This is a genomic window from Oricola indica (genome assembly GCF_019966595.1).
GTDB lineage: Bacteria > Pseudomonadota > Alphaproteobacteria > Rhizobiales > Rhizobiaceae > Oricola > Oricola indica.
Window position 1 is genome coordinate 1 of sequence record NZ_JAINFJ010000008.1, and the last position, 56872, is coordinate 56872.

Here is a 56872-nt window from a genome sequence, read left to right on the forward strand (position 1 = left end):
GTAAGGGCTGATTGTTTATCAGACCCATCCTCATCGATAAGGAAGAGCATGGAGACGGGAGCTTAAAGCATGTGCTTCAAGTGATGCTTTGGGTAGCGACTCCGAGTGTAAAGATGGCGGTGGTGATACCCGCCTCCTCCCCTCTAGGTCTTCATGGGTCTCCAGCCGCACAGCGATGCACGGCAGAGACCTGCTTCTCGTGTTCAACCGGACTGGATTGCTTCCGGGTCCTAGGAATGTGGCGGCCAGCATCTGGTCCACATGCCGACCGCCACGATTGGCAGCGGCAGCCGCCAGCACCATGCTAGCCACCTCAAGCACGACACCACAAGCCGCCGCCACGCACTAAAGATTGTCCGCCTGTTCATATCCCCGACTTGTCACACGGAAAACCTCGTGTGGCGTGCCTCCATGATACTCAAGCAGTCCCCTTCGTTGGAGTTCCTGCACGGCGGAAAGCCAATTTGCACTGGAGCGAACATCCCCGCGCACCACAAAGTCTCGTCCGTTTGTCTGCACGTGGTCGCTAGTTATAAGCGATAACACCAACACTTGGCCTTTCCGATCATGCGCGGCTTCTCGGAGTAATTCCTTTGCGGTTTCTGAGAGGTCTATGCCCTGAGTTCTTGGAGCACCGCCCACGAGTGCATCGCCCGAGCCGTTCTGATTTCCGTTTGGCCCCATCCGCTTGAAAATGCGATTGATGGTCTGAGCGAGTTGGCGGGTAAGAAGCGTCTGTAGCTCTGTGGTCGAATCATAGGTTGCCAGCAGCCCCAGCCCCTGCATCTCTTTTCGAAAGCGCTTCACGGCTGCATATTGGTCTTGATCGATACTGTCAGGCACCACGGGAGCGGACGAAAAGTAAAGAAGCGTCGGTTTCTTCCCCTCTATGTGTTCCCGAATCTCCTCTTCGGTGCCGCTATCGGCCACACCCGTTGGACTTCCAAACCGAGTCCAAAAGAGTCCGATCAGAATGTCACACTCCTTGAGAATCTGCTTGTTGATGATCCCTTGAGGACGGTCCCCCATTTCGGGTGACGCATGGCTCTCCCAACCGACCGGCATAAGGACCAGCTTGCGATCCTCAGCGTGGACAGAGTTCCACTCATGGATAACCTGCCGGACCAGTTGGCGCTCTTCGTTGGTGTCGCCAGGTGACGCGATCATTATGTTAAGAACTGTAGCCTGATAGCCCATTGCACACCTCTGCCGACCGGAGGGCGGAGACTAGGGGAATCCCGGACGCGCTCCAAGGGGTCGTAAATTCAACATCCAGAATAAACGTGGCGGCGCTCGCGTTTCCCCCCATGGCCCCCGCCGCTGCCTGAGGAAACGACCCTAGGCCCCCACCCCCATGGCGTGAAGGTGAGCCGGGGGCAGGCCAGCCCACCGCAATCAAAAGCGTCCACAAATGTAAACCTTTTTGGCACAATCCTCTTGACTGTACCTTTAGCGTCCACTAATTATATGTCCACGATACCTTAAGAGGATAGTAGACGTTATGGGCGAGATTATTGGCTATGCGCGTGTGTCGAGCGTTGGGCAGCGGCACGAGGGCCAGGTGGAGCGGCTCAAGGAGGCGGGAGCCACCAAGGTCTTTGCGGAGAAGGTCTCAGGACTGGACAAGGAGCGGCCCGAATTGGCGCGGTGCCTTGAGTACCTCCGCGAAGGCGACACGCTGCTAATCACCAAGCTGGACAGGCTGGCCCGTTCCACCAGCCATCTCCACCAGATCGTGGAAGACCTCACGGCCAAGGGGGTGGGCTTCAAGGTCCTTGATGACGCCTCCCTAGATACCACCACCCGCACGGGGAAGCTGGTCTTTGGCATCCTTGCATCCATCGCGGAGTTTGAGACGGCCCTCAGGAAAGAACGCCAGATGGAAGGCATCGCGAAGGCCAAGGCGGAAGCTGAAAAGGAAGGCAAGCCTTGGGGGAGACCTAAGCTAGTGACCTCGGAGGTGGAGGCGAAGATTGCCAAGTTACGAGAAGACGGCATGTCCATCCGCAAGATCGCTGCGGAGGTGGGGTTCTCCAAGGCGACTGTGCAGAAGGCCATTAGTTAGCCAATGATGCGGGGTCGATGCCTTGTTCAATTGTCACGATGTTGAGGATGGCCCTATAGTCGATTCCACGTCCCGCACGGATATCGCTTCTGACCTTATCTTCGAGGCGTTGCTTCTCAGCTTTCAGCCGCCTTGCAGTCTGGGCCGGGGTCTCTCCCTTCGGTTCTGCGTTGGCATGTGATTGACCGGGTGAAAGGCACTCTATGCCTCCAGTCTTCTCAAAGTGGCAAAGCTCAACGCCGTGCGTCCAGCGGTCATATCGGAGGAACATTACAGGCGTGGTAGTCGGTGTGATCGAATACCGCCAGAACCAAGCCGCCCCAACGACCACGAGCACCGACCCCACTACCGGGAGGACAGCACGCATCAAGCACCGTCCTCAGGTTCATTGTCCTTGAGGACTTGCTCCTCCGCCATCACGCTAGCGAGTTTGTCTGAAGGCAGTGCGGCCATTAGAACCGCGTCCACCTGCGGGAGGTATGACGCCCACATTGGCCTCCCTTCAAATTGGATGTTCTCGGGGTGCCCGTCCATCCGACACAAAGCGCGTGCCGCTATTTCTCGTGGACCTTGTTTGCGCCTCTTGGTCATGCCTCGTTGATCCGGCAGGACTGCTAGGAGTTGGTCTCTCAGGTGAACGCCCTTCGTCGTCAAGCTGGCGACCTTCTGTCTCCGGTTCCTCGGGTAGGTATCTGTTTTGACGAGGCCCATACCGGGTTTTTCTTGGCGCTCCCAGTCTCCTAGATAGCGTAAATGCCTGGATACCGTTGTTTCGCTGAGGCCGATTCTACTCGCCAATTCGTGAAGCGTTAAAGGCTCTTCCCCATCGTGTATACCACCCCACAACGCTACGCCAAGGAACGTGTTTATGATTGAGGCGTTGATCTCACCCTTAAGCGAAAGCATTACAAGATTAGCATCAAGGTATCCCTGTAGGGTCCTGAAATTGAGGTGCTTTTTATCCAACTCGCGCCCCTCCAACAGTTTATCACCATGGGCGGTTTTACACTAAAGGAGAGGGTCGATGTTTGCCATCTCCGCTGCGAGTTTAGTCCACATCTCCCGACTCTTTCCGTATTTCTGGGAACTCCTCCCCGTTGATCGCCCCGTAATATAGGCGGCCACATCGTCGGACATGACGCCCAACCGTAGGTCCTCGAAAAGGTGACGGAAGCCGTGAGCGGGAGGAGGGGTGCGGCTCTCTTCCTTCAACACATCGCCACGAATCCATTCCCCAAGGCTTTGCTGTTTGCGCTTCTCCGGGAAGATGAGCGCGGTATTTGCACCGCGAGCATATTCTATGAATCCCTCGCGAATCACTGCGGGGTGAATGGGGACCACACGGCTTGTTTTGGTCTTGGTGGTCTTTCCTTGCCCATCGTGGCGGACGTGAAGGAACCAGTGGCCACCGAACTCCTCCAGGTCATTGCGCTCCAATTGCGAGACTTCTCCAATCCTCATGCCTGAATAGGCCATCAGCCACGGCATCCAGCGCTTGAAAGCTAGCCGCTGATCTCTACTGGCAAGCAGGACCAGCCGCGCCTGCTCCTTCGTATAAGTCCGATTTGCGCTGTCCGGCCTTTGCGCCTCAGGTAGCTCTAGCGCTTCGAGTGGGTCGCCTTTCGGAAATATCGTCTTGTCATTCTGGCGAATTGCCCACTTCACCACCGCGCTTAACACTAACACTTTATCCCGAAGAGTCTTGGCGGAGAGACCATCTTTTCGCAACTTCTCCATCCACCGCCGAACCTCGTCCTTACTCACGGTGGCGATTCGCTCTGAGCCCCGCCAAGAGGTGAATTCGAGGCACACCCTCCGATACTTCTTGAATGTCGCGGGTGAGCGTGCGGGTGCCGTGCCGAGTGTGACCATCCTCTCTCGCTCTTCAATCACACTGCGAAAGGTCTCATCTACGGTCTTTCTGGAGCCCCCGACAAAGACAGGGGGATTGGCTGCCCAAGCGGGGGTCTCATAGTTCCCCTCTGCGTTCTCGCCCAACCAGTTGCGGGCACGCTCCCTGAACCGCCCAACCTGCTCGGAGAGGGCCGACCGCTCGGAGGTGGTAAGGCGTACCCTATGCCTGTCCGCCAAGCCCTTGGCGATTGCGTAGGCGGCGGCCTCGTCTGATTTAGTGAGGGCCTTTAAGAACTCCGCCACCAAGTCCCGCTGTGCTACGGGAAGGTTTGCGCTCTGCAAGGCGGAGAGGCGCTCCTCAAGTTCGGGCCGGGAGAGGGGGAGTAGCTCTTGTGAGAGTGTGAAGACGGAATCACCATCCCGCAGCGAAAGGCGGCAGTAGTGGTCTCGCAGGTTTTCGGCCAGCACTTCAAGCAAGCGGCGAGGTGGTGGGATTTCGCTCGGATTTTCCTCGTGTTTGTCCCGGAAGGAAACGGCGTCCTCTATCGCCAACGCCATGCGCTCCTTCTCAGTCAGGTGCCGATAATCCGCTTCGAGCAATATACGCCATCGGTCCCACTGCTCCTCTTGGTCAGTTGCGATATCCCGATAGCGGCGATCCGCAACCGCCTTCTCCTTGGTTTCCAGCGAACGCCAGACCTCGCGTATGACCTGGAGCCGGAGAGCCAAGAGTTCTTCGCGTCGGTTCCAAAGGTCGGTCGGGGTCGCCTTCCGGTAATACCAAATGTCGCCGCGCTTGCTTGGACCGGCCATCGTCCATCTTCTCCGCTTGCTCATAGTGCACCTTTTCGTAGCAGTCCGACTTGCGAAATGCCAAGAAAAACACTAACTTGTTGGCGCTACAGGGAGAATGATGGTGGGCGGTGAGAGGCTCGAACTCCCGACATCTTCGGTGTAAACGAAGCGCTCTACCAACTGAGCTAACCGCCCGGAAACCGTGGCGGGTATCTAAGCGGGAATGCGCGTCGATGCAAGCGTTGGTTGGCGTTTCGCGCGCCGCAGATTCCGGGTGGTAAAAAAACCTGCACGAGGCGCTTGCGGTTCGCTTGACAGGGTATGGGGAACCGCTTAATTGACCGCTCACGCTTCGGGCCACGGCCCGGACGGAAAACGCGGGTGTAGCTCAGTTGGTTAGAGTGCCGGCCTGTCACGCCGGAGGTCGCGGGTTCGAGCCCCGTCACTCGCGCCATTTTCCACAATAGCTGGAAAATGGCGCAGCCCTCCCTGGGGGAGCAAAAAACGCAATCCTCATTGTTTCTCCACTGTTCGCAGAGCACTGCCGGTAACCCGCGGTGCGATATTGTTTCGAATTTAATATGACTAAAAAAGTCAGGTAAATCCCGTGACTTGAGTTCCGGGCTCCGGAGCGGGCGAACGGTCGCAGGAGTGACTTTTCACGCTGATTTCGGCTTATGTTGCACTTGCGTAGAACGGCTCCAAGGTCTAACCCGTGGGCATCGCAAGAGCGGCGAGGGGCCTCTTTCGACGGGTCTTCCCATCAAGCCATGGAGACCGTCCCGCCGCGCAATGAAATGGTGAAGCCAGACCATGGACGCAGTCATCGCATCCTATTTGCCGATCATCATCTTTCTCCTGGTGTGCGCCGGTATCGGCGCAGCCCTGATGATCGCTCCCTTCGTCGTCGCCTACAAGAATCCGGATCCCGAGAAGCTCTCGGCTTATGAGTGCGGATTCAATGCCTTCGACGATGCGCGCATGAAATTCGACGTACGGTTCTACCTCGTCGCGATTCTCTTCATCATCTTCGATCTCGAAGTGGCGTTCCTGTTCCCCTGGGCGGTTTCGTTCGGCGAACTGGGGATGTTCGGCTTCTGGTCGATGATGGTTTTCCTTGGCGTTTTGACCATCGGCTTTATCTACGAGTGGAAGAAGGGAGCGCTGGAATGGGATTGAGCGACAACACGCTCGTCGCGCCGCAGCCGAAAGGCGTGCTGGACCCCAAGACGGGCAAGCCCGTGGGCGCCGACGATCCGTTCTTCGGCGAGATGAACAACGAACTCGCCGACAAGGGGTTTCTCGTCACCTCGACGGACGAACTGATCAACTGGGCGCGCACCGGCTCGCTGATGTGGATGACGTTCGGCCTGGCCTGCTGCGCCGTCGAAATGATGCAGATGTCGATGCCGCGCTACGACTGCGAGCGCTTCGGCTTCGCGCCGCGCGGCTCTCCGCGCCAGTCCGACGTGATGATCGTCGCCGGCACGCTGACCAACAAGATGGCGCCCGCCTTGCGCAAGGTCTACGACCAGATGCCCGAGCCGCGTTATGTCATCTCGATGGGCTCCTGCGCCAATGGCGGCGGCTACTACCACTATTCCTATTCGGTGGTGCGCGGATGCGACCGGGTCGTTCCGGTGGACATCTACGTTCCCGGCTGCCCGCCGACCGCGGAGGCGCTGCTCTATGGCGTGCTCCTGCTGCAAAAGAAGATCCGCCGAACCGGCACGATCGAACGCTGATCGCCGCTAACGGAGCCGCATGAAACATGGCCACGACCGAAACGCTCAATGACCTTGCCGGTACGCTCGCGGATGCGCTGGAGGGGATCGACTACGAGACGAGCATCGCCTTTGGCGAACTGACGATCACGACCGGAATCGGCAGCCTGATCGAGCTGCTGACCGCGCTGCGCGACGATGTGCAGCTGAAATTCGTCTCGTTCATCGATGTCACCGCCGTCGATTATCCGGGCCGCGAACGCCGGTTCGACGTCGTCTATCACCTGATGTCGCCGACGCTGAACCAGCGGCTGCGCGTCAAGCTGGAGACCGACGAGGACACGGCCGTTCCCAGCGCCGTTGGCGTCTATCCCGGCGCGAACTGGTTCGAGCGCGAGACCTACGACATGTATGGGGTGCTGTTTTCCGGCCATCCGGATCTGCGCCGCCTGCTGACCGATTACGGTTTCGAAGGCCATCCGCTGCGCAAGGACTTCCCGCTGTCAGGCTTCGTGCAGGTGCGCTACGACGACGAGCAGAAGCGCGTCGTCTACGAGCCGGTGAAGCTGCGCCAGGAATTCCGCGATTTCGATTTCCTCTCGCCATGGGAAGGCACGGACTATGTGCTGCCGGGCGATGAAAAGAAAAGTGTATAGCGAATAGGGAGTAGTGAATAGCGAGTAGGGAAGCCGATTTCGGACATAACGTCATACCGCGACCTTCGGATCTGGCAGCTGGCCATGGATTTGTCGGTTGATGTTTACCGGGAGACGGTTGGCTTTCCCAAAAGCGAGACCTACGGAATGACGAGCCAAATTCGACGGGCCTCGACTTCCATTGCGGCCAATATCGCCGAAGGGCATGGTCGGGAGAATACCGGGGCTTTCGTGCAGTTCCTGAGAATTGCACAAGGCTCCTTGAAAGAACTGGAAACCCATTTGATCCTCGCCGGACGGCTTGGATATCTGGATGAAAAAATCGCGGGCGGGTTGCTCGCCAGAACGGATGAATTGGGCAGGATGATCAGATCGATGATCAGACGACTGCAGGAAAAGATGGCAGAATGAACGGCACGATTATTCGCTATTCGCTACTCGCTATTCGCTTGACCGCCGGAGGTGTGTCATGACCGAGCATAACGTCCGCAATTTCACCATCAATTTCGGGCCGCAGCATCCGGCCGCACACGGCGTTTTGCGCCTTGTGCTGGAGCTGGACGGCGAGGTCTGCGAGCGTGTCGATCCGCATATCGGTCTGCTGCATCGCGGCACCGAGAAGCTGATGGAGCACAAGACCTATCTGCAGGCCGTGCCTTATCTCGACCGGCTCGACTATGTTGCGCCGATGAACCAGGAGCACGCCTTTGCGCTGGCCGTCGAGCGGATGCTGGAGATCGAGGTGCCGAAGCGCGGCCAGGTAATCCGCGTCCTGTTCTCGGAGATCGGCCGCATTCTCTCGCACCTCCTGAACATCACGACTCAGGCACTCGATGTCGGGGCGCTGACGCCGCCGCTGTGGGGCTTCGAGGAGCGCGAGAAGCTGATGGTGTTCTACGAGCGGGCCTGCGGCGCGCGCATGCACGCGGCCTATTTCCGGCCCGGCGGCGTCCACCAGGACATTCCGCAGAAGCTGGTCGAAGACATCGGCAACTGGATCGATCCGTTCCTCAAGGTCGTCGACGATCTCGACGGGCTGCTGACCGCCAACCGCATCTTCAAGCAGCGCAACGTCGATATCGGCGTCGTCAAGCTGGAAGACGCCTGGGCCTGGGGTTTCTCGGGCGTCATGGTGCGCGGCTCGGGCGCGAAATGGGACCTGCGCAAAGCGCAGCCTTACGAGTGCTACGACGAGATGGATTTCAAGATTCCCGTCGGCAAGAACGGCGACTGCTTCGACCGCTACCTGATCCGCATGGAAGAGATGCGCCAGGCCGCTCACATTATGCGCCAGTGCGTCGATCGCCTGCTCGGTTCCGAGGCGACCGGGCCTGTCTCGAATGTCGACGGCAAGATCGTTCCGCCGAAGCGCGGCGAGATGAAGCGCTCCATGGAAGCGCTGATCCATCACTTCAAGCTTTACACCGAGGGCTATCACGTGCCGGCGGGCGAGGTTTATGCAGCCGTCGAGGCGCCCAAGGGCGAGTTCGGCGTCTACCTGGTCGCCGACGGCTCCAACAAGCCCTACAAGGTGAAGCTGCGCGCGCCCGGTTTCGCGCATCTTCAGGCAATGGATTTCCTTTGCCGCGGCCACATGCTGGCCGACGTCTCCGCCGTACTCGGCTCCCTCGATATCGTGTTTGGTGAGGTGGACCGCTAATGTCTGTTCGTCGTCTCGCAGAAGGAAACGTCCAGCCGGCGGATTTCGCGTTCAGCGCGGAGATGACCGCCGAGGTGGACAAGTGGGTCGCGAAGTACCCCGAAGGCCGGCAGCAATCGGCCGTGATTCCGCTGCTCATGCTCGCGCAGGAGCAGGAGGGCTGGGTCACCAAGGCTGCCATCGAGCATATCGCCGAAACGCTGGAAATGCCGCGCATTCGTGTTCTGGAAGTCGCCACTTTCTATACGCAGTTCATGCTGCAGCCCGTCGGCACCAAGGCGCATGTGCAGGTTTGCGGCACCACGCCCTGCATGCTGCGTGGCGCGGAGGACCTGAAGAAGGTCTGCCAGAACCGCATCCATCACGACCAGTTCGCGCTCAGCGACGGCGGCAAGCTGTCGTGGGAGGAAGTCGAGTGCCAGGGCGCCTGCGTCAACGCGCCGATGGTGATGATCGGCAAGGACACCTACGAGGACCTGACGCCGGAGCGGCTCGAAGAGATCATCGACGCGTTCGAGGCCGGCAAGGGCGACACGATCACGCCCGGTCCGCAGATCGACCGCATCTATTCGGCGCCTGTCGGCGGTCCGGTCACGCTGCTCGACGATGAATCGAGGAAGGCGGCCTCGGCACCGCGCGGCAACGGCAACGGGCCGCAGGAGATGACCAAGGCGGCCAAGCCCGAGACCGCGGCTCCGGAAGGCGACGACACGCTCGCCGATCCCGACGAGGCCGAGGGCCCCGGCCGCACCAAGGCTTCCAAGGCCGAAGTCGATGCCAAGACCGAGGAGTCGGGGCCGACGATGAAGGTCGCGAGCACGGCGAGCGGCGTGAAACCGAAGAAGAAGCCTGTCGAGAAATCCGTAGGCAACGGCAATGCGACCATGAATCTCGCGTCGACGGCGTCCGGCCGGGCGAAACCGGGCGAAAAGCCGGCTGAGGCGGCTGGCGAGACGTCACTCGATGACAAGAACCGGCCGGCGGCGATCGACAAGCCCGCCAATCCTGACGACCTGAAGCTGATTTCCGGCGTCGGGCCGAAGATCGAGAATACGCTCAACTCGCTCGGCATCTACACCTTCGAGCAGGTCGCTGGCTGGAAAAAGGCCGAGCGCGAATGGGTCGACGGCTATCTGAAATTCAAGGGCCGAATCGACCGGGACGACTGGGTGAAGCAGGCCAAGGCGCTCTCCAAGGGCGTCGATGAATATGTCCGCGTTTTCGGCAAGAAGCCGCGGTAAGGGGAATGAACGATGCTCGCTGACAAGGATCGCATTTTCACCAATATCTACGGGCTGCGCGACAAGTCGCTCAAGGGCGCGATGGCGCGTGGGCACTGGGACGGCACCAAGGGTCTGATCGAGAAGGGCAAGGACTGGATCATCTCCGAGATGAAGGCATCCGGTCTGCGCGGGCGCGGCGGCGCCGGCTTCCCGACTGGTCTCAAATGGTCCTTCATGCCGAAGGAAAGCGACGGCCGGCCGCATTATCTGGTCGTCAATGCCGACGAATCCGAGCCGGGGACCTGCAAGGACCGCGACATCATGCGTCACGATCCGCACACGCTGATCGAGGGCTGCGTGATCGCCAGTTTCGCGATGGGCGCGCATGTCGCCTATATCTATGTTCGCGGCGAGTATATCCGCGAGCGCGAGGCGCTGCAGCAAGCGATCGACGAGTGCTACGACGCCGGTCTCCTGGGCAAGAACAACAAGTGCGGCTGGGACATGGACGTCTATGTCCATCACGGCGCAGGCGCCTATATCTGCGGCGAGGAAACGGCGCTGCTGGAAAGCCTTGAGGGCAAGAAGGGCCAGCCGCGCCTGAAGCCTCCTTTTCCAGCGAATGTCGGCCTCTATGGCTGCCCGACCACGGTCAACAACGTCGAATCCATCGCGGTCGCGCCGACGATCCTGCGGCGCGGCGGCGCGTGGTTTGCCGGGTTCGGCAAGGAAAACAACACCGGGACCAAGCTGTTCTGCGTCTCCGGCCACGTCAACAATCCGTGCACCTTCGAAGAAGCGATGTCGGTGCCGTTCCGCGAACTGATCGACACCCATTGCGGCGGCATTCGCGGAGGCTGGGACAATCTGCTCGCCGTCATCCCGGGCGGCTCTTCGGTGCCGATGGTGCCGGCCGAGGAAATCATCGACTGCCCGATGGATTTCGATTCGCTGCGCGGCCTGAAATCCGGTCTCGGCACGGCCGCCGTGATCGTCATGGACAAGTCGACCGACGTCGTGAAGGCGATCGCCCGGCTTGCCTATTTCTACAAGCACGAGAGCTGCGGCCAGTGCACGCCATGCCGCGAAGGCACCGGCTGGATGTGGCGCGTCATGGAGCGCATGGTGACCGGCAACGCGCACAAGCGCGAGATCGACATGCTGCTCGACGTGACCAAGCAGGTCGAGGGCCACACGATCTGCGCGCTCGGCGACGCCGCCGCATGGCCGATTCAGGGCCTCGTCCGGCATTTCCGTCCGGAAATCGAGCGCCGGATCGACGAATTCTCGCACAATGCGCACCAGACGAAGCCGGTCCTGGAGGCCGCGGAATAGAGACGACAACAAGCAAGGCGGAACCAGCCGCCGCAAAGAGGAAATGCCAGGGGTAGGGGAACCGAACAGACACATGATGCCCAAGGAGGGTTCGATGTCGAAGTCCACGCTACCGGAAGAAACGATGAAGACCGAAACGCCCATCGCCGCATTTGCCGGCGAGATGACCGAAATGCAGAAGGACGCCATCGAATGGATGGCGGGTGCGTCCGCGCCGCAATTCGCGGGCGTGGCGAACCTTGCCGCGCATCCCATGGGCGCGATGGCGGCGGCTTCGGCGATCGGCATGGGCCTTGCGGGCCAGATGTTCGGCATCTTCGCCGGATCGATGGCGGGCGCGATGCAGGCCGCGAACCTGCTGGCCAACGACACGTCCGGCGGCCGCAGCGAGATCTTCGGCATGGCCAATCCGCTGAACTTCGATCCCGCGAGCGGCAGTTTCGACGAGACGAAGGAGCCCGACACGGTCGCGGCGAAACCGGCTGCGAAGAAGCCGGTCGAGGCCAAGAAGCCCGTTGAGGCCAAGAAGCCCGTCGCGGCAAAGAAATCCGCACCGAAAAAGGCCGCGCCGGCCAAACCCGCGCCGGCAAAGCCGGAGGCCGTGAAGGAAACGGTGAAGGCCGAGGCGCCTGCCGCGAAGCCCAAACCGGCCAAGGCCACGGCTGCCAAGCCTGCACCCGCGAAATCCGCGCCCGCCAAGCCGGCGGTCGCCGCGACGCCGGAGCCGGTCGCGCTCGCAAAGACCGCGCCGGTCGAGGAAACGCCGGTTGCCTCCGGTACGATCGCGCCCGTGATGCCCGAGGATTTCGTCAAGCCGAAAGCCATGGCGAAGCCGGACATGCCGGACGATCTGAAGGCGATTTCCGGCGTCGGGCCGAAGCTGGAAGGCGTGCTCAACAGCCTCGGCATCTGGACCTATGGCCAGATCGCGGCGCTGACGCCCTATGAAGTCGCCTGGGTGGACGATTACCTGCAGTTCAAGGGCCGGATCGAGCGTGACGGCTGGATCGCGCAGGCCGCAGACCTCGCGAAGAAGGGCTGACGGTATCGCCATGCACCTTGCCGAGATCAACATCGCAAAGCCGGCCTACGCCCTGGACGATCCGAGGATCGCCGGCTTCGTGAATCGTCTCGACCAGGTGAACGCGATCGCCGAGCGGTCGCCGGGTTTCGTCTGGCGCTTGCAGGACGAGGCCGGAAGCGCTCTCGCGATCCGGGCATTCGAAGACCCGACGCTGATCGTCAATATGAGCGTTTGGGAGACACCGGAGCATCTGGAGCAATTCGTCTGGAACACGGTGCATAAACAGGTTTATCGCCGCAAGGCGGAGTGGTTCGAGGCGATGAAATCGCACCACTTCGCCATGTGGTGGGTCGAGGAAGGGCATGTCCCGACGCTTGAAGAGGCGCGGGCGAAGCTCGATCATCTCGATCTCCACGGCGATAGCGAGGAAGCATTTGGTTGGGCGCATCTGCCGCATGTCAAACTTTGGCAGACGCAGCGTTGCGCTTGAAGGATCTAAGGTTGGAATTCGCATCATGGCAGTGATCAAGGTTGACGGCAAAGAGGTCGAGGTTCCGGACCACTACACGCTGTTGCAGGCGTGCGAGGAGGCCGGCGCCGAGGTGCCGCGTTTCTGTTTCCACGAACGTCTGTCGATTGCCGGCAATTGCCGCATGTGCCTGGTCGAGGTGAAGGGTGGACCGCCCAAGCCGGCCGCGTCCTGCGCCATGGGCGTGCGCGACCTGCGCCCGGGACCGGAAGGCCAGCCGCCGGAAGTCTTCACCAACACGCCGATGGTCAAGAAGGCGCGCGAAGGGGTGATGGAGTTCCTCCTCATCAACCACCCGCTGGACTGCCCGATCTGCGACCAGGGCGGCGAGTGCGACCTTCAGGACCAGGCGATGGCCTTCGGTGTCGATGCGTCGCGCTACCAGGAGAACAAGCGCGCGGTCGAGGACAAATATATCGGCCCGCTGGTCAAGACGATCATGACGCGCTGCATCCACTGCACGCGCTGCGTCCGGTTCACCACCGAAGTCGCCGGCATTTCCGAACTCGGCCTGATCGGCCGCGGCGAGGATGCCGAGATCACCACCTATCTCGAACAGGCGATGACCTCCGAACTTCAGGGCAACGTGATCGACCTGTGCCCGGTCGGCGCATTGACCTCGAAGCCGTATGAATTCCATGCCCGCCCGTGGGAACTGTCCAAGACCGAATCGATCGACGTGATGGACGCCGTCGGCTCGGCCATCCGCGTGGACACGCGCGGCCGCGAAGTGATGCGCATCATGCCGCGCGTCAACGAGGCGGTGAACGAGGAGTGGATCTCCGACAAGACACGCTTCATCTGGGACGGTCTGCGCACCCAGCGCCTCGACAAGCCTTATGTCAGGGGCACGGACGGCAAGCTCAAGCCTGCTTCGTGGGGCGAGGCTTTCGGCGCGATCAAGACCGCGCTGGACGGCAAGGCGGGTGGCGACATCGGCGCCATTGCCGGCGATCTCGCGGGTGTCGAGGAAATGTATGCGCTGAAGGAACTTCTCGGCGCGCTCGGCTCGACGAATATCGATTGCCGCCAGGACGGCGCGGCGCTCGATCCGTCGCTCGGCCGTGCATCCTATCTCTTCAATCCGACCATCGAGGGCATCGAGAACGCAGACGCGATCCTGATCGTCGGCGCCAATCCGCGCTTCGAGGCGCCGGTGCTCAATGCGCGCATCCGCAAGGCATGGCGCGCATCCGACATGAAGATCGGCGTGATCGGCGAGATGGGCGACCTGCGCTACGATTACGAGATGCTGGGCGCGGGAACCGAGACGCTGGCCGACATCGCGGGCGGCTCGCATTCCTTCTTCAAGACCCTGCAGGACGCCGAACGTCCGATGGTGATCGTCGGGCAGGGCGCGCTTTCGGGCGAGGGCGGCGCTGCGGTGCTGAGCCTTGCCGCCAAGCTGGCCGAAGCGACGGGCGCCCTGAGCGACGACTGGAACGGTTTCGCGGTGCTGCACACGGCGGCGGCGCGCGTGGGCGGCCTCGATCTCGGCTTCGTGCCGGGCGAGGGCGGTCTCGACGCGGCCTCCATGGTGGCCGGTTCGGATGTGCTGTTCCTGCTTGGCGCGGACGAGATGGACCTGCGCCAGCGCAAGGACGGCGCGTTCACGGTCTATATCGGCACGCATGGCGATGTCGGCGCGCACCATGCCGACGTTATCCTGCCGGCCTCCGCCTATACCGAGAAATCGGCGACCTACGTCAACACCGAGGGCCGCGTGCAGGCGACGACGCGCGCCGGATTCGCGCCGGGCGACGCCAAGGAGGACTGGGCGATTCTGAGGGCGCTCTCGGATGTGCTCGGCCACAAACTGCCCTTCGATTCGCTGGCGCAGTTGCGTGCCGCGCTCTACGAGGCGTATCCGCATTTCGCCCGCATCGACACGATCGAGCCCGGCAATACGGATGATATTGCTGCGCTTGCGAAAAAAGGCGGCGAAACCGGCAAGTCAGCATTTGCATCGCCGGTCAAAGACTTCTATTTGACCAACCCAATCGCGCGCGCATCCGCCGTCATGGCGGAATGTTCCAGCCTCGCGCGAAACGGCTTTGCGCAGGCCGCAGAGTGACCCGGGAAAGAAAGCAGGAAACGGACGGCATTCATGTTTGAAACCTACGTCATTCCCGGGCTGATCATTCTGCTGCAGACGCTTGCCCTGCTGATCGCGCTGCTGGTGTTCACGGCCTTCATTCTCTACGCCGACCGCAAGGTCTGGGCCGCCGTCCAGTCGCGGCGCGGTCCGAACGTCGTCGGACCGTGGGGGCTGCTGCAGTCCTTTGCGGACCTCTTGAAGTTTGTCCTCAAGGAGCCGGTCGTTCCCGACAGCGCCAACAAGGGCATCTTCCTGCTCGCGCCGTTCGTTTCGGCGACGCTCGCACTGGCCGCCTGGGCCGTCATCCCGCTCAGCGAGGGATGGGCGATCGCCTCGGTCAATGTCGGCATTCTCTACGTCTTCGCGATCTCCTCACTCGAGGTCTACGGCGTGATCATGGCCGGCTGGGCGTCGAACTCGAAATATCCGTTCCTCGGCGCGCTGCGTTCCGCCGCGCAGATGGTCTCCTACGAGGTGTCCATCGGTTTCGTGATCGTCACGGTGCTGCTCTGCGTCGGATCGCTGAACCTGTCGGACATCGTGCTGGCGCAGCGGGACGGCATCGGCACCTATTTCGGCCTGCCGAACACCTTCCTCGACTGGCACTGGCTCGGCCTGCTGCCGATGTTCGTGATCTTCTTCATCTCGGCGCTGGCCGAGACGAACCGCCCGCCCTTCGACCTTGTCGAGGCCGAATCGGAACTCGTCGCCGGTCACATGATCGAGTACTCCTCGACCCCCTACATGATGTTCATGCTGGGCGAGTACATCGCGATCCTGCTGATGTGTGCGCTGACGACGGTCCTGTTCCTCGGCGGATGGCTGCCGCCCTTCGATTTCGCGCCGTTTACCTGGCTGCCGGGCGTCTTCTGGTTCGTGCTGAAACTGAGCCTCGTCTTCTTCATGTTCGCCATGGTGAAGGCCTTCGTGCCGCGCTACCGCTACGATCAGCTCATGCGCCTCGGCTGGAAAGTGTTCCTGCCGATCTCGCTGTTCATGGTCGTCGCAACCGCGGCGTTTCTGAAACTGACAGGCTGGGCCTGAGACAGGGAGGCATGGGACGATGAGCACACTCGCACAAGCCGCCAAGTCGCTTCTTCTGCTTGAATTCATAGGCGCGTTCTTCTTGTCGATGCGCCGCTTCTTCGAGCCGAAATTCACGCTGAACTACCCGCACGAGAAGGGGCCGGTGAGCCCGCGTTTTCGCGGCGAACACGCGCTGCGCCGCTATCCGAACGGCGAGGAACGCTGCATCGCCTGCAAGCTGTGCGAGGCGATCTGCCCGGCGCAGGCCATCACCATCGAGGCCGGACCGCGCCGCAACGACGGCACCCGCCGCACGGTGCGCTACGATATCGACATGGTGAAGTGCATCTATTGCGGCTTCTGCCAGGAAGCCTGCCCGGTCGACGCTATTGTCGAGGGGCCGAATTTCGAGTTCGCCACGGAAAGCCGTGAAGAACTCTACTACGACAAGGACAAACTTCTGGCGAACGGCGACCGGTGGGAACGCGAAATCGCGCGCAACATCTCGATGGACGCGCCGTACCGCTAGGACTGGAAACTTCATAACGCCGCTTCGACGAGGCGGCGGCATGCCGGAACGGGCGCAACGACGTCCGGGACGGAAAGGGAGATCGGGGAAGCGATCATGATTACTGGATTAGGGGCGGCGTTTTTCTACCTGTTCGCCTTCATAGCCATCGCGAGCGCCTTCATGGTGATTGCCGCGCGCAATCCCGTGCACTCGGTGCTGTATCTGATCCTGACCTTCTTCAACGCGGCGGCGCTGTTCCTGCTGACCGGCGCTGAATTCCTGTCGATGATCCTGCTGGTGGTCTATGTCGGCGCGGTCGCGGTGCTGTTCCTGTTCGTCGTGATGATGCTCGACGTCGACTTCGCCTCGATGAAGCGCGGCGCTCTCGAATACGCGCCGATCGGCGCCATCGTGGGCGTCATCCTCGCCGCCGAACTGGTGCTCGTGCTGGCGGGCTCGGCATTCGATCTCGGTCAGCCGGCGACGACCGCGCTGCCGACGCCGGACCCGGCGGTCCGTCACAACACGGCGGCGCTCGGCGACATTCTCTATACCGACTACATCTTCTTCTTCCAGATCGCCGGCCTTGTCCTGCTGGTGGCGATGATCGGCGCGATCGTGCTGACGCTGCGCCCGTCGCGGCCGCATGTGAAGCGCCAGAGCATCGTCGCGCAGGTCGGTCGCAAGCCGTCCGAGGCGATCGAGGTGGTTGATGTCGAGACAGGCAAGGGGCTCTGATACCGATGACCATCACCATCTCCCACTACCTGACCGTCAGCGCGCTGCTGTTCGTGATCGGCGTGTTCGGCATCTTCCTGAACCGCAAGAACGTCATCGTCATCCTGATGTCGGTCGAACTGATCCTGCTGTCGGTCAACCTGAACTTCGTGGCGTTCTCGGCACATCTCCAGGACCTGGTCGGCCAGGTCTTCGCGCTGTTCGTCCTGACGGTCGCGGCCGCCGAGGCGGCCATCGGACTTGCAATTCTCGTCGTCTTCTATCGCAACCGCGGCTCGATCGCGGTGGAAGACGTGAACATGATGAAGGGCTGACGGCACCATGTATCACGCCATTGTCTTTCTGCCCCTGATCGGTGCGCTGATCGCAGGCCTTGCCGGGACGTCCATCGGCGCGAAGGCCAGCGAGTATGTGACCTCGGGGATCATGATCTTCGTCGCGCTCCTGTCCTGGATCGCGTTCTTCTCGGTCGGCCTGTCCGACGAACCGGCCTTCACCATCCAGGTGTTGCGCTGGATCCAGACCGGCGGGCTGGACATCAACTGGGCGTTCCGCATCGACACGCTGACTGTCGTGATGCTGGTCGTGGTCAACACCGTGTCCTCGCTCGTGCATGTCTACTCCATCGGCTACATGCACCACGATCCGCACCGGCCGCGCTTCTTCGCCTATCTGTCGCTGTTCACCTTCGCCATGCTCATGCTGGTGACTTCGGACAACCTCGTGCAGATGTTCTTCGGCTGGGAAGGCGTCGGCCTGGCGTCCTATCTGCTGATCGGGTTCTGGTACAAGAAACCCTCGGCCAGCGCCGCGGCGATGAAGGCCTTCATCGTCAACCGCGTCGGCGACTTCGGCTTCGCGCTCGGTATCTTCGGCGTCTTCGTCCTGTTCGGCTCGGTCAATCTCGGTGTCATCTTCGCCAATGCCGCATCCTTCCTGCCGGAAGGCGCGGGGCATGGCGCAGCCGTTGAAGCGGCCGCCGAGGCGCATGGCGCGATGGACAGCGAGACCGTCCTGACCTTCCTCGGCTACCAGCTCGACAAGGCGCATGCGCTCACCGTCATCTGCTTGCTGCTCTTCATGGGCGCGATGGGCAAGTCGGCGCAGTTCCTGCTGCACACCTGGCTGCCTGACGCCATGGAAGGCCCGACGCCGGTTTCCGCGCTGATCCACGCTGCGACCATGGTGACCGCGGGCGTGTTCATGGTGGCGCGCATGTCGCCGCTGTTCGAACTCAGCCCGACCGCGCTGACCGTCGTGACGACCATCGGTGCGATCACCGCCTTCTTCGCCGCCACGGTCGGCCTCGTGCAGAACGACATCAAGCGCGTCATCGCCTATTCAACCTGTTCGCAGCTCGGCTACATGTTCGTCGCGCTGGGCGTCGGCGCCTACGGGGCAGGGATCTTCCACCTGTTCACGCACGCCTTCTTCAAGGCGCTGCTGTTTCTCGGCGCGGGCTCGGTCATCCATGCCGTGTCCGACGAGCAGGACATGCGCCGCATGGGCGGCCTGCGCAAGCACATCCCGATGACCTACTGGATGATGATCATCGGCACGCTGGCGCTGACCGGCGTCGGCATTCCGGGCACGCTGTTCGGCACCGCCGGGTTCTTCTCCAAGGACGCGATCATCGAAAGCGCCTATGTCGGCCACAACGCGGCCTCGGGCTTCGCCTTCGGCATGCTCGTGATCGCGGCGCTGTTCACCAGCTTCTATTCCTGGCGGCTGATCTTCATGACCTTCCACGGCAAGCCGCGCGCCTCCGCCGACGTGATGCATCACGTCCACGAGTCGCCGCCGGTCATGCTGATCCCGCTCTACGTGCTCGCCGCCGGCGCGCTTCTGGCCGGCCTCATCTTCCACGACTTCTTCATCGGCCATGCCGCCGAAGCCGCAGAGCACGTCGAGGGATGGTACAACGAGTTCTGGCGCGGCGCGCTGTTTGCCGGACCGGACAACCATATCCTTGCGGAATTCCACAATGTGCCCTGGGCGGTGAAGCTCAGCCCGTTCATCGTGATGCTGCTTGGCCTGGTCACCGCCTGGTACATGTATATCCGCTCGCCGCAGACGCCGAAGGCGCTCGCCGAGCAGCATGAGGGGCTCTACAAGTTCCTCCTCAACAAGTGGTATTTCGACGAGCTCTACGACTTCCTGTTCGTCAAGCCGGCCATGCGGCTGGGCACCTTCCTGTGGAAGTGGGGCGACGGCTGGCTGATCGACGGCTTCGGGCCTGACGGCGTCGCTTCGCGCGTTCGCCAGGTGACCGGTCGTGTCGTGAAGCTGCAGACCGGATACCTCTATCATTATGCGTTCGCGATGCTGATCGGTGTCGCCGCGCTCGTTACGTGGATGATGCTCGGGGGCAGCGTCTGATGGCCGGAATGCCGATCCTCTCACTGGTTACGTTTCTGCCGCTCGTCGGCGTGCTGATCATCCTGTTCATCAATGACGACAGCGAGATCGCGCGGCGCAACATCCGCATGGTCGCGCTGCTGACGACGGCCTTCACCTTCGCCATCTCGCTCCTGATCTGGATCGGGTTCGACACGTCTACGGCGGACTTCCAGTTCGTCGAGAAGGTCGACTGGCTCGACAGCGGTATCTCCTATCACATGGGCGTCGACGGCATTTCTATGCTGTTCGTGATCCTGACGACCTTCCTGATGCCGCTTTGCATCCTGGCGAGCTGGGAAGCGGTGCAGAAGCGCGTCAAGGCCTACATGATCGCGTTCCTGATCCTGGAAACGCTGATGGTCGGCGTGTTCTGCGCGCTCGACATCGTGCTGTTCTACGTCTTCTTCGAAGGCGGCCTGATCCCGATGTACATCATCATCGGCGTGTGGGGCGGAAAGCGGCGCGTCTACGCCTCGTTCAAGTTCTTCCTCTACACGCTGCTCGGCTCGGTGCTGATGCTGATCGCCATCATGGCGATGTACTGGGACGCGGGAACCACCTCGATCCCGGAACTGCTGGAGCATGATTTCCCGGCTTCGATGCAGACATGGCTGTGGGTCGCCTTCTTCGCCTCCTTCGCGGTGAAGATGCCGATGTGGCCGGTGCACACCTGGTTGCCCGACGCCCACGTCGAGGCGCCGACCGCCGGCTCCGTCATCCTGGCGGGCATCCTGTTGAAGCTCGGCGGCTACGGCCTGATCCGCTTCTCTCTGTCGATGTTCCCGATCGCCTCGGCCGACCTGTCGTGGTTCGTCTTCACGCTCTCGGTGATCGCGATCGTCTACACATCGCTGGTCGCGCTGATGCAGGAAGACATCAAGAAACTGATCGCCTACTCGTCGGTCGCCCATATGGGCTATGTGACGATGGGTATCTTCGCGGCCAACCACCAGGGTCTCGACGGCGCGATCTTCCAGATGCTGTCGCACGGCCTCGTCTCGGGCGCGCTGTTCCTGTGCGTCGGCGTCGTCTACGACCGTATGCACACCCGCGAGATCTCGGCCTATGGCGGCCTGGTCAACATCATGCCGAAATACGCCGTCGCCTTCATGATCTTCACGATGGCGAATGTCGGCCTGCCGGGCACGTCGGGCTTTGTCGGCGAGTTCCTGACGCTGATGGGCATGTTCCGGGCCAACACATGGTTCGCGGCCATCGCCACGCTGGGCGTGATCCTGTCTGCGGCCTATGCGCTCTGGCTCTATCGCCGCGTGATCTTCGGCGTGCTCGAGAAGGAGAGCCTCAAGGCGATGCTCGACCTGTCGACGCGCGAAAAGGCGATCCTCTATCCGCTGATCGCACTCACAATTTTCTTCGGTGTCTATCCGATGCCGGTCTTCGATGTCACCGCCGCGTCCGTTGACGCGCTCCTGTCCGACTATTCCGCAGCGCTTGAGGCGGCACGTGCCGCCGCGGATGTCGCGATGTCGGTCCATTAAGCGGGGAGCTACAGGTCCATGTCTGCCGAATTGTTGTCCCAGAGCCTGACGCTCGCACTGCCGGAACTGATCCTGGCGGGCGGTGCGATGGTGCTGCTCATGATCGGCGTGTTCGCGCCGGCCGACCGCGCCAACTCGACCGTCACCGGCCTTGCCGTCGCGGTGCTGATCGGCGTCCTCGGATGGATGTTGCTGATGGGCGGCCGGGGCGAGGCCTTCGGCGGCGCCTATGTGCAGGACGGTTATGCCGCCTTCATGAAGACGCTGACGCTGATCGGCTCCATCGTGGCGCTCGCCATGTCGGTCGGTTTTGCGCGGGCGGAAAAGTTCGACCGCTTCGAGTTCCCCATCCTGATCATGCTGTCGACGCTCGGCATGATGTTGATGGTCTCCGCCAACAGCCTGCTGACGCTCTATATGGGCCTCGAACTGCAGTCGCTGGCGCTCTACGTCGTCGCCGCCATCAACCGCGACAGTGTTCGTTCCACCGAGGCGGGCCTGAAATATTTCGTTCTCGGCGCATTGTCGTCGGGCATGATGCTCTACGGCATTTCGCTGATCTACGGCTTCACCGGCCATGTCGAGTTCACCGAGATCGCGGCGGCGTTGACCGGCGCCGACCGGTCCGTCGGCGTGCTGTTCGGCCTCGTCTTCCTGATCACCGGTCTCGCCTTCAAGATCTCCGCCGTGCCGTTCCACATGTGGACGCCTGACGTCTATGAGGGCGCGCCGACGCCGGTGACGGCCTTCTTCGCCTCCGCGCCGAAAATGGCGGCGATGGCGATGTTCGTGCGCGTCGTGATCGACGGCTTCGGCCCGGTAACCGCCGACTGGCAGCAAATCATCGTGTTCATTTCGATCGCCTCCATGATCCTCGGCGCGTTCGCCGCGATCGGTCAGCGCAACATCAAGCGCCTGATGGCCTATTCGTCCATCGGCCATATGGGCTATGCGCTGGTCGGGCTGTCGGCGGGTACGCTGGTCGGGGTCAAGGGCGTCATCATCTACATGACGATCTACCTGGCCATGACGCTCGGCACCTTCGCCGTCATCCTCGCCATGCGCCGCAAGGACGACGGCAATGTCGAGAATATCGACGATCTGGCCGGCCTGTCCTCGACCAACCCGGTCATGGCGACCGTGCTGACCATCCTGATGTTCTCGCTGGCCGGCATTCCGCCGCTCGCAGGCTTCTGGGCGAAATGGTACGTCTTCCTCGCAGCCGTCGAGGCCGGTCTCTACCCGCTCGCCATCATCGGCGTGCTCGCCTCCGTCGTCGGCGCTTTCTACTATCTGCGCATCATCAAGCTGATTTGGTTCGACGAATCCGTCGGCGGCTTCGTGCCGGCGGCAGGCGAGCTGCGGCTGGTGATGGGCGCGTCCGGGCTGTTCGTGCTCGGTTACGTGCTGATTGGCGGACCGATCGCGGCCACCGCCGAGACCGCCGCGCGGGCGCTGTTCTGATCGCGCCGGTCCGGTTCGCCGCGTGACGGGGTCGCCGATCGAGGGGCTTGCCGGCTGGCGGCGTCTCGACCTGATGTCCGTCGGCTCCACCAATTCGGAAGCCATGACGCTGGCCCATGACGGCGATCCGGGACATCTCTGGATCACCGCTGGCGAGCAGCTGTCGGGGCGGGGCCGTCGCGGACGCGGCTGGACGTCGCCCCCCGGCAATCTCTATGCCTCCGCCCTCATGATCGATCCGGCGCCTCCTGCGGCGCTGTCCTCGCTGCCGCTCGTCGTCGCGGTGGCGGTGCGCGACGCGATCGCGGCCTGCGGGCTGCCGGAGGGAGCGCAGCTGAAGATCAAGTGGCCGAACGACATCCTGCTCAACGACGCGAAATGCTGCGGCATGCTGCTGGAAAGCCAGAACCTGCGCGGCGGATCGATTGCGGTCGTGTTCGGGTGCGGCATCAACATCGTCACCTATCCGGACCCGGGGCTCTACAGCGCGACGGCGCTGAACCGGGAAGGGATCGCGGCGACGCCGGAAACGCTGTTCCTGCATCTCGCGCGGGCCTTCGACGACGCGCTCGCGCTCTGGGATTGCGGCCGCGGCATTGGCGCGATTCGCGAGAGATGGCTGGCCGATGCGCAGGGAATCGGCGAGGCGATTACAGTCAATCTTGCAAATGAGCGGGTGGAAGGCCTATTTGAAGGCATAGACCCGCACGGAATACTGCTTCTTCGCACCGGGAACGGGACACTCCGGCCAATTTCGGCCGGCGATCTTTTCTTCGACACTTCGAATATTGGTGGCGGCACCGCGTCCGCACGAGAACAACAAGAATGAATATGGACGAATTTGTGTTTGTGCCGCTCGGCGGCGTTGGTGAAATCGGCATGAATCTGGCGATGTACGGATTCGGGCCCGCAAAGAAGCGCGAGTGGATCGTCGTCGATTGCGGCGTGACCTTTCCGGGGCCGCATCTGCCGGGGGTTGACCTCGTGCTGCCGGATACGCGCTTCCTGGAAGCCGAGCGCGACCGGGTGTGCGCGATCGTCATCACCCATGCGCATGAAGACCATTACGGCGCGCTGCTGGCGCTCTATCCGCGCATTTCGCCCGAAGGCACCGTGCCTGTGCACGCCACCGCCTTCACCGCGGGACTGTTGGAAGCCAAGGCGCAATCCGAGCCGGGCGCGCCGAAGATCGATGTCACCGTCTTCGAACCGGGCGATACGCTGACCGCCGGACCGTTTGAGATCGGAACGGTGACGGTGACGCATTCCATTCCCGAACCGGTCTCGCTGGCGATCACGACGCCGCTCGGCACCGTGTTGCATACCGGCGACTGGAAGGACGACGAAGACCCGGCGATGGGGCCGAAGACCGACCGCAACGCGTTCGAGAAACTCGGCGACAAGGGTGTGCTGGCGCTGATTTGCGATTCCACCAACGCCATGCGCGAAGGCGTTTCGCCCTCCGAGAAGGAAGTGTCCGAGGGCCTGCGCAAGGTCATCGAGGCGGCCGAGGGCAGGGTGGCGGTCACCACCTTCTCCTCCAATGTCGGGCGCATTCGCTCCATTGCGGAAGCGGCGCGCGATTGCGGCCGCCAGGTGCTGCTGCTCGGGCGCTCGATCAAGCGAGTCGTCGATGTGGCGAGCGACCTTGGCTACATGGACGGCCTGCCGCCGTTTCTCGCGGAAGAGGACTTCACCCATATCCCGCGTTCGAAGGTGGTCATCATTCTGACCGGGTCGCAGGGCGAGCCGCGCGCCGCGCTGGCGAAGCTCTCGCGCGACGAGATGCGTGACGTGGCGCTGACGTCCGGCGATACCGTGGTCTATTCCTCGCGCATGATTCCCGGCAACGAGAAGGCGGTGATCGAGACGCAGAATCGGCTGATCGACATGGGGATCGAGATCATCGAGGACCGTGACGCGCTGGTGCATGTGTCCGGCCATCCCCGCCGCAACGAATTGCGGTCGATGTACAAGTGGACGCGGCCGGCGATCGGCGTGCCGGTGCATGGCGAGGCGGCGCATTTGTCGGCGCATGCGAAGCTGATGAGCGAATGCGGCATCCGCGACGTCGTGCCCGCGCGCAATGGCGACCTTGTCCGGCTCGCGCCCGGCGATCCGGAAATCATCGCCGACATTCCGCATGGCGAGATCTACAAGGACGGGCTCTTGATCGGCAGCGGCGACGACCTCGGTGTCGGCGACCGGCGCAGATTGTCCTTTGCCGGCCATGTCGCGGTCTCAATCGTGTTGAACAAACAGCGTGAACTGGCCGCCGATCCCGACCTCGTCGCGATCGGGGTGCCGCAGGTGGACGCGCGGGGCGAGGATATCGAAGACCTGATGTTCGACGCCGCCGTCGAAGCTTTCGAGAGCATTCCCCGGGCCCGCCGGCGCGACCTCGAACTGGTCGAACGCGCGGTGCATGGCGCGGTCCGCTCCGCGGCGCGCAATGCCTGGGGCAAGAAGCCGCTGGTCAGCGTACTCGTATCGAGCGCCTGATCGGGGTATCAGCCCCGGACCGGATTATTGGAGACTGTCATGCTTGGACGTTTGAACCACGTCGCCATCGCCGTGCCCGATCTGGCCGCGGCGGCCAACAAGTACAGCACCGTTCTCGGCGCGACGGTGTCGGAGCCGCAGGCCTTGCCCGAACACGGCGTGACGGTGGTCTTCGTCGAACTGGCCAACACCAAGACCGAATTGCTGGAGCCGCTCGGCGAGAATTCGCCGATCGCCGCCTTCCTGGCCAAGAACCCGTCGGGCGGCATTCACCACATGTGCTACGAGGTCGACGACATCCTCGCCGCGCGCGATGCGCTCAAGAGCGACGGCGTACGGGTGCTGGGAGACGGCGAGCCGAAGACCGGCGCGCATGGCAAGCCGGTGCTGTTCCTCCACCCCAAGGACTTCGACGGCACGCTGATCGAACTCGAACAGGTATAGGCGCCGACCGTGAACGTGATTTCCGCCCTCGCAATCTACTTCATCATCTGGTGGATCGTGCTCTTCATGATGCTGCCGATCGGCGTGCGCAGCCAGGTGGAGGAGAACGACATCACGCTCGGTACGGAACATGGCGCTCCGGCGAAACCGGCGCTCGGCAAGAAGATGGCGATGACCACAGTCATCTCGCTCGTGATCTTCGGGCTGTTCTATTACGTCACGGCGGTGATGGGATACAGCGTCGACGACCTGCCGCGGATCGTTCCCGAATTCCGTTGATCTGAAGAAAAGCCAAGGCTGAAAAAAATTAAGTGGCAGGGTTTGCACCCTGCCACTCAGAACGGGCCCGATTTTCATCCGCTGCCGTGGCAGCGTCGCAGCTCGACATGCGAGCGCGGAAAATCCATTCCTCCCAAGACTTTGACCACGTTCGTTAGCCCGGCCGGGTATGCCCGGTTCGAGCCAGCGTCTTACGTAGCAATGCTTTCGCCCCTTGTCACCGAAAAAATTGCATTGGTTATGCGTCGTATTGCCCATGGAGTTTCATCCGGCGTCAAAACGGCGCGCCACAACCGTTTCAATTTGCGGGCGAAGCGCTTATGAAGGCGGCCGTAATGCCGGAATTGCGCCCGATTCTTGCCTTACCCGAACACTTCGATTCTGGAACCAGCCCATGCGTCTGTCGCGTTATTTCCTGCCGCTTCTGAAGGAAAATCCCAAGGAAGCCGAGATCGTTTCCCATCGCCTTATGCTGCGCGCCGGCATGATCCGCCAGCAGGCTGCCGGCATCTATTCTATGCTGCCACTCGGCAAGAAGGTGCTGGACAAGGTCTGCAACATCATCCGCGAGGAGCAGAACCGGGCCGGCGCTATCGAGATCCTGATGCCGACCGTCCAACCTGCCGATCTGTGGATCGAGAGCGGACGGTATAATGATTACGGTCAGGAAATGCTGCGCATACGCGACCGGCATGATCGCGCGATGTTGTTCGGCCCGACCAACGAGGAAATGGTCACCGATATTTTCCGGTCCTATGTGCGCTCCTACAAGGACCTTCCGCTCAATCTCTACCACATTCAGTGGAAGTTCCGTGACGAGGTGCGGCCGCGCTTCGGCGTCATGCGCGGGCGCGAGTTCCTGATGAAGGACGCTTATTCTTTCGATCTCGATTTCGAGGGCGCGCGCGCGGCGTATAACCGCATGTTCGTCGCCTATCTGCGCACCTTCGACCGCTGCGGCCTGAAATCGATCCCCATGCGCGCAGACACCGGACCGATCGGCGGCGACCTCAGCCACGAGTTCATCGTGCTCGCCGAGACCGGTGAGTCGGAGGTTTTCTGCCACCGCGATTATCTGGAGCTGGACGTGCCCGGCGCCAATGTCGATTTCAACGACGACGCGCAGATGGCGTCCATCGTCGAGAAGTGGACGACGCCCTATGCGGCGACCGACGAGATGCATGACGAGGCCGAATGGGCGAAGACGCCGGAAGCCGAGCGCCTGTCCGCGCGGGGCATCGAGGTTGGCCATATCTTCCATTTCGGCACGAAATATTCCGAACCGATGGGCGCGGCCGTGACCGGCCCGGATGGCAAGCAGCACAATGTCTCGATGGGCTCCTACGGCATCGGCCCGACGCGCCTTATCGGCGCCATCATCGAGGCCTCCCATGACGACAATGGAATCATCTGGCCGGAAAGCGTCGCGCCCTTCGGTGCGGCCATCGTCAACATGAAGCCCGGCGATGCCGGTTGCGACGGCGTGTCCGATCAGGTCTATGCGGCGCTGACCAAAGCCGGGGTCGACCCGCTTCTCGATGACACGGACGACCGGGCCGGAGCCAAATTCGCGGCGATGGACCTGATCGGGCTGCCCTGGCAGGTGGTCGTCGGCCCGCGCGGCGTCGGCAACGGCGTTGTCGAGGTCAAGAACCGCAAGACCGGCGAGCGCCAGGAAGTGACGCCCGAAGCAGCCGTCAACATGCTCACAGGCAGAGGCTGACCGCGTGACCGCAGTGGCCGAAAGCCCCACCGAGACAACCCCGTCCGCGCAGCGCAACGGCAATGCGCGCCCGTTTTCCGCCTTCGAAAGGCTGGTGGCGTGGCGCTACCTGAAGCCGCGCCGCAAGGAAGCGGCCGTTTCCATCGTGACCCTGATCTCGCTGATCGGCGTCACGCTGGGCGTGGCGGCGCTGATCATCGTCATGGCGGTGATGAATGGTTTCCGGGGCGAATTGCTCGACCGCATTCTCGGACTGAACGGGCATCTCGTGATCTCGGCCATCGAACGGCCGCTGGACGATTACGAGGCGGTGTCGGAACGCGTGTCGGGTGTGCCCGGCGTGAAGATGGCAATGCCCATCGTCGAGGGCCAGGCGCTGGCGACCGGCAATGTTGGCGCGGGGGCGGGCGTTCTCGTGCGCGGCGTGCGCGGCGCGGATTTCGTCAAGCTCGATTCCATCGCCGGAAACATCAAGGAAGGATCGATCGAATCCTACCTGACGGGCGACGGCGTCGCGATCGGAACGCGCATGGCGCTCAATCTCGGCCTCGTGACGGGCGACCTGATCAAGGTCATCTCGCCGGAAGGCGATGTGACGCCCTTCGGAACCACGCCGCGCGTGAAATCCTATCCCGTGCGCGCGATCTTCGAGATGGGCATGTCGGAATATGACAGCTCGATCATCTTCATGCCGCTCGAGGAAGCCCAGCTCTATTTCAATGTGGAGGGCGAGGCGCAGGTCATCGAACTGTTCGTCGATGACCCCGACGCCGTGGATTCCTACCGGCCGCTGATCGAGGCGGCGGCCGAGCGGCCGATTCTGATGTCCGACTGGCGACAGCGCAACCAGGCCTTCTTCTCGGCGCTGATCATCGAGCGCAACGCGATGTTCCTGATCCTGTCGATCGTGGTCCTTGTCGCCTCGCTGAACATCATCGCGAGCCTGATCATGATGGTGAAGGAAAAGGCGCGGGGCGTTGCGATCCTGCGCACCATGGGGGCGACGCAGGCCTCTATTATGCGCATCTTCATCATGGCCGGAATTGGCGTCGGTTTCGTCGGAACGGCGACGGGCTTCATGCTCGGGCTGCTGGTGTGCTGGAACATCAAGGGCATCCAGCGGCTGATGAACTGGATGGCGGGCGCGGATGTTTGGGACCCGACCATCCGCTTTCTCAGCGAGATCCCGGCGAAGATGAACCCCTACGAGACGCTGGCCGTGGTGGTTCTCTCGCTCAGCCTTTCCTTTCTGGCCGCGATCCTGCCGGCATGGCGCGCCGCCAAGCTCGATCCCGTCGAAGCGTTGAGGTACGAGTGATGGCCGGCGACAGCACCGTACTGCGCCTGACGGGCGTGCATCGCGCCTACAAGGAAGGCGACCATCTGCTCGAAATTCTCAAGGGCGCCGACTTCGAGTTGCGGGCTGGAGAGATGGTGGCGATGGTCGCGCCGTCAGGCGCCGGCAAGTCGACGCTTCTGCATCTGGCGGGCCTTCTGGAGCGCCCGGACGAGGGCGAGGTCTTCATCGCAGACACGGGCTGCGGAACGCTCAGCGACGCGGAGCGCACGGCAAGGCGCCGCAACGATATCGGCTTCGTCTACCAGTTCCACCATCTCCTGCCGGAATTCTCGGCGCTGGAGAATGTCATGATCCCGCAGATGATCCGGGGTCTGGCAAAGAGCGAGGCGGAGACGCGGGCGCGCCAGTTGCTCGACTATCTTCGCATCGGACCGCGCGCGGAACACCGCCCGGCCGAACTCTCCGGCGGCGAACAGCAGCGCGTCGCCATAGCGCGCGCGGTTGCCAATGCGCCGCTCGTCCTGCTGGCCGACGAACCGACCGGCAATCTCGATCCCGAAACCTCGGGCTATGTCTTCGAGGCGCTGGCTGCGCTCGCACGCCAGTCGGGCCTGTCGGCGCTGGTCGCGACGCATAATCACGCGCTTGCCGAACGCATGGACCGCGTGGTCACGCTTGCCGACGGGCAGATTGTTCCCTTTACCGGCTGATCCGCCTTTAACCACTCGTTAACCGAGGATTCCCCGTTCGCGAGGCTAGGACTCTTTTCCCTTGAAAAGAGAACAAAACAAAAACATAAAGAAGACAGACACAAAACAAGGAGACAAAACCATGACTTCCATCGTCCGTGACATCGCCTCTTTCGTTTCCATCGCTGCCTTCATCGCGACCTTTTCGATCTGCGTGAACGCGCTCTGATTTCATGCTTTCCACAGCCATGCCGGGAATGGTTTCCGGCAAGGCTGGACCGCGCCGTTCCGGCCTACCATAGTTGGTGTCACGCGACTCGCCGGAGCGCGATCAAATCACCAGAGAGCGGAACGGACCATGGCCGGACAACAGTCGGACAAGCATGACGAGCAGGCGGCTTCGGCCGCGCCCAGCTTCATCCATCTGCGCGTCCACTCGGCCTATTCGCTTCTCGAAGGCGCGTTGCCGCTGAAGAAGATCATCGGCTTTGCCGAGACGAACCGCATGCCGGCCATCGGCATTGCCGACAGCGGCAATCTGTTCGGTGCGCTGGAATTCGCGCAGAAGGCGTCGGGCGACGGGATTCAGCCAATCATCGGCTGCCAGCTCGATCTCGTCTTCGACGGCGATCTCGCCACGCCGCGCTCCGGCAGCGGCCGCACGTCCCATATTCGCCAGACCGAGAACGTGGTGCTGATCGCCGCGACGGAGACCGGTTATTCGAACCTCGTTGAGCTCGTCTCCAAATCCTATCTCGACACGGATGAGGGGGCGCGTGCGCAGTTGCGCTTCGACTGGCTGAAGGACCGCGCCGAGGGCGTGATCTGCCTGACCGGCGGCCCGCTCGGTCCGATCGGGCGCATGATTGCCGACGGGCATCAGCCGATTGCCGAGCAGCGGCTACTGGCCCTCAAGGATATCTACGGAGACCGCCTGTATATCGAATTGCAGCGTCACAAGGGATATGACCGCGCGGTCGAGCAGGGAAGCGTCGACCTGGCCTACAGGCATCTCGTTCCGCTGGTCGCGACCAACGAGGCGTTCTTTCTCAAGCCCGACGATTTCGAGGCACATGACGCCCTGATCGCCATCGCGGAGGGCTCTCTTCTGTCGATCGACGACCGCCGGCAATTGACTCCCGATCACTGGCTGAAGCCAGAAGCCGAGATGATCGCACTCTTTGCCGATCTGCCCGAGGCGGTCGAGAACACCGTCGAGATCGCGCGGCGCTGTTCCTACTACCCGAAAAATCGCAAGCCGATCCTGCCGCGCTTCGCGGCCTCCGAGGGCGTCAGCCACCAGGAAGCGGTGGCCGCCGAAGCCAATGAACTGCGTCGCCAGGCGCGTGAGGGCCTCGAGAAGCGGATACGCGAGCAGGGCATGAGCGAGGGGTACGAGCGCGGCGAATATGACGAGCGGCTGGAATACGAACTCAACATCATCGAGACGATGCAGTTCCCGGGCTACTTCCTGATCGTCTCCGACTTCATCAAATGGGCGAAGGCGCACGATATTCCGGTCGGTCCGGGTCGCGGGTCGGGCGCGGGTTCGCTCGTCGCATGGGCGCTGACGATCACCGATGTCGATCCGCTGCGTTTCTCGCTCTTGTTCGAGCGCTTCCTCAACCCGGATCGCGTCTCGATGCCGGACTTCGATATCGACTTTTGCCAGGACCGGCGCGAGGAGGTGATCCGCTACGTCCAGGAGAAATACGGACGCGAGCAGGTCGGCCAGATCATCACCTTCGGAACGCTGCAGGCACGCGCCGTGCTGCGCGACGTCGGACGTGTGCTGGAAATGCCCTACGGACAGGTCGACCGGCTGTGCAAGCTCGTCCCGAACAATCCGGCCAATCCCACGCCGCTCGGCAAGGCGATCGAGGAGGAGCCGAAATTCGAGGAGGAAAAGGAGAAGGAGCCCATCGTCGGACGACTGCTCGACATGGCTCTTAAGCTCGAAGGCCTTTACCGGCACGCCTCGACCCACGCCGCCGGCATCGTCATCGGCGACCGGCCGCTTTGGCAATTGGTGCCGATGTATTCCGATCCGCGTTCGGACATGCCGGTCACGCAGTTCAACATGAAGAAGGTCGAGGATGCCGGCCTGGTCAAGTTCGACTTCCTCGGTCTGAAGACGCTGACCGTTCTGAAGACCGCCGTCGACCTGATCGCGCGCAAAGGGATCAAGATCGATCTGTCCAACTTGCCGTTCGACGACCGTCCGACCTACGAGATGATGTCGCGTGGCGAGGTCGTCGGTGTGTTCCAGGTTGAATCGGCGGGCATGCGCAAGGCGCTGCTCGGCATGAAGCCGGACCGTATCGAGGACATCATCGCGCTGGTGGCGCTCTACCGGCCGGGTCCGATGGAGAACATCCCGACCTACAATGCGCGCAAGCATGGCGAGGAGGAGATCGCGTCGATCCATCCGAAGATCGACCATCTCGTCAAGGAGACGCAGGGCGTCATCGTCTACCAGGAACAGGTGATGCAGATCGCCCAGGAACTGGCGGGCTACACGCTTGGACAGGCGGACCTTCTGCGCCGCGCCATGGGCAAGAAGATCCGCGCCGAGATGGAAAAGCAGCGCGGCATCTTCGTCGAGGGCGCCGTCGAGCGGGGCGTCTCCAAGAACCAGGCCGACTTCATCTTCGACCTGCTGGCCAAGTTCGCCGACTACGGCTTCAACAAGTCTCACGCAGCCGCTTATGCCATCGTGTCCTACCAGACCGCCTATCTGAAGGCGCATTACCCGGTCGAGTTCCTCGCCGCGTCGATGACCTACGACATGGCGAATGCCGACAAGCTGAACGATTTCCGCCGCGACGCCATACGGCTCGGCATCGAGGTGCAGCCGCCGTCGGTGCAGACGTCCTACCGGGCCTTCGAGGTCGGCGAAAAGACGATCTACTATGCGCTTGCCGCCATCAAGGGCGTCGGCGACGCGGCGGTGGACCACATCGTCGAGCGGCGCGGCGACAAGCCGTTCGCGAGCCTCGAGGACTTCGCCAACCGTATCGACACCCGCATCGTCAACCGGCGTACGCTGGAAGGGCTGATCGCGGCGGGCGCGCTCGACTGTTTCGGCCATGACCGGGCGGCTCTCGTCGCGGGGCTGGACCGCATCGTCGGCCTCTCGCAGCGGGCCGTCGAGCAGGCTGAAAGCGGGCAGGGCGACATCTTCGGAACGCTCGCCGCAGTGGAGCCGGAGCGATTGTACCTGCCGCATACGGAGCCCTGGCCGACCGCCGACAAGCTGATGCGCGAGTTCCAGGCGCTCGGCTTCTACTTCTCCGCCCATCCGCTCGACGACTACGCGCCGGTATTGGAGCGGATGCGCGTGCAGCAATATGCCGATTTCGCGCTGGCCGTGAAACGCGGCGCGAAGGCCGGGCGTCTCGCCGGAACGGTCGCATCGAAACAGGTGCGCCGAACGCGCATGGGCAACAAGATGGGCATCTTCGTGCTCTCGGACGCGACCGGGCAGTTCGAAGTAGTGATGTTCTCCGAGACGCTGCAAGCCTATGAAGACGTGATGGAACCCGGCTCCTCGGTGGTGATCGAGGTCGGCGCCGACAATCGCGAGGAAGGCATCAGCCTGCGCGCCAACAAGGTGCGGCGCCTCGACGACGAGACGCATCGCCAGAACCACACGCTGCGCATCTTCGTGCGCGACCAGAAGCCGCTGAAGAGCATCGCCGCGCATCTGAAACCCACGGGCGACAGCCCGGTTTCGCTGATCGTCATCAAGGGCGAAGGCGGCGGCGAGGTCGAGGTCTCGATCGGCGACAACTACCTGGTTTCGCCGCCGATCGCGGGTGCAGTGAAGGCGATCCCTGGCGTGGTGGACGTGGAACTGGTCTAGAAACCGATGGCAGGCCGCGCCAGCATCAGCCAGACGATGGCCAGCACCGCCGCGAAGGCCGGGAAGCCGCAGGCGAACCAGATGCGGAAGAGCCGGTGGAAGCGCTCGGGCAGGGCGGTGCCTTCGGCGTCGGCCTGACGCGCCATGTTGCGCAACTGGATCTGGATCCACACGACGGGCAGCCAGAACAGACCGATGACGAGATAGAGGATCAGCGACAGGGCAACCCAGCCTTCCGTCAGCGGCCAGCCGACCTCGCGGGCCAGCAGGTAACCGGTTATGGGCTGGACGATGACCGCCGTCGCCGTGAACAGCGTGTCGGCGATGACCACGGTGGCGGCGACATGCGCGATCAGGGCAGGCTTGCCGGTGCGTTTGGCCATCACCATGAAGAAGGCGATACCCGCGCCGGTGCCGAGAAAGACGCAGGCGCCGATCACATGCAGCCAGCGCAGGACGAGGGCGTATTCCAGTTCCATCAGCGCTCCCTCAACATGGAGCGGGTGACAAGGGCGAGCATGATCGTCGGCACGATCTTGACCAGCGAGCCGAGCGGATCGCCCCACAGCCATGGCGTGAACACGGTGGCGGCGGCGAGGTAGAACGCGCTGACACCGGCCATGGCGAGGCAGGCGAGCGCCGCGAAACGCCGCACGAGGATCATGACAGCCAGCCCGACATCGATCGCGGACCAGAAAAGGACCGAACTCTTCGCGAGCCATAGCGGCCAGCCGACGGCGGCAAGGACACCCGCCGCCGCTTCCAGGCGAATGAAGCCGACGATCCCGGACACCGCCCACAGGAAAACGAGCGCCGCGACGGCGAAGGGCATTGCAAGCGCCATGCGCGCCGCGAGCCTGTCCTCGGACCGGGCGGGCATTGAAGCCAGTGTCTGCTCGAATGTCGCGACGGGTTTGCCGGTGTGGGCGCGCCAGGGAGCGGGATCGCCTCCGACGCCGTCCCGCATGACGTCCATGGCCGTGCTGCGCAGCGGTGAGCGCCAGCCAAGGCGGCCGAGCGCGTCTGCGCCCTGACTGACCAGAGCCGTCAGCATGTCCGGCATGACGATTGTTGTTTTGGCGGGGTCGAATCCGAGCCAGCGGCGAATGCCGGCGATGACCGTTTCGAGCGTGTGCGCGTGGTCTTCGACAAGGTCGAGCGTCTGGCCGGACCCCAGTTCGCCCTCGACCGCCATCGTCACCGCGTCCGTCAGATCGGCGAGGGACACTGTGCGCACCGGTGTGTCGGGATGGGCGATGGGCTGGATGAGCGGGAAGGCCACGAGCATGCGCAGCAGTGCCGTGCCGCCATAGGCCGTCGGCGCGATGACGAGGCCGGGACGCAGGATTGCGTAGTCGCCGCCCGCGGCGCGGATGGCCGCGTCGCCTTTCGCCTTCGTGCGGAAAAAGGCCGTGGAAGCGTCGGGCGAGACACCCGCCGCCGATATCTGCACCAGCCTGACGTCGCTCCTGGCGCAGGCCTTCACGAGCGCCGAGACCGCGTCCGCATGGATCGCGTGGAGGTGGTCGCGCGGGCCGTCCTGCAAGGCGCCGGCGCAATTGACCACCGCGTCATGGCCGGCGATGACCGCGAGCCAGTCCTCCGGCGACAGCATCGTCGCCATGTCGCGGATGATCCAGTCGATGCCGGGCAAGACGCGCCGCGCGGTCTCGCCGTTGCGGCCGAGACCCGTGACCTCGTGGCCGGCCGCGATCAGGCGGGAGGCGAGGCCCGCGCCGATCAGGCCATAGGCGCCAAGAACGAGGACGCGCATGCGTGGGTCAGCCCTTCTTTGCACCCTTCGCGGCTTGCTTCTTGCGGATGCGGATCGACCCGCCTTCGCGATGCTCCACCTCGAACGCGCCGGTCTTGCGGACAAGATCGGAGAGCTTGCGCGAGCCGAAGGTGCGCGGATCGAAATCGGAGGACAGGTTGGAAAGCTGGGTGCCCACCGCGCCGAGCGTCACCCAGGCATCCTCCTCGGTTTCGATCTGTTCCATCGCCTTCTCGATCAGCGGAATGGCCTTCGAAAAAGCTTCGCGCTTGGCGCTCACTTCCTTCGTTGCGCCGGTGTCCGGCAACAGGTTCTCGGTGTAGATGAAGCGCCGGCACGCCTGGCGGAAGCTTTCCGGCGTCTTCTTCTCGCCAAAACCGTAGACATCGACCCCCTGTTCGCGAATGCGCGAGGCGAGGCGGGTGAAGTCGCTGTCGGAGGAGACGAGGCAGAAGCCGTCGAAACGGGCGGAATGCAGCAGGTCCATCGCGTCGATCACAAGGGTGATGTCGGACGCGTTTTTGCCCGACGTATAGGCGAATTGCTGCTGCGGCACGATGGCGTGGCTGGCGAGGATCTCGTTCCAGCCCTTCATGCGGTTGCTGGAGAAGTCGCCATAGATGCGCCGCACGCTGGCCTCGCCGATCTTGGCGATCTCCTCGAAAAGTCCATCGGCGATCTTGGCCGAGGTGTTGTCGGCGTCGATCAGGACGGCGAGGCGCGGCGATCGGTCTTCGGCCATTATGAGAATCCCATGTCACAAGTTCGGCCGCATCATAACGATGCGCCCGCCGCTGTCGATGCGCGCCGGCAAGACTGGCAACACTGCCCGCAAGAAAAGGCGTCCGACCGCGCGGCGACGTCAATCGCCGCGCTTCATCTTCTTGTCCTTCATCATGCGCTTCACCATCTTGCCGAACTGCTTGTCGCGCGCGCGACGTTCGGAGAGGCTCGCCGAATTGTGGGCGTCCTCGGCAAGCAGCTTCTTCCAGCGCCGCACGCGGTCCGGATCGAGCGTACCCTCGGCCACGGGCTTTTCGACCGCGCAACCCGGTTCCCCGTCATGGCCGCAATCGCGGAAGCGGCACTGTTGCGCCAGCTCCGCGACATCGGAGAACACGTCGTCGATACCGGCATGCACATCGGTCAATTGCAGTTCGCGCATGCCCGGCGTGTCGAGCAGCCACCCGCCCGAGGGCAGGCGGTGCAGCATCCGTCCGGTGGTCGTGTGGCGGCCCTTGGCGTCATCCTCGCGGATGCCCGCCGTGGCGATGTTCTGCGCGCCGATCAGCGTGTTGACCAGCGTCGACTTGCCGACGCCGGACGAACCGACAAGCGCGATCGTTTCGCCGCGCCCGCACCATGCGGTCAGGCGGTCGGCGCTTGCCGGGTCGCGCGCATCGACGGTCTCGACACACAAAGCCGGCATCAGGCGTGCGGCATCGCGTTCGAAGTCCTCCGGCGTGTCGGTGAGGTCGGCCTTTGTGAGCACGATCACCGGCGTCACGCCCGCATCCTGCGCCAGCGCCAGATAGCGTTCCAGTCGGGCGACGTTGAAATCCTGGTTGCAGGACGTGACGATGAACAGCGTGTCGATATTCGCCGCGATCAGCTGCATGTGCCGTCCCGTACCGGCCGCGCGGCGCTTGAACAGGCTTTTTCTGTCCAGGATGCGGTCGATGTGCATGGTGTCCGGGTCGATCAGCAGCCAGTCGCCGACGGTCGCGCGGTCTTCCTCATCCTCTGCGAAGAAGGGCGGGATGGTGGTTTCGGCATGCATGCCGGTGATTTCCAGCGCATTGCGATGCACTGCGGTGACGCGCACCGGTTGAAATGTGTCGAAGTCGGAGGTTTCGAGTTGCGAAGTGAAGAAGGATTTCCAGCCGAAATCGGCCAGTTCGGAAAGATTGATGGTCATTGATCCAGCACCGGTAGCGGCTGTCGTCCCGGTTTCGGGCGCAGCCGGATAAATACGCCAATCGCGCCGCGAGCCGGGGGCTTGCGAGCGATCGGAAGTTCAGCCGATGGCGGGGCAGGCGGACATTATCGGGCCGCGCGACAGGCGTCGCATCGACCGGTCCGAATGCTTATCCGTGCTTCCGCCCGGCTTTCCGGGGTGCCAGCACAATCATCAACGACCTTTCTCTCGGTAGCGAACAGTCTGAAGCGGCGGCCGGTCCGCATCCGGTCGCGCAACACCAATATAGGCCTTCGCGCGCAAACCGCCAGCATGCCGGCGTTGTTGACCGTGACGAGTGACGGCCTGTGGCAAAAGCGCATCACGGGACAGTCCGGCGTTTCCTTCTGTAGCGAATCGCAGATAAGCTCCGCACCGTGTTTCGCGGATTGGAGCGTCAGGGCCGTGGCTGATATCCCCGTATCGGAATTCGAGGCCCGTCTCGGCAGGATACAGGCGTCCATGCGGGTCGCGGGGCTCGACGCGCTGTTCTTCAACACCGAGGCGGAAATCCGCTATTTCACCGGCTTTCGAACGCTGTTCTGGCAAAGCCCGACGCGGCCCTGGTTTCTCGTCGTGCCGTCTTCGGGCCGGCCGGTGGCGGTGATCCCCGAGATCGGCGCGGCGCTGATGCGCGGATGTTTCGTCGGCGAGGTGCGGACATGGTCGTCGCCGCACCCGGATGATGACGGGATATCGCTGATCGCCGACGCGCTGCGCCCCTATGCGCGCATTGGCATGCCGATGGGGCGCGAAACGGCGTTGCGCATGCCGTTGAGCGCATTCCAGACATTGCGCGAGACGCTCTATGGCAGCCAGTTCGTCGACGCGACCGCCATTGTCCGGCGGCAGCGCATGGTGAAGTCGGAGGCCGAGATCGCCGCGATCGCCGACATATGCGACGTCGCATCGAGAGCATTCGCCGCCGCGCCGTCGCTGTTCCGGCAGGGCCAGACGCTTGCCGATGCATTCCGCGCCTTCAAGATAAAGCTCCTCACGGAAGGGGCCGAGGACGTTCCCTATCTCGTCGGCGGCGCCGGACAGGGCGGTTATGCCGACGTCATCTCGCCGCCATCCGACCAACCCCTCGAGAACGGCGACATCCTGATGCTCGACACGGGCGCGACGCTTGGCGGCTATTTCTGCGATTTCGACCGGAATTTCGCCATCGGCAAGGCTTCGGACCAGAGCCGGCGCGCGCATGAGACACTCCATCGCGCCACCGAGGCGGCGCTGGCCATCGCACGGCCCGGACGGACCTGCCGCGACTTGTTCGAAGCCATGGCGGGCGTGATCGGCGAGGGCGGTGGCGATGTCGGGCGGTACGGCCATGGCCTCGGGATGCAATTGACCGAACCGCCATCGCTCGTCGCATTCGACAACACGGTGCTGGAGCCCGGCATGGTATTAACGCTGGAGCCGGGCATGGGCCTGGGGAAAGGCCGGATCATGGTCACGGAGGAAAACATCGTCATTCGCGATGGTCCGCCGCAGTTGCTCTCGCAACGCGCGACACCTGATCTGCCGGTTATCGGAGGCTGACACCCATGAAGCTGGATTACGAACTGGATGACGGGAACTCGGCGCGCGCCGGCTTCGGCGTGATCGTCCTGCAATCGGACGAGACGCTGGAAAACGAGTTCGCACCGCTGTTTAGCGGCGACGGGATCGGGCTGCACCATTCTCGCATCCCTTTCGCCGATGCGGTGACACCGGAAACCCTGCACGAGATGCATGAAAACCTGCCGAGGTCCGCGTCGCTGTTCCCCTCGGAAGGGTCGCTCGACGTGATCGGCTATGCCTGCACCTCGGGGACGACGATGATCGGTATCGACGCGGTCGAGAAGGCAGTGCAATCGGCGCAGCCGCGTTCCCGGGTGACGAACCCGGTCAGCGGGCTGCTCGCCGCCTGCGAGCATCTTGGCGTGCGCCGGATCGGCTTCTTGACGCCTTACATGCCGGCGGTTTCGGAGGCGATGCAGGCGCTGCTGGTTTCGCACGGGCTTGAGATCGGCGCGTTCGGGTCGTTCGAGCAGGAAAGCGACCGCGCAGTGGCGCGCATCGCGCCTGCATCCGTGCTCGACGCCATGTGCAGTGTCGGCGGCGGAGACGTGGACGCGGTGTTCGCATCCTGCACCAATCTGCGGACCTTCTCGGTAATCGAGGAGGCCGAACGTCGGCTGAACAGGCCGGTGATCACGTCCAACCAGGCGCTCGCCTGGCACATGCTGTGCCTTGCCGGGCTGGACGGAGAGGTGGCGGGGCCGGGCAGGCTGTTTCAGCCATCCTGATCTCGCTGGGGTTTTCCGCGATTGCCGGTGCCGAAGGTGTAGCCGGTCTCGACGGCCTTTGAACCGTATCTGGCGCGCACCTTGTCCATCGCGGCTTCGGCCTTCGCGCGGCGCGTGGCATCCGTGTCGACGAGGTCGGACGGATCGGCCATCGCGTCATGCGCGAGATCGGCGACACCGATGCCGAGAAGCCGGAACTTCGTGCCGTCGAGTTCCTTTTCCAAGAGTGGCGCGGCAACGCGGAAGATGCGGTCGGCGAGGCGCGTGCGGTCCGGCAATTGCCGGTTGCGCGTGCGGGTCCTGAATTCCCTGTCCTTGAGCTTCAGCGTCACCGTGCGTCCAGCGAGATCGGCCGCCTTCAGCCGCTCCGACACTTTCTCCGACAGCGCGCGCAGCACGGGAAGCAGATCGGAGGCGGACGCATAATCCTCGTTGAAGGTGGTCTCCGCCGAGATGCTCTTCGCCTCGTGCTCGACATGAACCGTTCGGTCGTCCTGCCCGCGCGACAGGTGGAAGAGACGCCGGCCCATGACGCCGTAGCGCTTCATCAACACGGTCTCGTCCATCGTCTGCAACTGGCCGATGGTGCGGATGCCGTCCTTTTCGAGCGTCGCGGCGAAGGCCTTCCCGACGCCCCAGATCAGCGTTACCTTCTTGTCGCGGAGAAAATCGAGCGCCTCGGCCTGTCCGATGACCGAAAAGCCGCGCGGCTTTTCGAGATCGGAGGCGACCTTGGCGAGGAACTTGCAGTAGGAAAGACCGACCGAGACCGTGATGCCGACCTCCTGTTCCACGCGGCGCGCGAACTTCGCCAGAACCCGTGCGGGACTGTCCTTGTGCAGCCGCTCGGTGCCCGTCAGGTCGAGAAACGCCTCGTCGATGGAGATCGGCTCCACCAAGGGGGTGAGTTCGCGCATCATCTCGCGCACCTGTTTGCCGACCCGGGCGTATTTCTCCATGTCGGGCTTGACGACGACGGCGTCCGGGCAGGCGTCGAGCGCCTTGAACATCGGCATCGCCGACCGGACACCCCGAATGCGCGCGATGTAGCAACAGGTCGAGACCACGCCGCGCCGCCCGCCGCCGACGATGACCGGCTTGTCCAGAAGCTCCGGATTGTCGCGCTTTTCGACGGACGCATAGAAGGCGTCGCAGTCGATATGCGCGATGGACAGGGCGTGCAGTTCCTCGTGGCGTACGATGCGCGGACTGCCGCAGGAAACACAGCGCCGCCCGCCGCCCGGGAGAGGCGTGAGACAATCGCGGCAAAAACCGCCGCCGGTCGAATTGACAGAGGTGCTCATCGATGTGAACATACCATGAACAAATTGGGCGCGATAACGCTTTGAGAATCTATCACCAAGCCGGGGGGCCGTCATGGCAAAGTTGGAGATCGCCGCGCTGACGCCGGATCGCTGGGCCGATTTCGAGGATCTGTTCGGCAAGCAGGGGGCCTGTTACGGCTGCTGGTGCACCTATTTCCGGCTCGCGCCGAAGCAGCGCAAGGCGAATTCCGCCGTCGACAACAAAGAGCATATGCGGGCGCGAATCGTTAACGGCCCGCCGCCCGGCCTGATCGGTTATCGTGACGGTGTCGCCGTATCCTGGATGCAGATCGGACCGCGCGGAGACGTGCCGCAATTCAACAATGACAGACGGGTCTCGGCGCCTTTGCCCGACGCGCCGGCGGAGGATGGCGCGGCCTGGGTGATCTCCTGTTTCTTCACGCGCTCTGCGATGCGCGGGCAGGGGCTTTCGCACGCGATGGTCGCTGCAGGCATCGAGCATGCCCGCGAGAACGGCGCACGGGTGCTCGAAGCCTGCCCCATCGACGCGGCGAAGCATGCGAAATCGGTCGGGTTGTTTGTCGGATCGACGCGAGTCTTCGAACAGGCGGGTTTCAAGCAGGTCGCGTTGCGCAAGGAGGGGCGGCCACTGATGCGGCTTGCGCTGTAGGAAAATTCAGTGACCGCGCGCGGCGAGATAATCGGCGATCGCCTTCGCCGCCGACGGCCAGTCATCCACATTCGTCACGCCTTCGGGCATAGGCGGCAGGTGCGGCGCGAGGGCCTTGTAGGCCATGAGATGCAGCCCGAGCGCACCGGGCACGGCCGAAAGCACGCTGAGATGGTTCGACGGCAGATCGTCGATGAAGGCGACCGGCCTGTCGGGACGATCGCCGGTCAGAGCGGCAACCGCATCGCCCTTGGCATCCTCGGTGGCGATCATCGGATGAGAGAAACCGTGCAGATCAAGAAGGGCACGGCGGCGCGCGTGATGGCGCGGCGGCATCGCCGTCAGGAACACGATGTCGGCGTCATGCGTCCGCTCGATCTCCGCAAGCGTTTCGAGCGCCCCGTCGACCGGTTTCTGCCATGCGTCGTGGACATCGAAGAAGCCATCGAGAAAGGAAGATACCGCTTCGTTTTCAACAGGCTGTCCCGTTTCTTTCATGTAAACGTTTCCCTTCAGGCGAAAGGACGTCGTTCGCAATTCGTGGCCTTGGCTTTCAAGAAACGCCATGAAGGGCGCGACGAATTCCAGGACAACCTCGTCGATGTCGCAGACGATCAGCGGACGGTCGGACCGGGCCAGCGCCGCGATGCGTTCGCGTTCGGCGGGCGTCATATCGAGAACCATTCCTCGCCGGGATTGCCGAGAAGGGTTTCTCGCGCCCGCTGGACGATTTCCGGGTCGGTCTCAGTCTCGTTGCAGAACGCCATAAGGCTGGGCTCATGCGCCAGAAGGAAGTCGAGCACGCCGGCGAGGAAACCCGGTTCGGACGCCGCCTGGCGAACCTGCCCGGCTTCGATGCCGGTCAGGGTAAGGAACCGGTCGAGCATTTTTTCGTCGGCGGCAATCCATGAAAGGGCGCTGACCGCCACTGCTTCCGAGGTCGTGTCTCCGTTGTCCTCGCTCATGTTTCGCTTCCGTTCGCTTTTTCTCAAGGGAATCGGGTTATAGCTGTGGAAGAAGGCAAAAACGACACCGTATTCGAGCGGGAACGGGCTCCGGCGGGGTCGACTGGGGATTGATATGACAAAGACGGTCATGATCGTCGAGGACAACGAGCTCAACATGAAGCTCTTCCGCGACCTCATCGAAGCCAGTGGCTACGAAACCGTGCGCACGCGCAACGGGCTTGAAGCGCTCGATCTGGCGCGCGCGCATCGCCCGGACCTGATCCTGATGGACATCCAGTTGCCCGAGGTGTCGGGCCTCGATGTGACACGCTGGCTCAAGGAAGACGACGACCTGCACGCGATCCCGGTGATCGCCGTCACCGCCTTCGCCATGAAGGGCGACGAGGAACGGATCCGGCAGGGCGGATGTGAAGGCTACATATCAAAACCGATTTCGGTTCCTAAATTTATTGAAACCATTAAGTCGTATCTTGGCGACGCTTGAAACCCTGAAACAGGATCGCGTCCCATGACAGCGCGCATACTGGTAGTCGATGACATCGAGGCGAACCGCGATCTGCTCGAGACGCGGCTGACCGCCGAATATTTCAATGTCATCACCGCGCGCGACGGCCATGACGCGCTGGCGATCTGTTCCGAGACCTCGGTCGATCTCGTGCTGCTCGACATCATGATGCCGGGCATCGACGGCTTCGAGGTCTGCGAGCGCCTGAAGGCCAACGCCGCCACGTGCCATATCCCCGTCGTCATCGTCACCGCGCTGGACGAGATGGCCGACCGCCTGCGCGGACTGCAGGCAGGCGCGGACGATTTCCTGACCAAGCCGGTCAACGAGATGCAGCTTCTCGCGCGTGTGCGGAGCTTGCTGCGACTGAAGATGCTGACCGACGAATTGCGTCTACGCGCAGTCACGGCGCGCGATATCGGGCTGGAAAACCTGCTCGACAATACGAATGGCGAGGGCGGCAAGAAGCCGAAGATTCTCGTCGTCGACGAGCGGGAGACCTCCGCCGAGAAATTCGTCAAGCCGTTGCGCGGCGCGTTTGAGATCGTTCATGCGCCGGACCCCAACGCGGCTGTCTTCACGGCGGCCGAAGGCGATTTCGACACGGTGTTCGTGGCCGCGAAATTCTCCGATTTCGACGCCCTTCGAATCTGCTCGCAAATACGGTCGCTCGACAGGACGCGCTTCGTGCCGATCATCCTTGTCGCCGAAGCCGACGACGACGATCTGATCAAGCGGGCGCTGGAACTGGGCGTAAACGACTACATCGTGCGCCCGGTGGACTCCAACGAACTGATCGCGCGCCTGCGCACGCAAGTGAAGCGCAAGCGCTATCATGACGGCCTGCGCGACAATGTTGCCGCGTCGATCGAACTGGCCGTCACGGACGGGCTGACCGGTCTGCACAACCGGCGCTATCTCGACACGCATCTGGAAACGCTGGTGGCGCGCGCGCTCAACCGCGGCAAGGAACTGTCGCTGCTGATCACCGACATCGACCGGTTCAAGGACGTCAACGACACGCACGGCCACGATGCCGGCGACGACGTGCTGCGCGAGTTCGCGCGGCGGCTGCGGATCAATGTGCGGGGCATGGACCTCGCATGCCGCTATGGCGGCGAGGAATTCGTCATCGTCATGCCAGACACCGCGCCGCATGTCGCGGCCGAAGTGGCGGAGCGCCTGCGCGCGCAAATCGAATCGGAGGGGTTCTCGATCGAGAACGGCGCGCATTCCATCGACGTGACCGTCAGCGTCGGGGTGACCAGCCTGATCCAGTCCGAGGCCGAGAACGCCAAGGCGCTGCTGAAGCGGGCCGACGAAGCGCTCTATGAAGCCAAGACCAATGGCCGCAACCAGGTGGTCTCCAGAGCGGCTTAGCAATCTTCAGACAACAAAAAACCGCCGGTCTTTCGAACGGCGGTTCAAAATGCGCGGATGCGCGAAGCCTTACTTGATCTTGGCTTCCTTGAACTCGACATGCTTCTTGGCAATCGGGTCATATTTGGTCTTCACCATCTTCTCGGTGAAGGTACGGCTGTTCTTCTTCGTGACGTAGAAGAAGCCGGTGTCCGCGGTGGACAGCAATTTGATTTTGATCGTCGTGGCCTTTGCCATGGTCCTGTACCTGTCATTTCAAGAGAACGTGCCGGAAACGGGCCACAGAAGACCGTCGGCGAATTTGCGCGGAAACTACGGATTGCCGGCCAAAAGTCAAGCCGTCATTCGAGCGTCTGCACGAAGCGGCGATGTTCGGCGCGTATGAAGGGAACCGGCATGTCCCGCGACAGCTCGGGATCGGCGCGCAAACGGTCTTCGAGAATGCCGAGGATCGTCCGCGTGATATCCGCCATGAGGACAGTCGCCATGTCGGAAAGGGCGATCCAGCGCACTTCCTCCAGTTCTTCCGCCGGATTGGCGATCAGTTCGGAGGGATTTGTGACGTGGTCGGCGTCCGCAACGAAGAACCGCGTATCGAAGCGGCGCACGCGGCCGGGTGGCGTGATGGCGCGCGCGAGGAAGCGGATCGCGGCGAGATCGGGCAGGACGCCGCTTTGCGCGAAGGGCCGCCAGGACGCATGCCCAGTCTTGCCCCGCGCCTGACCATTCCGGCCGATCAGAAGTCCGGTCTCTTCCTGGGTTTCGCGAATCGCGGCCATGGCGAGCGCCTCGGCGCGGCGCAGGCTGCCGCGCGCGCCCATGCCGGAGACAAGACGCCGCGCATCCGATTCATGCAGCGAACCCGTTCGCGGCGCGGTCAGGTCGGCGCGCTCCGTTCGCCCGCCCGGAAAGACGAACATGCCGGGCATGAAAGCGAGTTTGTCGCTGCGCCGGCCCATCAGGATATCGGTGGAGCCGCCGGACTTCCGCAGCAGGATCAGTGTCGCGGCATCGCGCGGACGCACGTGAGGCGCAGGGCCGTAGGGCTTCAATTCCGCCGTGCGTTTCATCGTGCGCCGGTCAGTCGTCCTGCTCGGGATGGGTCTCCGGCATGTCGTCCTCGCCACCGAAACCATGCATGTAATTGGCCCACTGGAAGCCGATCACCGCGCCTTTCAGCGGCTGCATGAGAACGACCGACATGGCGATCATGATCGGAACCCAGATCGCCAGATGCACCCAGCCGGACCAGCCGGTCAGGGCCTCGGCCAACGTAAAGCCGCCGACGCCGACATGGCCGACGATGAAGATGTTCAGATAGGCCGGAAAATCGTCGGCGCGCTGGTGGCTCAAATTCTCGTGGCAGAACGAGCATGTCTCGACCGGCTTGACGAAAGACGCAAAGAGCTTGCCTTCGCCGCAATTCGGGCAGCGCCCGGCAAAACCGCGCTTCATCGCCGGAACCACCGGGCGTTTCGGGTGTGTCGCCTCGTCGCCGCCCTGGAAAATCATCGTATCGGTCATCGCTTGCGTCCTGCTCCCTGCCGACCCTTGCCACGCGCCGGTTTGCCGCGTTTCGCGGTTCGCGCACCTTTGCGCGCCTTATGAAACGATTTGCCGGACAAGCCAAGCTTGCGCGGCTCGCTGACCATTTCGAAGCGCATGGAGCCTGCCAGCGGCAGCACCTCCGCGATCTTGATCGTCACCGGGTCTCCGAGCCGGTAGCCAAGGCCCGTCCGCTCACCGACCATGGCGTGCGCGGCTTCGTCGTGATGGAAGTAGTCATCACCGAGAGTCGAAGCGGGAACAAAGCCATCCGCGCCATAGGCCGGCAGCGAAACGAAGATGCCGGAGGAGGCCATGCCCGCCACGCGGCCCTCGAATTCCTGTCCGATATTGTCGGCCAGATGGAGCGCGATCAGCCGGTCGACAGTATCGCGTTCGGCGTTGACCGCGCGACGTTCTGCCGCGGAAATCACCCCGGCGATCTCGCGCAACTGGTCGAGCGTGACGTCCGGGAGGCCGTCCTTGCCGTCGCCGAGATCGAGCGCGCGGATCAGCGCGCGGTGGACGATCAGGTCGGCATAGCGGCGGATCGGCGAGGTGAAATGCGCATAGCGCAGGAGATTGAGGCCGAAATGGCCGTAATTCTCCGGCGCATATTCGGCCTGCGCCTGGCTGCGCAGGATGACCTCGTTGACCAGGGCGGCGTGATCGGTGTCCTTCACGCGGTCGAGAATGAGGTTGAAGGCCGACGGGCGAAGCTGTGCGCCGCGCGCCAGCGGAATCTCGATCGTCTTGAGGAATTCGCGAAGCGCTTCCTCCTTGGCCATGGAGGGCTGGTCGTGGACGCGGTAGACCAGCAGCTGCTGCTTGCCTTCCAGCGTCTCCGCCGCCGCGACATTGGCCTGGATCATGCACTCCTCGATCAGCTTGTGGGCATCGAGGCGGGACGGCACGACGATCTTGTCGACGAGGCCCTCCTTGTTGAGCACGATCTTGCGTTCCGGCAGGTCGAGTTCGAGCGGGCCGCGCGCATGGCGTCCTTTGAGGAGGCAATGATAGGCGTTCCACAGCGGCTTCAGCACCGGTTCGAGCAGCGGCCCGGACTTGTCGTCCGGCGCGCCGTCTATCGCGGCCTGCGCCTGGTCGTAGGAGAGCTTCGCCGCCGAACGCATGATGATGCGGTGGAACGTGTGGCCGCGCTTGCGGCCATCCGCGCCGAAGACCATCCGCACGGCGAGGGCGGGGCGGTCCTCGCCTTCGCGCAGCGAGCACAGATCGTTGGAGATGCGCTCGGGCAGCATCGGCACGACGCGATCGGGAAAATAGACCGAATTGCCGCGCTGCAGCGCCTCGCGGTCCATCGCCGATCCGGGCCGCACGTAGGAGGCGACGTCGGCGATGGCGACGGTGAGGATGTGTCCGCCCGGATTGGCGACATCCGGATCCGGCTCGGCATGCACCGCGTCGTCATGGTCCTTGGCGTCGGGCGGGTCGATGGTGACCAGCGGCAGTTTGCGCCAGTCCTCGCGCTTGCCGCCGGCCTTGACGGGCTTCGCCGCTTCGGCTTCCGCCAGGACGGCCTCCGGAAAGACATGCGGTATGGCGTTGGCGTGGATGGCGATCATCGAAACCGCCTTCTCGGAGGCGAACGAGCCGACGCGTTGCGTCACGGTGGCGCGCTGCAGCCCGTAGCGGCCGGCGCGCGTCACCTCGACCTCGACGAGGTCGCCGGGGCTCGCGCCGCCGAGTTGCTCCTTGTCGATGAGCAGTTCGGATTGTTTCCGATCGACGGGTTCGAGCCGGTAGTCGCCATCGTCCGTACGGCGGACAACGCCGAGGATCGCCGCGCGGCGCTTTTCCAGTTTCTTGATGACGCGTGCGGTGTGGACGCCGTCCTCGCCCTGCGGCGGGGAGATGCGGGCGAGAACCCGGTCGCCGACGCCGGCGGCGGGCTGGCGCTGTTTGGCGTTGCGCGGCGCGCGGATGGCGATCAGGGGCGGGGAGCCCTGTTCGGCCTCATCCCATTCGAGCGGCCGCGCCAGAAGCCCGCCGTCGCGGTCGCGTCCGGTGACGGTGAGAACCATGACCTGCGGCAGCGTGCCCGCGGTAACGAGTCGCTTGCCGCGGCGCTGGAAGACGCCTTCTTCCTCCAGTTCCCTGAAGAGATGCTTCAGGGCGACCCTGTCGTCGCCCTTGAGGTTGAAAGCCTTGGCCACATCGCGTTTCGTCGCCCTGTCCGGATTGTCCCGAATGAAGGACACGACATCGTCGCGCGTGGGAAGATGCGCGGTGCGCTCTTTCGGCTGCGGCTTGGGATCGCCCTTGCGCCTAGCCATTTTCGCCGGATGCGGCGGCTTTCGCCTTTGCCGGAGCCTTTTTCTTCGTGGCGGTCTTCTTGGTCGATGCCTTCTTTGTCGACGCCTTCTTGGCTGCAGGCTTCTTCGCCTTGCCGCCGCCGAGCTTCTTGCCGGATTTCTCGGCCTTTTCGGTCAGCAGCTTGACGGCGTCTTCAAGCGTCACCGACATCGGCTCGGTGTTCTTGGGAAGCGTCGCGTTGATCTTGCCATGATTGACATAGGGGCCGTAGCGGCCGTCACGGACGGTGATCGGCCCGCCGATTTCGGGAAATTCGCCCAGTTCCTTGAGCGCCGCCGGGGCGGAACGGCCGCGGCCCGGACCCTTGGCGACTTTCTCCGCAAGGACGGTGACCGCGCGGTTGAGGCCGATGGAGAACACATCCTCGATCGATTCCAGGTTGGCGTAGGTGCCGTCATGCAGCACGAACGGCCCGTAACGGCCGAGCCCCGCCGAGATCATCTTGCCCGATTCCGGGTGCTGGCCGACATCGCGGGGCAGGTTGACCAGCGCGAGCGCCTTCTCGTGGTCGATGTCCTCGACCTTCCAGCCCTTCGGCACGCTTGTGCGCTTGGCTTCCTTGCCGTCGCCGCGCTGGACATAGGGACCGAAGCGGCCGGACCGCAGCGTGATCTCGTCGCCGGTATAGGGATCGGTGCCGAGCACCTTCGGTCCATCGGCGAGAGCGGCTTCGTCTCCCGTCGGGCCTTCCTCGCCAAGCTGGCGGGTAAAGTTGCATTCCGGATAGTTGGAGCAACCGACGAAGGAGCCGTATTTGCCGAGCTTCAGCGACAGGTTGCCCGTGCCGCATTTCGGGCAGATGCGCGGATCCGAGCCGTCCTCGCGCGCCGGGAAGACAAGCGGCTCGAGCTGCTCGTTGAGCGCGTCGAGCACGTCGGTGATGCGCAGTTCCTTGGTTTCCTCCACATGGGCGGAGAATTCTTTCCAGAAGTCGCGCAGGACGTCTTTCCAGTTCAGCCGGCCCGCCGAAATCTCGTCGAGCTTCTCCTCCAGCGAGGCCGTGAAGTCGTACTCGACGTAACGCTCGAAGAAATCCTGCAAGAATGCCGTGACCAGGCGGCCCTTGGCTTCGGGGATGAGTTTCTTGCCGTCCAGCTTGACGTATTCGCGGTCGCGCAGCGTCGTCAGCGTCGCCGAATAGGTCGACGGGCGGCCGATGCCGAGTTCTTCCATCTTCTTGATGAGAGACGCTTCGGAATAGCGCGGCGGCGGCTCGGTGAAGTGCTGTGTCGCCTCGATCTTCTCGCGCGACGGCTTCTCGCCGGTGCGCATCTCGGGCAGGCGGTTTGAATCGTCCTCGTCATCCGAGTCCGTCTTCATGTCGTCGCGGTGTTCGGTATAGGCGGCAAGGAAGCCGTCGAACTTCACGACCGAGCCGGTGGCGCGGAGCGTCGCGCGCTTGCCGCCGTCCTCGGCGACGATTTCGACGGTGGTGCGCTCCAGTTCGGCCGAAGCCATCTGGCTGGCGATGCCGCGCTTCCAGATCAGGTCGTAGAGCTTCAACTGGTCGCCATCGAGCGATCCGCGCACCGAAGCCGGCGTGCGCATGAAGTCGGTCGGGCGGATCGCCTCGTGGGCTTCCTGCGCGTTCTTGGCCTTGGTGGAATAGTGGCGCGGCTGGTCCGGCACGTATTTGGCGCCGAACTCCTTGCCGATCGCGTCGCGCGAGGCGGTGATCGCCTCGGGCGCCATCTGCACGCCGTCGGTACGCATATAAGTGATCAGGCCGACGGTCTCGCCGCCGACATCGATGCCCTCGTAAAGGCGCTGCGCCACCTGCATGGTGCGGGCCGGCGCGAAACCGAGCTTGGCGGAGGCCGCCTGCTGCAGCGTCGAGGTGGTGAAGGGCGGGGCGGGGTTGCGCTTCTGCGGCTTGGCTTCCAGCGAGTCGACCGTGAACGCGGCCGATTCCAGCATCGCCTTGATGGTGCCGGCATGGTCGCCATCGGCGATGTCCATCTTGGTGATGCGCTTGCCGTCGAAACCGGTCAGCCTTGCGACGAAATCCTGGCCGCCTTCCGTCTTCAGATGCGCGGCGATCTGCCAGTATTCCTCCGGCTTGAAACGCTCGATCTCGCCTTCGCGGTCGCAGACGAGGCGCAGCGCGACCGACTGAACGCGGCCGGCGGAGCGTGCGCCCGGAAGCTTGCGCCAGAGCACCGGCGAAAGGGTGAAGCCGACGAGATAGTCGAGTGCGCGGCGCGCCAGATAGGCGTCGACCAGCGGCGTGTCGATGTCGCGCGGATTCGCCATCGCCTCGGTGACGGCCTTCTTGGTGATCGCATTGAAGACGACGCGGCGGACCGGTTTGTCCTTGATCGCCTTCTTCTTGTTGAGAACTTCCAGCACGTGCCAGGAAATTGCCTCGCCCTCGCGATCGGGGTCGGTTGCGAGGATCAGCGTGTCCGCCGATTTCATCGCCGTGGCGATATCGTTCAGCCGCTTGTTCGACGCCGTATCGACGCTCCACGACATCGCGAAATCCTCGTCGGGCCGCACCGATCCGTCCTTGGCTGGCAGGTCACGCACATGGCCGAAAGAAGCCAGAACCGTGTATCCGGACCCCAGATATTTGTTGATTGTTTTGGCCTTGGCGGGCGATTCTACGACGACAACATCCATGACGATCGGGAGCTTACCATAAGTAAATTGCGGCCGATCAAGTGTCGGCAATGGTCCCGGACATGGCTGTCCGGCGCGCTTTGGTCAAGAGGGCAGGCGCCGAATTGACATCTCGCGCAGGAATTACACTAAAAGGTTGTGTGTGCATGCATTGCAATCAAAAATGGCAATGCTATTGTGACACAACGCTTCCGAAACGCCCGTTTGCCCGGGCGCATTTGGATGGTGCGGCCGGGATTCGCAAAGGGGAGAACAGGGTGGGAGATATCCGCCGGGAGGACCGGGAACGTCTTGAATATGTCGGCGCCATGCTCGGCGAATTGCGGCGGATGACGGATGCCGAGCGCTATCCCATGCTAACCTTTCTCATCGAGATGGCGAGCCTCGAGGCGAACGAGATCACCGGCAAGGAAAACCGTTCAGGACGCGGCGGGAGCGATCGAGACGCGGTTGCCTGAATGGCGCTCGATCCGGCCGGCGAGGTCGAGTTCGAGCACGGCGAGGAAGACCTTGGACGGTGCGATGCCCGTATGCGCTATGATCTCGTCGATCTCGACCGGCGAGGGACCGAGAAGCTCAAGGATCGCCTCGCGCTGATCATCGCCCGGAGGCAGTGACATTGTGTGTTCCGGCTCGAAAAGGCTGTGCTGAACCGGTGGCGGCGGGACCATGCCGCCATCGAGCGGTGCAAGGCCCGAAATCACATCTTCGGCGGCGGTCGTGACGATGGCACCGTTTTTCAACAGCATGTTGGTTCCCTGGGCGCGCGGATCGAGCGGTGAGCCCGGAACGGCGAAGACGAGGCGTCCGAGTTCGTTGGCGAGCCGTGCGGTGATGAGCGATCCCGAGCGCATCGCCGCCTCGACGACGACGAGGCCCAGCGACAGGGCCGCGATGATGCGATTGCGGCGCGGGAAATCGCGGGCGCGGGGCTCCCAGCCGAAGGGCATGTCCGTGATCGATGCGCCGGCACCTGACTCGATGGACGCGAGAAGAGCTTCGTTTTCGGGCGGATAGGGTTGGTCGATGCCACCCGCCAGTACCGCGACAGTCCCTGTTTTAAGCGATGCCTCGTGCGCGGCGCGGTCGATGCCGCGCGCCAGACCCGAAATCACGGCATATCCGGCAGCACCCAGATCGCGCCCGAGAGACTGTGTCATGCGGATGCCGCTCAACGAGGCGTTGCGCGCGCCGACTATGCCGACGCCGTTGCGCCGGAAGACGTCCGCGTCGCCCTTGATCGTCACAAGAGGCGGCGCGTTTTCGGTCAGGCGCAGCATCGGCGGATAGTCGGGCTCTCCGAAACCGACGATGCGCGCGCCATGTCGCTCGACAGCCTCCAGTTCGGCTTCGGCTTCGCCATGCCCGAGGATGCGCACGGATTTCAGATTGCCGCCGCGCCGGGAGAGGTCGGGCAGCATTTCGAGCGCCAGTTCGGCCGAGCCGCAATGGGCGATCAGGTCGCGGAAGGTGGCGGGGCCGACATGCGACGAGCGGTAGAGACGCAGCCAGGCGGTGCGCTGCCGGTCGGAAAGGACGAAGCGGACCGGCTTGCCTGCCTGTGTGTCCGCCCCGGCCATCGGTTCAGCCCTTGTTGCCGATCTTGCTCTCCTCGCCGGCAAGCAGGCGGGAGATGTTCTGGCGGTGTTTCCAGAAGACCAGCGCCGTCAGCGCCACATAGAGGAAGCCGATGGAGGTGAGGCCGACGAAGAACACCGCGATGGTGGTCACGACGCTGGCGGTCAGCGCCGCAAGCGAGGAATAGCGAAAGATTACCGCCATCGCGATCCATGTCACGGCGAAGGGGAGCAGGACATGCCAGGAAAAGCCGAGCGAAATGCCCGCGAAGGTCGCGACGCCCTTGCCGCCCCTGAACTTCAGCCAGACCGGATAGAGATGGCCGAGAAACGCGCCGAGACCGGCGAGAATCGCGGCCTCCGTTCCCAGGAAGTGCCTGGCCATCATGACCGGGACCATGCCCTTGAGCGCATCGAGCAGTAGCGTCAGCGCCGCAAGGCCCTTGTTGCCGGTCCTCAGGACATTGGTCGCGCCGATATTGCCGGAGCCGATGGAGCGGATGTCGCCCAGTCCGGCCATTTGCGTCAGGATCAGGCCGAAGGGCACTGAACCGGACAGGTAGCCGATGACGAATGCGAGCGTCAGTGCGACCGGCGATGCGGCGGCCAGATCCAAGATGCGTCCCTCCCGAAACCCGTGTCGATGATGCTTTATGCGCTGTAAACGCGGTTTCCCGCAACCACCGTCTCGGTGACGCGGCCCGAGAAGCGGGCGCCGTCGAAGGCGGTGTTCTTGGAGCGGGAATGCAGCGCTTCGGCGTCGAGCACCCAGGGCATGTCGAGATCGACAATCGCGAAATCGGCCGCTGCGCCGGGCGCCAGCGTGCCGGCTTCGATGCCGATCAGTTTCGCAGGCGCGGTCGACATCGCCTCGATCAGGCGCGACAGGGAGACGTCGCCATTGTGGACGAGCCGCAGCCCGGCCGACAGCATCGTCTCGACCCCGACAGCGCCGTCTGCCGATTCCGAGAAGGGCAGGCGCTTGGTATCGACGTCCTGGGGGTCGTGCGAGGAGACGATGACATCGATCGTGCCGTCCTTCAGCGCCTCGACCATCGCCCGCCGGTCGTCCTCGTGGCGCAGCGGCGGCGACAGCTTGAAGAAGGTGCGGTACTCGCCGATATCGGTCTCGTTGAGCGACAGGTGATTGATGGAAACGCCGGCGGAGACGGCCAGGCCCCTGTCGCGGGCGGCGCGGATCACGTCGGCCGACATGGCGGTGGAAATCTTCGCCGCGTGGTAATTCGCGCCGGTCAGGGCCGCGAGGCGCAGATCGCGTTCGAGCGGCAGGAGTTCAGCCTCGCGCGGGATGCCGGAAAAGCCGAGCCAGCTGGCAAACAGCCCCTCGTTCATCACGCCGCCGTCGGACAGGTTGGCGTCCTGCGTCTCATGCGCGATCACCGCGCCGAAATCCCTCGCGTAGCGCATGGCGTTGCGCATCACGGCGGCGTTGGCGATGGTCTGGCGGCCGTCGGTGAACATCACCGCGCCGGCATCGAGCAGGATTCCGATCTCGGTCATCTCGGAGCCCTTGAGGCCCTTGGTGATCGCCGCAGCCGGGAATATCCGCGTCTTGGCGGTCTCGCGGGCGGTGCGCAGGACGAACTCCACCAGCGCCACGTCGTCTATCACCGGATCGGTATCCGGCATCATGACCAGCGACGTCACGCCGCCCGCCGCGGCCGCAGCACTCGCCGAGGCGATGGTCTCGCGGTGTTCGCCGCCCGGTTCGCCGATGAAGACGCGGGTGTCGACGAGGCCGGGGACGATGGTCAGCCCGGTGCAGTCGCGCACATCGGCGCCTTCGGGCGCGCCCTGGTTGAGCGCGCGGGCGCCGGCCGCGGCGATCTTGCCATCGACGACGAAGAGTGTGCCGATCTCGTCCACGCCGCGCGACGGGTCGACGATGCGCGCATTGCGGTAGACGGCGGTGCCTGAATAGGGGCTCTGCATCAGTCGGCCTCGTTCTTGCGCGCGTCGAGCAGTGCCTCGATGATCGCCATGCGCACGGCGACGCCCATCTCGACCTGTTCCTCGATGACGCTTTGCGGGCCGTCGGCGATTTCGGAGGCGATTTCCACGCCACGGTTCATCGGGCCGGGATGCATCACCAGCGCATCTGGCTTCGCCAGCGCCAGCTTGGCGGCGTCGAGGCCGTAGTGGCGGAAATATTCGCGCACCGACGGCACGAGCGCCTGCGCCATGCGCTCTCGCTGCAGCCTGAGCATCATGACGACGTCTGCATCCTTCAGCCCGTCCTTCATAGAGGTGAAGACCTCGGCGCCCATCTGCTCGATCGCCGCCGGCATCAGTGTCGACGGGCCGACGACGCGCACGCGAGCGCCCATCGTGTTCAGGAGGATGATGTTGGAGCGCGCCACGCGCGAATGCAGGATGTCGCCGCAGATCGCCACGGTCAGCCCGCCGATGCTTCCCTTGGCGCGACGGATCGTCAACGCGTCGAGCAGGGCCTGCGTCGGATGCTCATGCGCTCCATCGCCGGCATTGATCACCGAACAGCCGACCTTGCGCGCCAGAAGCGCCGCCGCGCCGGCCGCCGCGTGGCGGATGATCAGGATATCGGGCCGCATCGCGTTGAGCGTCATCGCCGTGTCGATCAGCGTCTCGCCCTTCTTCACGGAAGACGACGCGACCGACATGTTCATCACGTCCGCGCCGAGCCGCTTGCCGGCCAGTTCGAACGAGGCCTGGGTCCGCGTCGATGCCTCGAAGAACAGGTTGATCTGCGTGCGCCCGCGCAGGACGGATTTCTTCTTCTCGCGCTGGCGCGAGACATCGACATCCGTGTCGGCGCGGTCGAGCAGAGTTTCGATATCGGGATAGGAAAGGCCCGCAATGCCAAGCAGATGGCGATGGGGAAAGATAGGAAAGGCGGGTTCTGCGCTCATTTGCCCCTGCTCTAGGGGCATTCCGCCCCGCCCGCAAGCCGCCATTTCCGGCCTGTGCCGATAGTCCACAATGTCAGGCCACTTTCGCCGCATGCGACGATATTCATTAGGCTTGGCTTAATCCGTTTCCCGCATTCTGATCCGTTCACGACTGATGCGCGGAAATCGAATGAACGACGCCGACACACGGGCCTATTGGTGGCCCTATCTCGCAATCCTGCTCGCCACCGTCGTGCTGGGCGCGGTGTTCTACGATCTCGACGCGTTCGAAGCTCTGCATGAATTCACGCGACAGCACGAGGACTGGGAGCTCGATGAACTCATCCCGCTTGCACTCGCATCGATCTTCGGACTGATCGCCGCGCTGATCGTTCGCTCGGGCCAGTTGCGGGCTCAGATCAACCGACGCAAGCGGCTGGAGGCGGAAGCGAACGCGCTGGCGCGCCATGATGCGTTGACCGGCCTCCCGAACCGCCGCTTTTTCGGTGAAAGGGCCAAGGCGATGGTCTCCGAGGCGGTGAAATCCGGCGGGAAGGTCGCGATGTTCGCTATCGATCTCGACCGCTTCAAGCCAATCAACGACATCTACGGCCACGCCGCCGGAGATCATGTCCTGCAGATCGTCGCCGACCGAATCACGGCGGAGTTGCCGGCCGGCGCGCTGGCGAGCCGTATGGGTGGAGACGAATTCGCGGTGTTCCTCGAAATCGACGACGATCCGCACCGGGTCGAGCGTATCGCGCGGCGGATTACCGGTCGGATCGGCGAACCGATGGAGATCGACAGCCGGTCGTTTTCTGTCACGGCCAGCATCGGGATCGCGATTTATCCGTCCGACGGCAACGAAGTGCACCAGCTTCATACGCGTGCCGATATCGCGATGTATGCCGCGAAATCGGCGGGCCGCGACAGCTTCGCCTATTTCGAACCCTCCCTCGGTGAAAAGCATCGAAAGCGTTACGAACTGGAGCGCGAACTGGCCGGCGCGATCGCCGAAGGCCAGATCGTGCCCTACCTCCAGCCGGTCTTCGATCTCAAGTCAGGCGCGATGAAGGGATTTGAAATCCTGTCGCGCTGGAACCACCCGACACGGGGCGTCCTGCTGCCGGAAGAGTTCATTCCGCTCGCCGAGGATTCGGGCCAGATCGTCACGCTTTCGGACTGCGTCCTTCGGCAAGCCTGCGAAGCTGTTGCGGGCTGGGTGCCGCCGCTCAGCTATTCATTCAATATCTCGCCGCTGCAGTTCCGCGAGCCGCGGCTCGTCGAGCGGATCGTCGAGATCCTCGAGCAAACCGGCATGCGCAGCGGTTCGCTTGAAGTCGAGATTACCGAAACCGTCTTCATCGATGACGCCGAGCGGGCGAAGTCGATCATCAACGAGCTGCGCGCGAACGGAATTTCCGTTGCGCTCGATGATTTCGGCAAGGGGTATTCAAGCCTTTCGCTGCTGAGCCAACTCGATATCGACAAGCTGAAGATCGATTCCAGCTTCATCGCGGGGTGCAGCCTCGGCGGGCGCAACGAGAAGATCGTCAATTCGGTCATACAGCTGGGGCTGAGCCTTGGGCTCGAAACCACCGCGGAAGGCGTTGATTCGACGGAGGACGCGTCGTGGCTCGCAGAGCGGGGCTGCGCGCTTGCCCAGGGT

52 protein-coding genes and 2 tRNA genes (1 of these 54 cut by a window edge) are annotated in these 56872 nt (G+C 63.2%); 34 read left to right on the plus strand and 20 right to left on the minus strand.

Features of this window, described 5'->3' with window-relative positions:
• Nucleotides 1-345: 345 nt before the first annotated feature.
• Nucleotides 346-1197 (minus strand): DUF4062 domain-containing protein, encoded by an 852-nt coding sequence (locus tag LC343_RS17940; RefSeq protein WP_223478549.1) that lies wholly within the window; start codon nt 1195-1197, stop codon nt 346-348.
• A 304-nt stretch (nt 1198-1501) separates the two neighbouring features.
• On the opposite strand from LC343_RS17940, the gene LC343_RS17945 reads away from it, so the two are divergent.
• Nucleotides 1502-2065, plus strand: a complete 564-nt coding sequence (locus tag LC343_RS17945; RefSeq protein WP_223478550.1) for a recombinase family protein — start codon at nt 1502-1504, stop codon at nt 2063-2065.
• A 366-nt stretch (nt 2066-2431) separates the two neighbouring features.
• On the opposite strand, the gene LC343_RS17950 is transcribed toward LC343_RS17945, so the two are convergent.
• The 3 genes from LC343_RS17950 to LC343_RS17960 all read right to left on the minus strand — a co-directional run bounded on the left by LC343_RS17950 (nt 2432) and on the right by LC343_RS17960 (nt 4909).
• A complete protein-coding gene (locus tag LC343_RS17950; protein WP_223478551.1) occupies nt 2432-3031 on the minus strand; it encodes an ArsR family transcriptional regulator in 600 nt (199 codons plus the stop codon).
• A gap of 42 nt (nt 3032-3073) precedes the next feature.
• Entirely contained in the window at nt 3074-4732 is a 1659-nt protein-coding gene (locus tag LC343_RS17955) for a site-specific integrase (RefSeq protein WP_223478552.1), read from the minus strand.
• Nucleotides 4733-4833: 101 nt separating this feature from the next.
• Nucleotides 4834-4909, minus strand: a tRNA-Val gene (locus LC343_RS17960).
• 182 nt (nt 4910-5091) lie between these two features.
• Between LC343_RS17960 and LC343_RS17965 the strand changes: the two genes are divergently transcribed.
• The 26 genes from LC343_RS17965 (at nt 5092) to dnaE (ending at nt 33403) form a co-directional block, all read left to right on the plus strand.
• Nucleotides 5092-5168, plus strand: a tRNA-Asp gene (locus tag LC343_RS17965).
• A 359-nt stretch (nt 5169-5527) separates the two neighbouring features.
• Nucleotides 5528-5893: an NADH-quinone oxidoreductase subunit A gene (locus LC343_RS17970; protein ID WP_223478553.1), complete on the plus strand. Its 366-nt coding sequence runs from the start codon at nt 5528-5530 to the stop codon at nt 5891-5893.
• On the plus strand, nt 5884-6459 hold the full coding sequence (locus LC343_RS17975; RefSeq protein ID WP_223478554.1) for a NuoB/complex I 20 kDa subunit family protein: 576 nt from the start codon (nt 5884-5886) through the stop codon (nt 6457-6459). Before LC343_RS17970 ends, LC343_RS17975 begins: the two co-directional genes overlap by 10 nt.
• Nucleotides 6460-6485: 26 nt before the next feature.
• Nucleotides 6486-7094 carry an NADH-quinone oxidoreductase subunit C gene (locus LC343_RS17980; protein ID WP_223478555.1) on the plus strand — a complete coding sequence of 203 codons (609 nt, stop codon included), beginning with the start codon at nt 6486-6488 and terminating at the stop codon, nt 7092-7094.
• 84 nt (nt 7095-7178) lie between these two features.
• Nucleotides 7179-7505 carry a four helix bundle protein gene (locus tag LC343_RS17985; protein ID WP_238484381.1) on the plus strand — a complete coding sequence of 109 codons (327 nt, stop codon included), beginning with the start codon at nt 7179-7181 and terminating at the stop codon, nt 7503-7505.
• A 58-nt stretch (nt 7506-7563) separates the two neighbouring features.
• On the plus strand, nt 7564-8754 hold the full coding sequence (locus tag LC343_RS17990) for an NADH-quinone oxidoreductase subunit D (protein ID WP_223478556.1): 1191 nt from the start codon (nt 7564-7566) through the stop codon (nt 8752-8754).
• Entirely contained in the window at nt 8754-9995 is a 1242-nt protein-coding gene (locus tag LC343_RS17995) for an NADH-quinone oxidoreductase subunit E (protein WP_223478557.1), read from the plus strand. The genes LC343_RS17990 and LC343_RS17995 overlap by 1 nt, the downstream gene beginning before the upstream one ends.
• A 12-nt stretch (nt 9996-10007) precedes the next feature.
• Entirely contained in the window at nt 10008-11312 is a 1305-nt protein-coding gene (gene nuoF / locus LC343_RS18000; protein ID WP_223478558.1) for an NADH-quinone oxidoreductase subunit NuoF, read from the plus strand.
• Between the two features lie 94 nt (nt 11313-11406).
• Complete coding sequence (locus LC343_RS18005; RefSeq protein ID WP_223478559.1) at nt 11407-12354, plus strand: NADH-quinone oxidoreductase subunit E; 948 nt, start codon at nt 11407-11409, stop codon at nt 12352-12354.
• Between the two features lie 10 nt (nt 12355-12364).
• The gene (locus tag LC343_RS18010) at nt 12365-12826 is read left to right on the plus strand and encodes a DUF3291 domain-containing protein (protein WP_223478560.1); all 462 of its coding nucleotides are present in this window, start codon (nt 12365-12367) and stop codon (nt 12824-12826) included.
• A 25-nt stretch (nt 12827-12851) separates the two neighbouring features.
• The gene (nuoG, locus tag LC343_RS18015) at nt 12852-14939 is read left to right on the plus strand and encodes an NADH-quinone oxidoreductase subunit NuoG (protein WP_223478561.1); all 2088 of its coding nucleotides are present in this window, start codon (nt 12852-12854) and stop codon (nt 14937-14939) included.
• A 33-nt stretch (nt 14940-14972) separates the two neighbouring features.
• Nucleotides 14973-16007 (plus strand): NADH-quinone oxidoreductase subunit NuoH, encoded by a 1035-nt coding sequence (gene nuoH, locus LC343_RS18020; RefSeq protein WP_223478562.1) that lies wholly within the window; start codon nt 14973-14975, stop codon nt 16005-16007.
• A 19-nt stretch (nt 16008-16026) separates the two neighbouring features.
• A complete protein-coding gene (gene nuoI, locus LC343_RS18025; RefSeq protein ID WP_223478563.1) occupies nt 16027-16518 on the plus strand; it encodes an NADH-quinone oxidoreductase subunit NuoI in 492 nt (163 codons plus the stop codon).
• Nucleotides 16519-16614: 96 nt separating this feature from the next.
• A complete protein-coding gene (locus LC343_RS18030; RefSeq protein WP_223478564.1) occupies nt 16615-17238 on the plus strand; it encodes an NADH-quinone oxidoreductase subunit J in 624 nt (207 codons plus the stop codon).
• 5 nt (nt 17239-17243) lie between these two features.
• Complete coding sequence (gene nuoK, locus LC343_RS18035; RefSeq protein WP_223478565.1) at nt 17244-17552, plus strand: NADH-quinone oxidoreductase subunit NuoK; 309 nt, start codon at nt 17244-17246, stop codon at nt 17550-17552.
• Nucleotides 17553-17559: 7 nt separating this feature from the next.
• Nucleotides 17560-19617: an NADH-quinone oxidoreductase subunit L gene (gene nuoL / locus LC343_RS18040; RefSeq protein WP_223478566.1), complete on the plus strand. Its 2058-nt coding sequence runs from the start codon at nt 17560-17562 to the stop codon at nt 19615-19617.
• On the plus strand, nt 19617-21137 hold the full coding sequence (locus tag LC343_RS18045) for an NADH-quinone oxidoreductase subunit M (protein WP_223478567.1): 1521 nt from the start codon (nt 19617-19619) through the stop codon (nt 21135-21137). The genes nuoL and LC343_RS18045 overlap by 1 nt, the downstream gene beginning before the upstream one ends.
• Nucleotides 21138-21155: 18 nt before the next feature.
• Nucleotides 21156-22601 (plus strand): NADH-quinone oxidoreductase subunit NuoN, encoded by a 1446-nt coding sequence (gene nuoN / locus LC343_RS18050; protein WP_223478568.1) that lies wholly within the window; start codon nt 21156-21158, stop codon nt 22599-22601.
• A gap of 73 nt (nt 22602-22674) precedes the next feature.
• Nucleotides 22675-23430: a biotin--[acetyl-CoA-carboxylase] ligase gene (locus LC343_RS18055; protein WP_238484383.1), complete on the plus strand. Its 756-nt coding sequence runs from the start codon at nt 22675-22677 to the stop codon at nt 23428-23430.
• Complete coding sequence (locus LC343_RS18060; RefSeq protein ID WP_223478570.1) at nt 23427-25103, plus strand: ribonuclease J; 1677 nt, start codon at nt 23427-23429, stop codon at nt 25101-25103. The genes LC343_RS18055 and LC343_RS18060 overlap by 4 nt, the downstream gene beginning before the upstream one ends.
• Before the next feature lie 39 nt (nt 25104-25142).
• Nucleotides 25143-25547, plus strand: a complete 405-nt coding sequence (gene mce, locus LC343_RS18065) for a methylmalonyl-CoA epimerase (RefSeq protein ID WP_223478571.1) — start codon at nt 25143-25145, stop codon at nt 25545-25547.
• Nucleotides 25548-25556: 9 nt separating this feature from the next.
• Entirely contained in the window at nt 25557-25826 is a 270-nt protein-coding gene (locus tag LC343_RS18070) for a DUF1467 family protein (protein ID WP_223478572.1), read from the plus strand.
• A gap of 394 nt (nt 25827-26220) precedes the next feature.
• The gene (proS, locus tag LC343_RS18075) at nt 26221-27549 is read left to right on the plus strand and encodes a proline--tRNA ligase (protein ID WP_223478573.1); all 1329 of its coding nucleotides are present in this window, start codon (nt 26221-26223) and stop codon (nt 27547-27549) included.
• A 4-nt stretch (nt 27550-27553) separates the two neighbouring features.
• A complete protein-coding gene (locus LC343_RS18080) occupies nt 27554-28867 on the plus strand; it encodes a lipoprotein-releasing ABC transporter permease subunit (protein WP_428982604.1) in 1314 nt (437 codons plus the stop codon).
• Complete coding sequence (locus LC343_RS18085; RefSeq protein WP_223478574.1) at nt 28867-29559, plus strand: ABC transporter ATP-binding protein; 693 nt, start codon at nt 28867-28869, stop codon at nt 29557-29559. The genes LC343_RS18080 and LC343_RS18085 overlap by 1 nt, the downstream gene beginning before the upstream one ends.
• 337 nt (nt 29560-29896) lie before the next feature.
• Entirely contained in the window at nt 29897-33403 is a 3507-nt protein-coding gene (gene dnaE / locus LC343_RS18090; protein ID WP_223478575.1) for a DNA polymerase III subunit alpha, read from the plus strand.
• On the opposite strand, the gene LC343_RS18095 is transcribed toward dnaE, so the two are convergent.
• From LC343_RS18095 to rsgA, 4 genes are all read right to left on the minus strand, one after another.
• The gene (locus tag LC343_RS18095) at nt 33400-33882 is read right to left on the minus strand and encodes a DUF2269 family protein (protein WP_223478576.1); all 483 of its coding nucleotides are present in this window, start codon (nt 33880-33882) and stop codon (nt 33400-33402) included. The genes dnaE and LC343_RS18095 overlap by 4 nt on opposite strands.
• Nucleotides 33882-35177, minus strand: a complete 1296-nt coding sequence (locus tag LC343_RS18100; RefSeq protein ID WP_223478577.1) for an SDR family oxidoreductase — start codon at nt 35175-35177, stop codon at nt 33882-33884. Before LC343_RS18100 ends, LC343_RS18095 begins: the two co-directional genes overlap by 1 nt.
• 7 nt (nt 35178-35184) lie before the next feature.
• The gene (locus LC343_RS18105; protein WP_223478759.1) at nt 35185-35922 is read right to left on the minus strand and encodes an NYN domain-containing protein; all 738 of its coding nucleotides are present in this window, start codon (nt 35920-35922) and stop codon (nt 35185-35187) included.
• 117 nt (nt 35923-36039) lie between these two features.
• Nucleotides 36040-37095, minus strand: a complete 1056-nt coding sequence (gene rsgA / locus LC343_RS18110; RefSeq protein ID WP_223478578.1) for a ribosome small subunit-dependent GTPase A — start codon at nt 37093-37095, stop codon at nt 36040-36042.
• 444 nt (nt 37096-37539) lie between these two features.
• Here rsgA and LC343_RS18115 point away from each other — a divergent pair, with 444 nt between their 5' ends.
• Nucleotides 37540-38676: a M24 family metallopeptidase gene (locus tag LC343_RS18115; protein WP_223478579.1), complete on the plus strand. Its 1137-nt coding sequence runs from the start codon at nt 37540-37542 to the stop codon at nt 38674-38676.
• A 5-nt stretch (nt 38677-38681) separates the two neighbouring features.
• Complete coding sequence (locus LC343_RS18120; RefSeq protein WP_223478580.1) at nt 38682-39425, plus strand: maleate cis-trans isomerase family protein; 744 nt, start codon at nt 38682-38684, stop codon at nt 39423-39425.
• On the opposite strand, the gene LC343_RS18125 is transcribed toward LC343_RS18120, so the two are convergent.
• Nucleotides 39413-40741 carry a DNA polymerase IV gene (locus tag LC343_RS18125; protein ID WP_428982605.1) on the minus strand — a complete coding sequence of 443 codons (1329 nt, stop codon included), beginning with the start codon at nt 40739-40741 and terminating at the stop codon, nt 39413-39415. The genes LC343_RS18120 and LC343_RS18125 overlap by 13 nt on opposite strands.
• A gap of 61 nt (nt 40742-40802) precedes the next feature.
• Here LC343_RS18125 and LC343_RS18130 point away from each other — a divergent pair, with 61 nt between their 5' ends.
• Nucleotides 40803-41381 carry a GNAT family N-acetyltransferase gene (locus tag LC343_RS18130; protein ID WP_223478582.1) on the plus strand — a complete coding sequence of 193 codons (579 nt, stop codon included), beginning with the start codon at nt 40803-40805 and terminating at the stop codon, nt 41379-41381.
• Nucleotides 41382-41387: 6 nt separating this feature from the next.
• Here the strand turns inward: LC343_RS18130 and LC343_RS18135 are convergent, their stop codons facing one another.
• On the minus strand, nt 41388-42053 hold the full coding sequence (locus LC343_RS18135; RefSeq protein ID WP_223478583.1) for a hypothetical protein: 666 nt from the start codon (nt 42051-42053) through the stop codon (nt 41388-41390).
• Nucleotides 42050-42346: a DUF3572 domain-containing protein gene (locus LC343_RS18140; protein WP_223478584.1), complete on the minus strand. Its 297-nt coding sequence runs from the start codon at nt 42344-42346 to the stop codon at nt 42050-42052. The genes LC343_RS18135 and LC343_RS18140 overlap by 4 nt, the downstream gene beginning before the upstream one ends.
• 130 nt (nt 42347-42476) lie before the next feature.
• Between LC343_RS18140 and LC343_RS18145 the strand changes: the two genes are divergently transcribed.
• Complete coding sequence (locus LC343_RS18145) at nt 42477-42833, plus strand: response regulator (RefSeq protein ID WP_274384997.1); 357 nt, start codon at nt 42477-42479, stop codon at nt 42831-42833.
• A gap of 24 nt (nt 42834-42857) precedes the next feature.
• The gene (locus LC343_RS18150) at nt 42858-44234 is read left to right on the plus strand and encodes a PleD family two-component system response regulator (RefSeq protein WP_223478586.1); all 1377 of its coding nucleotides are present in this window, start codon (nt 42858-42860) and stop codon (nt 44232-44234) included.
• 69 nt (nt 44235-44303) lie between these two features.
• Here the strand turns inward: LC343_RS18150 and rpmG are convergent, their stop codons facing one another.
• From rpmG to topA, 5 genes are all read right to left on the minus strand, one after another.
• Entirely contained in the window at nt 44304-44471 is a 168-nt protein-coding gene (gene rpmG, locus LC343_RS18155; protein WP_133283963.1) for a 50S ribosomal protein L33, read from the minus strand.
• Nucleotides 44472-44575: 104 nt separating this feature from the next.
• Nucleotides 44576-45304, minus strand: coding sequence for an NUDIX hydrolase (locus LC343_RS18160; protein ID WP_223478587.1), 729 nt, complete (start codon nt 45302-45304; stop codon nt 44576-44578).
• Between the two features lie 10 nt (nt 45305-45314).
• Nucleotides 45315-45758 carry a DUF983 domain-containing protein gene (locus LC343_RS18165; RefSeq protein ID WP_223478588.1) on the minus strand — a complete coding sequence of 148 codons (444 nt, stop codon included), beginning with the start codon at nt 45756-45758 and terminating at the stop codon, nt 45315-45317.
• A complete protein-coding gene (rnr, locus tag LC343_RS18170) occupies nt 45755-48076 on the minus strand; it encodes a ribonuclease R (protein ID WP_223478589.1) in 2322 nt (773 codons plus the stop codon). The genes LC343_RS18165 and rnr overlap by 4 nt, the downstream gene beginning before the upstream one ends.
• Nucleotides 48069-50738, minus strand: coding sequence for a type I DNA topoisomerase (topA, locus tag LC343_RS18175; protein WP_223478590.1), 2670 nt, complete (start codon nt 50736-50738; stop codon nt 48069-48071). The genes rnr and topA overlap by 8 nt, the downstream gene beginning before the upstream one ends.
• 257 nt (nt 50739-50995) lie before the next feature.
• Here topA and LC343_RS18180 point away from each other — a divergent pair, with 257 nt between their 5' ends.
• Nucleotides 50996-51196 (plus strand): hypothetical protein, encoded by a 201-nt coding sequence (locus LC343_RS18180; RefSeq protein WP_223478591.1) that lies wholly within the window; start codon nt 50996-50998, stop codon nt 51194-51196.
• Here LC343_RS18180 and dprA read toward each other — a convergent pair.
• The 4 genes from dprA to LC343_RS18200 are packed head-to-tail and all read right to left on the minus strand — an operon-like array spanning nt 51158 to nt 55224.
• Complete coding sequence (gene dprA / locus LC343_RS18185) at nt 51158-52318, minus strand: DNA-processing protein DprA (protein WP_223478592.1); 1161 nt, start codon at nt 52316-52318, stop codon at nt 51158-51160. The genes LC343_RS18180 and dprA overlap by 39 nt on opposite strands.
• A 4-nt stretch (nt 52319-52322) precedes the next feature.
• Nucleotides 52323-52934, minus strand: coding sequence for a glycerol-3-phosphate 1-O-acyltransferase PlsY (plsY, locus tag LC343_RS18190; RefSeq protein WP_428982614.1), 612 nt, complete (start codon nt 52932-52934; stop codon nt 52323-52325).
• Nucleotides 52935-52966: 32 nt separating this feature from the next.
• A complete protein-coding gene (locus LC343_RS18195) occupies nt 52967-54268 on the minus strand; it encodes a dihydroorotase (protein ID WP_223478594.1) in 1302 nt (433 codons plus the stop codon).
• The gene (locus LC343_RS18200; protein ID WP_223478595.1) at nt 54268-55224 is read right to left on the minus strand and encodes an aspartate carbamoyltransferase catalytic subunit; all 957 of its coding nucleotides are present in this window, start codon (nt 55222-55224) and stop codon (nt 54268-54270) included. The genes LC343_RS18195 and LC343_RS18200 overlap by 1 nt, the downstream gene beginning before the upstream one ends.
• 169 nt (nt 55225-55393) lie before the next feature.
• On the opposite strand from LC343_RS18200, the gene LC343_RS18205 reads away from it, so the two are divergent.
• Nucleotides 55394-56872: the 5' portion of a putative bifunctional diguanylate cyclase/phosphodiesterase gene (locus LC343_RS18205; RefSeq protein ID WP_223478596.1), read on the plus strand. It continues 120 nt past the right edge of the window; 1479 of the gene's 1599 nt are visible here — the first part of the coding sequence; it begins with the start codon at nt 55394-55396; the stop codon falls past the right edge of the window.

Excerpts from the sequence above, each read along its gene's own strand:
- LC343_RS17940 (WP_223478549.1), bottom strand. The coding sequence starts at position 1,197 with ATGGGCTATCAGGCTACAGTTCTTAACATAATGATCGCGTCACCTGGC.
- LC343_RS17945 (WP_223478550.1), top strand. The coding sequence starts at position 1,502 with ATGGGCGAGATTATTGGCTATGCGCGTGTGTCGAGCGTTGGGCAGCGG.
- LC343_RS17955 (WP_223478552.1), bottom strand. The coding sequence starts at position 4,732 with ATGGCCGGTCCAAGCAAGCGCGGCGACATTTGGTATTACCGGAAGGCG.
- LC343_RS17970 (WP_223478553.1), top strand. The coding sequence starts at position 5,528 with ATGGACGCAGTCATCGCATCCTATTTGCCGATCATCATCTTTCTCCTG.
- LC343_RS17975 (WP_223478554.1), top strand. The coding sequence starts at position 5,884 with ATGGGATTGAGCGACAACACGCTCGTCGCGCCGCAGCCGAAAGGCGTG.
- LC343_RS17980 (WP_223478555.1), top strand. The coding sequence starts at position 6,486 with ATGGCCACGACCGAAACGCTCAATGACCTTGCCGGTACGCTCGCGGAT.
- LC343_RS17985 (WP_238484381.1), top strand. The coding sequence starts at position 7,179 with ATGGATTTGTCGGTTGATGTTTACCGGGAGACGGTTGGCTTTCCCAAA.
- LC343_RS17990 (WP_223478556.1), top strand. The coding sequence starts at position 7,564 with ATGACCGAGCATAACGTCCGCAATTTCACCATCAATTTCGGGCCGCAG.
- LC343_RS17995 (WP_223478557.1), top strand. The coding sequence starts at position 8,754 with ATGTCTGTTCGTCGTCTCGCAGAAGGAAACGTCCAGCCGGCGGATTTC.
- nuoF (WP_223478558.1), top strand. The coding sequence starts at position 10,008 with ATGCTCGCTGACAAGGATCGCATTTTCACCAATATCTACGGGCTGCGC.
- LC343_RS18005 (WP_223478559.1), top strand. The coding sequence starts at position 11,407 with ATGTCGAAGTCCACGCTACCGGAAGAAACGATGAAGACCGAAACGCCC.
- LC343_RS18010 (WP_223478560.1), top strand. The coding sequence starts at position 12,365 with ATGCACCTTGCCGAGATCAACATCGCAAAGCCGGCCTACGCCCTGGAC.
- nuoG (WP_223478561.1), top strand. The coding sequence starts at position 12,852 with ATGGCAGTGATCAAGGTTGACGGCAAAGAGGTCGAGGTTCCGGACCAC.
- nuoH (WP_223478562.1), top strand. The coding sequence starts at position 14,973 with ATGTTTGAAACCTACGTCATTCCCGGGCTGATCATTCTGCTGCAGACG.
- nuoI (WP_223478563.1), top strand. The coding sequence starts at position 16,027 with ATGAGCACACTCGCACAAGCCGCCAAGTCGCTTCTTCTGCTTGAATTC.
- LC343_RS18030 (WP_223478564.1), top strand. The coding sequence starts at position 16,615 with ATGATTACTGGATTAGGGGCGGCGTTTTTCTACCTGTTCGCCTTCATA.
- nuoK (WP_223478565.1), top strand. The coding sequence starts at position 17,244 with ATGACCATCACCATCTCCCACTACCTGACCGTCAGCGCGCTGCTGTTC.
- nuoL (WP_223478566.1), top strand. The coding sequence starts at position 17,560 with ATGTATCACGCCATTGTCTTTCTGCCCCTGATCGGTGCGCTGATCGCA.
- LC343_RS18045 (WP_223478567.1), top strand. The coding sequence starts at position 19,617 with ATGGCCGGAATGCCGATCCTCTCACTGGTTACGTTTCTGCCGCTCGTC.
- nuoN (WP_223478568.1), top strand. The coding sequence starts at position 21,156 with ATGTCTGCCGAATTGTTGTCCCAGAGCCTGACGCTCGCACTGCCGGAA.
- LC343_RS18055 (WP_238484383.1), top strand. The coding sequence starts at position 22,675 with ATGTCCGTCGGCTCCACCAATTCGGAAGCCATGACGCTGGCCCATGAC.
- LC343_RS18060 (WP_223478570.1), top strand. The coding sequence starts at position 23,427 with ATGAATATGGACGAATTTGTGTTTGTGCCGCTCGGCGGCGTTGGTGAA.
- mce (WP_223478571.1), top strand. The coding sequence starts at position 25,143 with ATGCTTGGACGTTTGAACCACGTCGCCATCGCCGTGCCCGATCTGGCC.
- proS (WP_223478573.1), top strand. The coding sequence starts at position 26,221 with ATGCGTCTGTCGCGTTATTTCCTGCCGCTTCTGAAGGAAAATCCCAAG.
- LC343_RS18085 (WP_223478574.1), top strand. The coding sequence starts at position 28,867 with ATGGCCGGCGACAGCACCGTACTGCGCCTGACGGGCGTGCATCGCGCC.
- dnaE (WP_223478575.1), top strand. The coding sequence starts at position 29,897 with ATGGCCGGACAACAGTCGGACAAGCATGACGAGCAGGCGGCTTCGGCC.
- LC343_RS18095 (WP_223478576.1), bottom strand. The coding sequence starts at position 33,882 with ATGGAACTGGAATACGCCCTCGTCCTGCGCTGGCTGCATGTGATCGGC.
- LC343_RS18100 (WP_223478577.1), bottom strand. The coding sequence starts at position 35,177 with ATGCGCGTCCTCGTTCTTGGCGCCTATGGCCTGATCGGCGCGGGCCTC.
- rsgA (WP_223478578.1), bottom strand. The coding sequence starts at position 37,095 with ATGACCATCAATCTTTCCGAACTGGCCGATTTCGGCTGGAAATCCTTC.
- LC343_RS18120 (WP_223478580.1), top strand. The coding sequence starts at position 38,682 with ATGAAGCTGGATTACGAACTGGATGACGGGAACTCGGCGCGCGCCGGC.
- LC343_RS18125 (WP_428982605.1), bottom strand. The coding sequence starts at position 40,741 with ATGTTCACATCGATGAGCACCTCTGTCAATTCGACCGGCGGCGGTTTT.
- LC343_RS18130 (WP_223478582.1), top strand. The coding sequence starts at position 40,803 with ATGGCAAAGTTGGAGATCGCCGCGCTGACGCCGGATCGCTGGGCCGAT.
- LC343_RS18135 (WP_223478583.1), bottom strand. The coding sequence starts at position 42,053 with ATGACGCCCGCCGAACGCGAACGCATCGCGGCGCTGGCCCGGTCCGAC.
- LC343_RS18140 (WP_223478584.1), bottom strand. The coding sequence starts at position 42,346 with ATGAGCGAGGACAACGGAGACACGACCTCGGAAGCAGTGGCGGTCAGC.
- LC343_RS18145 (WP_274384997.1), top strand. The coding sequence starts at position 42,477 with ATGATCGTCGAGGACAACGAGCTCAACATGAAGCTCTTCCGCGACCTC.
- LC343_RS18150 (WP_223478586.1), top strand. The coding sequence starts at position 42,858 with ATGACAGCGCGCATACTGGTAGTCGATGACATCGAGGCGAACCGCGAT.
- rpmG (WP_133283963.1), bottom strand. The coding sequence starts at position 44,471 with ATGGCAAAGGCCACGACGATCAAAATCAAATTGCTGTCCACCGCGGAC.
- LC343_RS18160 (WP_223478587.1), bottom strand. The coding sequence starts at position 45,304 with ATGAAACGCACGGCGGAATTGAAGCCCTACGGCCCTGCGCCTCACGTG.
- LC343_RS18165 (WP_223478588.1), bottom strand. The coding sequence starts at position 45,758 with ATGACCGATACGATGATTTTCCAGGGCGGCGACGAGGCGACACACCCG.
- rnr (WP_223478589.1), bottom strand. The coding sequence starts at position 48,076 with ATGGCTAGGCGCAAGGGCGATCCCAAGCCGCAGCCGAAAGAGCGCACC.
- topA (WP_223478590.1), bottom strand. The coding sequence starts at position 50,738 with ATGGATGTTGTCGTCGTAGAATCGCCCGCCAAGGCCAAAACAATCAAC.
- dprA (WP_223478592.1), bottom strand. The coding sequence starts at position 52,318 with ATGGCCGGGGCGGACACACAGGCAGGCAAGCCGGTCCGCTTCGTCCTT.
- LC343_RS18195 (WP_223478594.1), bottom strand. The coding sequence starts at position 54,268 with ATGCAGAGCCCCTATTCAGGCACCGCCGTCTACCGCAATGCGCGCATC.
- LC343_RS18200 (WP_223478595.1), bottom strand. The coding sequence starts at position 55,224 with ATGAGCGCAGAACCCGCCTTTCCTATCTTTCCCCATCGCCATCTGCTT.